Origin of the sequence: Nocardia mikamii NBRC 108933, assembly GCF_001613505.1 — a bacterium.
GTDB classification, from domain to species: domain Bacteria; phylum Actinomycetota; class Actinomycetes; order Mycobacteriales; family Mycobacteriaceae; genus Nocardia; species Nocardia mikamii.
In genome coordinates this window covers 285,225-328,231 of sequence record NZ_BDCM01000010.1, presented here as the reverse complement: position 1 = coordinate 328,231, position 43,007 = coordinate 285,225, and the positions used below count along the sequence as shown (strand labels likewise).

The 43,007-nt window shown below is 67.2% G+C and carries 37 protein-coding genes and 2 riboswitches; of the genes, 18 read left to right on the top strand and 19 right to left on the bottom strand.

The features are described 5' to 3' along the window. Positions 1 to 355 precede the first annotated feature (355 nt). Positions 356 to 436, top strand: a riboswitch (ZMP/ZTP riboswitch). Positions 437 to 459: 23 nt separating this feature from the next. Then, the gene (locus NMI01S_RS14545) at positions 460 to 657 is read left to right on the top strand and encodes a hypothetical protein (protein WP_062997435.1); all 198 of its coding nucleotides are present in this window, start codon (positions 460 to 462) and stop codon (positions 655 to 657) included. 696 nt (positions 658 to 1,353) lie between these two features. Beyond that, on the top strand, positions 1,354 to 1,845 hold the full coding sequence (locus NMI01S_RS14540) for a hypothetical protein (protein WP_157126176.1): 492 nt from the start codon (positions 1,354 to 1,356) through the stop codon (positions 1,843 to 1,845). Positions 1,846 to 2,236: 391 nt separating this feature from the next. Here NMI01S_RS14540 and NMI01S_RS14535 read toward each other — a convergent pair whose 3' ends face one another. Next, the gene (locus NMI01S_RS14535; RefSeq protein WP_245716865.1) at positions 2,237 to 3,043 is read right to left on the bottom strand and encodes a GAF domain-containing protein; all 807 of its coding nucleotides are present in this window, start codon (positions 3,041 to 3,043) and stop codon (positions 2,237 to 2,239) included. Positions 3,044 to 3,630: 587 nt separating this feature from the next. On the opposite strand from NMI01S_RS14535, the gene NMI01S_RS34130 reads away from it, so the two are divergent. Beyond that, positions 3,631 to 3,933 carry a tyrosine-type recombinase/integrase gene (locus NMI01S_RS34130; protein ID WP_084512959.1) on the top strand — a complete coding sequence of 101 codons (303 nt, stop codon included), beginning with the start codon at positions 3,631 to 3,633 and terminating at the stop codon, positions 3,931 to 3,933. A 54-nt stretch (positions 3,934 to 3,987) separates the two neighbouring features. Here NMI01S_RS34130 and NMI01S_RS14530 read toward each other — a convergent pair whose 3' ends face one another. Next, the gene (locus NMI01S_RS14530; RefSeq protein ID WP_062997554.1) at positions 3,988 to 5,109 is read right to left on the bottom strand and encodes an acyl-CoA dehydrogenase family protein; all 1,122 of its coding nucleotides are present in this window, start codon (positions 5,107 to 5,109) and stop codon (positions 3,988 to 3,990) included. A gap of 124 nt (positions 5,110 to 5,233) precedes the next feature. Next, positions 5,234 to 6,247, bottom strand: coding sequence for an AraC family transcriptional regulator (locus tag NMI01S_RS14525; protein ID WP_062997431.1), 1,014 nt, complete (start codon positions 6,245 to 6,247; stop codon positions 5,234 to 5,236). Positions 6,248 to 6,397: 150 nt separating this feature from the next. Between NMI01S_RS14525 and NMI01S_RS14520 the strand changes: the two genes are divergently transcribed. Continuing rightward, positions 6,398 to 7,405, top strand: coding sequence for a zinc-binding alcohol dehydrogenase family protein (locus NMI01S_RS14520; protein ID WP_062997429.1), 1,008 nt, complete (start codon positions 6,398 to 6,400; stop codon positions 7,403 to 7,405). Between the two features lie 39 nt (positions 7,406 to 7,444). Continuing rightward, positions 7,445 to 8,395, top strand: a complete 951-nt coding sequence (locus NMI01S_RS14515; RefSeq protein ID WP_245716864.1) for an alpha/beta fold hydrolase — start codon at positions 7,445 to 7,447, stop codon at positions 8,393 to 8,395. A gap of 5 nt (positions 8,396 to 8,400) precedes the next feature. On the opposite strand, the gene NMI01S_RS14510 is transcribed toward NMI01S_RS14515, so the two are convergent. The 4 genes from NMI01S_RS14510 to NMI01S_RS14495 all read right to left on the bottom strand — a co-directional run bounded on the left by NMI01S_RS14510 (position 8,401) and on the right by NMI01S_RS14495 (position 13,633). Next, on the bottom strand, positions 8,401 to 9,801 hold the full coding sequence (locus tag NMI01S_RS14510; RefSeq protein ID WP_062997427.1) for a WS/DGAT/MGAT family O-acyltransferase: 1,401 nt from the start codon (positions 9,799 to 9,801) through the stop codon (positions 8,401 to 8,403). A gap of 56 nt (positions 9,802 to 9,857) precedes the next feature. Continuing rightward, complete coding sequence (locus NMI01S_RS14505) at positions 9,858 to 10,574, bottom strand: polysaccharide deacetylase family protein (RefSeq protein ID WP_062997425.1); 717 nt, start codon at positions 10,572 to 10,574, stop codon at positions 9,858 to 9,860. Between the two features lie 45 nt (positions 10,575 to 10,619). Then, complete coding sequence (locus NMI01S_RS14500) at positions 10,620 to 12,635, bottom strand: SDR family oxidoreductase (RefSeq protein ID WP_062997423.1); 2,016 nt, start codon at positions 12,633 to 12,635, stop codon at positions 10,620 to 10,622. A gap of 317 nt (positions 12,636 to 12,952) precedes the next feature. Next, the gene (locus NMI01S_RS14495; protein WP_062997421.1) at positions 12,953 to 13,633 is read right to left on the bottom strand and encodes a biliverdin-producing heme oxygenase; all 681 of its coding nucleotides are present in this window, start codon (positions 13,631 to 13,633) and stop codon (positions 12,953 to 12,955) included. Between the two features lie 721 nt (positions 13,634 to 14,354). On the opposite strand from NMI01S_RS14495, the gene asnB reads away from it, so the two are divergent. From asnB to NMI01S_RS14480, 3 genes are all read left to right on the top strand, one after another. After that, positions 14,355 to 16,199, top strand: a complete 1,845-nt coding sequence (asnB, locus tag NMI01S_RS14490; RefSeq protein WP_062997419.1) for an asparagine synthase (glutamine-hydrolyzing) — start codon at positions 14,355 to 14,357, stop codon at positions 16,197 to 16,199. A gap of 188 nt (positions 16,200 to 16,387) precedes the next feature. Continuing rightward, positions 16,388 to 17,623, top strand: a complete 1,236-nt coding sequence (locus tag NMI01S_RS14485) for a cytochrome P450 (protein WP_062997417.1) — start codon at positions 16,388 to 16,390, stop codon at positions 17,621 to 17,623. Positions 17,624 to 17,748: 125 nt separating this feature from the next. Further along, positions 17,749 to 18,468: a TetR/AcrR family transcriptional regulator gene (locus tag NMI01S_RS14480; RefSeq protein ID WP_062997415.1), complete on the top strand. Its 720-nt coding sequence runs from the start codon at positions 17,749 to 17,751 to the stop codon at positions 18,466 to 18,468. Positions 18,469 to 18,519: 51 nt separating this feature from the next. Here the strand turns inward: NMI01S_RS14480 and NMI01S_RS14475 are convergent, their stop codons facing one another. After that, complete coding sequence (locus NMI01S_RS14475; RefSeq protein WP_062997413.1) at positions 18,520 to 19,902, bottom strand: threonine/serine exporter family protein; 1,383 nt, start codon at positions 19,900 to 19,902, stop codon at positions 18,520 to 18,522. 201 nt (positions 19,903 to 20,103) lie between these two features. Here NMI01S_RS14475 and NMI01S_RS14470 point away from each other — a divergent pair, with 201 nt between their 5' ends. Both NMI01S_RS14470 and NMI01S_RS14465 read left to right on the top strand, forming a co-directional pair. Beyond that, the gene (locus NMI01S_RS14470; protein WP_084512958.1) at positions 20,104 to 22,140 is read left to right on the top strand and encodes an acyl-CoA dehydrogenase family protein; all 2,037 of its coding nucleotides are present in this window, start codon (positions 20,104 to 20,106) and stop codon (positions 22,138 to 22,140) included. A 65-nt stretch (positions 22,141 to 22,205) separates the two neighbouring features. After that, complete coding sequence (locus NMI01S_RS14465) at positions 22,206 to 22,940, top strand: phosphatase PAP2 family protein (protein ID WP_062997411.1); 735 nt, start codon at positions 22,206 to 22,208, stop codon at positions 22,938 to 22,940. Positions 22,941 to 22,969: 29 nt separating this feature from the next. On the opposite strand, the gene NMI01S_RS14460 is transcribed toward NMI01S_RS14465, so the two are convergent. Both NMI01S_RS14460 and NMI01S_RS14455 read right to left on the bottom strand, forming a co-directional pair. Then, entirely contained in the window at positions 22,970 to 23,863 is an 894-nt protein-coding gene (locus NMI01S_RS14460) for a nuclease-related domain-containing protein (protein ID WP_062997409.1), read from the bottom strand. Positions 23,864 to 24,009: 146 nt separating this feature from the next. Next, positions 24,010 to 25,704: a GMC oxidoreductase gene (locus NMI01S_RS14455; protein ID WP_062997407.1), complete on the bottom strand. Its 1,695-nt coding sequence runs from the start codon at positions 25,702 to 25,704 to the stop codon at positions 24,010 to 24,012. 263 nt (positions 25,705 to 25,967) lie between these two features. Between NMI01S_RS14455 and NMI01S_RS14450 the strand changes: the two genes are divergently transcribed. The 7 genes from NMI01S_RS14450 (at position 25,968) to gcvP (ending at position 33,075) form a co-directional block, all read left to right on the top strand. Next, a complete protein-coding gene (locus NMI01S_RS14450) occupies positions 25,968 to 26,537 on the top strand; it encodes a CDP-alcohol phosphatidyltransferase family protein (RefSeq protein WP_036500985.1) in 570 nt (189 codons plus the stop codon). A gap of 101 nt (positions 26,538 to 26,638) precedes the next feature. Further along, complete coding sequence (gene gcvH, locus NMI01S_RS14445; protein WP_036500942.1) at positions 26,639 to 27,037, top strand: glycine cleavage system protein GcvH; 399 nt, start codon at positions 26,639 to 26,641, stop codon at positions 27,035 to 27,037. A gap of 220 nt (positions 27,038 to 27,257) precedes the next feature. After that, complete coding sequence (gene odhI, locus NMI01S_RS14440) at positions 27,258 to 27,728, top strand: oxoglutarate dehydrogenase inhibitor Odhl (RefSeq protein WP_036500944.1); 471 nt, start codon at positions 27,258 to 27,260, stop codon at positions 27,726 to 27,728. Positions 27,729 to 27,782: 54 nt separating this feature from the next. Then, on the top strand, positions 27,783 to 28,556 hold the full coding sequence (ftsR, locus tag NMI01S_RS14435) for a transcriptional regulator FtsR (protein ID WP_157126175.1): 774 nt from the start codon (positions 27,783 to 27,785) through the stop codon (positions 28,554 to 28,556). A gap of 79 nt (positions 28,557 to 28,635) precedes the next feature. After that, complete coding sequence (locus NMI01S_RS14430; RefSeq protein WP_030517724.1) at positions 28,636 to 29,109, top strand: bifunctional nuclease family protein; 474 nt, start codon at positions 28,636 to 28,638, stop codon at positions 29,107 to 29,109. A 205-nt stretch (positions 29,110 to 29,314) separates the two neighbouring features. Then, the gene (locus tag NMI01S_RS14425) at positions 29,315 to 29,905 is read left to right on the top strand and encodes a MerR family transcriptional regulator (RefSeq protein WP_051024556.1); all 591 of its coding nucleotides are present in this window, start codon (positions 29,315 to 29,317) and stop codon (positions 29,903 to 29,905) included. Positions 29,906 to 29,997: 92 nt separating this feature from the next. Continuing rightward, positions 29,998 to 30,091, top strand: a riboswitch (glycine riboswitch). A 170-nt stretch (positions 30,092 to 30,261) separates the two neighbouring features. Next, positions 30,262 to 33,075: an aminomethyl-transferring glycine dehydrogenase gene (gene gcvP, locus NMI01S_RS14420; protein WP_062997402.1), complete on the top strand. Its 2,814-nt coding sequence runs from the start codon at positions 30,262 to 30,264 to the stop codon at positions 33,073 to 33,075. A 22-nt stretch (positions 33,076 to 33,097) separates the two neighbouring features. Here the strand turns inward: gcvP and NMI01S_RS14415 are convergent, their stop codons facing one another. From NMI01S_RS14415 to NMI01S_RS14385, 8 genes are all read right to left on the bottom strand, one after another. Next, on the bottom strand, positions 33,098 to 33,610 hold the full coding sequence (locus NMI01S_RS14415; protein ID WP_245716862.1) for a winged helix-turn-helix transcriptional regulator: 513 nt from the start codon (positions 33,608 to 33,610) through the stop codon (positions 33,098 to 33,100). A 94-nt stretch (positions 33,611 to 33,704) separates the two neighbouring features. Beyond that, on the bottom strand, positions 33,705 to 35,378 hold the full coding sequence (locus NMI01S_RS14410; protein ID WP_218021015.1) for a VWA domain-containing protein: 1,674 nt from the start codon (positions 35,376 to 35,378) through the stop codon (positions 33,705 to 33,707). 105 nt (positions 35,379 to 35,483) lie between these two features. Beyond that, positions 35,484 to 35,744: a WhiB family transcriptional regulator gene (locus NMI01S_RS14405; protein WP_062997398.1), complete on the bottom strand. Its 261-nt coding sequence runs from the start codon at positions 35,742 to 35,744 to the stop codon at positions 35,484 to 35,486. Between the two features lie 34 nt (positions 35,745 to 35,778). Continuing rightward, positions 35,779 to 36,348 (bottom strand): HNH endonuclease, encoded by a 570-nt coding sequence (locus NMI01S_RS14400; protein WP_062997396.1) that lies wholly within the window; start codon positions 36,346 to 36,348, stop codon positions 35,779 to 35,781. 52 nt (positions 36,349 to 36,400) lie between these two features. After that, the gene (locus tag NMI01S_RS36270; RefSeq protein ID WP_281186708.1) at positions 36,401 to 36,532 is read right to left on the bottom strand and encodes a hypothetical protein; all 132 of its coding nucleotides are present in this window, start codon (positions 36,530 to 36,532) and stop codon (positions 36,401 to 36,403) included. Between the two features lie 223 nt (positions 36,533 to 36,755). Next, a complete protein-coding gene (locus NMI01S_RS14395; protein ID WP_062997546.1) occupies positions 36,756 to 37,511 on the bottom strand; it encodes an NAD(P)H-dependent oxidoreductase in 756 nt (251 codons plus the stop codon). A gap of 165 nt (positions 37,512 to 37,676) precedes the next feature. Next, the gene (locus tag NMI01S_RS14390) at positions 37,677 to 39,860 is read right to left on the bottom strand and encodes a malate synthase G (protein WP_062997394.1); all 2,184 of its coding nucleotides are present in this window, start codon (positions 39,858 to 39,860) and stop codon (positions 37,677 to 37,679) included. 224 nt (positions 39,861 to 40,084) lie between these two features. Next, positions 40,085 to 40,789 (bottom strand): class I SAM-dependent DNA methyltransferase, encoded by a 705-nt coding sequence (locus NMI01S_RS14385; RefSeq protein WP_062997392.1) that lies wholly within the window; start codon positions 40,787 to 40,789, stop codon positions 40,085 to 40,087. 361 nt (positions 40,790 to 41,150) lie between these two features. Between NMI01S_RS14385 and NMI01S_RS34125 the strand changes: the two genes are divergently transcribed. After that, positions 41,151 to 41,678 (top strand): hypothetical protein, encoded by a 528-nt coding sequence (locus NMI01S_RS34125; protein WP_157126174.1) that lies wholly within the window; start codon positions 41,151 to 41,153, stop codon positions 41,676 to 41,678. Between the two features lie 217 nt (positions 41,679 to 41,895). On the opposite strand, the gene NMI01S_RS14375 is transcribed toward NMI01S_RS34125, so the two are convergent. Continuing rightward, complete coding sequence (locus tag NMI01S_RS14375; protein WP_062997388.1) at positions 41,896 to 42,912, bottom strand: hypothetical protein; 1,017 nt, start codon at positions 42,910 to 42,912, stop codon at positions 41,896 to 41,898. Between the last annotated feature and the right edge of the window lie 95 nt (positions 42,913 to 43,007).

Genomic DNA, 43,007 nt, shown 5'->3' with positions numbered 1-43,007 from the left:
ACGCCGTCTGCGCCGGCCTACTGCAATCCGGCGAATGAACATCGCGCGCGGGGGCACCGCACTTGCAGGGCCGGCTCGCTCCCCTGGACAACCTGGCATCGGAACTACCGGGGGTCGCCGCCGTGCCGATCCAGGTGTCTGAGCCGGGACCGCGCGTTCTCGTACTCCTCACGAAGGCTCGGCATAGCGGTCATCCCCCTGCGGTTCGATGTCCTCTTCGAGGGTAAGCGGCAGCGCGGTGCAGGTCAGCTCGATACAGACGCCGATTAGGTTGTGCCACGGCATATCTCACGCCCGGCCGGGGGCCGATTCGGTGTGCCGCCACACCATGGCGCGATCGGAAGCCCGAGAGCCTCGGTGGTAGTGCGACTGGCCTCGGGTGGGTGACCACCGGGAAGCGTGACGAGTAGAAGCATCGACCGCCTGGGTGCTTCTCGGTTTCGGCTACAGGAGTCTTGCGTGCTCGAAATCGTCCGCGCCCAGGCCGGCGATATCGATCGCGTCATCGGGCTGCGTAGTACTCGCTGGCGTCGACCTTGGGAGTACAAGGGCGACGAAGAACTGATCACGCCGGGCATGCCGGTGACATGGGTCCTCGGCGAGGGCGGACACGGAAAGTACCGCAAGGCAAGCGAAGTCCGACCAGCCCAGCCGTAGCCGGTGGGGGCGTAGTTCGGCGGCAAGCCGATGACCCCAGGTGTGTGTGGCTGTATGCCGTATGGGGGTGTGTAGGCGCAGCCGTTAATACTGCAACGTCACTCGCATGAATTGCTGCTGGTAGACCTGTCGGGTGATGTTGGATCGGCTGGTGGCCGAACTGGATTCGTTGATGGCGCGGATCGGGGACCGGGTTCTGTCGGACGGAACCGCGAGCCAGAGCACGGGAGTACGTGCCGGGACTGGTCGCAGCGGCCCCACACTGCGACCACACTGACGCCGCAGGAACCTGCCTACGAGGCAGTGGCGATGGCGCTCCGGACACGCGATTGAGCCTGAGGGTGACAGCATCCTGTCGATCAATCGTCGGCCACTTGGCTACTGGTGGCGTTCGGGCCGGCCGGTGACGCCGCCGGCCCGAACGCCACGCGGCAGACGCGCCTTCTGCCCGGTACGACGATATTCAGCCGCGTGCGGACGGTGGATGTCGGTTTCGGGTGGGCGAGCGCGCCGGCTGCCCATGTGAACCGGCGCGCTCTCGATCTCCGCATACACCCGGGCGGATGCGGTGACCTACCGACGCACTACCCGGCTCACTGCAGAAGAATCCCGCACCTGTGCTCCGGTCCGCCAACGCCAGAGCCCGTGTACGGCGAAATGCGATGAGGGCCTCGGCGGCTCGGGTGTCGGGAAGTCGTGCTGATCGTCGAAGGCTGCCACCGGATCGGTTGCGCGAAACGGTCAGCAGGGCTCTGGACACGAGCGATGATCGACCGATGCGACATACATCCGTGGCTCTGCGATCTACCGATCCGCGGGGCACCGGTGACACCGCATCTGCTGGGCTGGACGGAGGCGATCCTGAAAGTGTTGAGCGGCGCGGGCCTGAGCCCCAGCGAGAGCCTGGGCTGCGCGCTGCTGCTGGACGGTTACGCGCGACAGATCGCCAACGCACGTCGTGGCGTGCGCGAAAACACCGCCACATCCGTCCGGTCGGCAGCGGTGACCCGATTCCTCGAACCCCGGATGCGGGAACTGGGATATTCGGTCTTGGCGGCCATGATGGCCGGAAACGAATACTCCGACGACATTCTGGACGATGACATCGCCTTCTGTTGGGATGAAATGGCATGCGCGCCATCTGGTCTGCGAGCCGGGGCGATGCCGTCTCTACAGGGGTTCAGGTAGTAATCGCGCGAAAGACAACGACAACGGCTTGACAAGCAACGATATGCCGTAGCGGCTCGGGCTGCGGAGGTGCTCGGTTGGTACTTGGCTTGGCTGCCGAGAGGTCAATCGGTTGCTGGAAGTTAGGGGACGCGTCAAACACGGGCCACGCGTACCAACACGGTGATCGCGGCCGCGGCCACGATCGCGCCGGCCACGATGAGAGCCGTTGCCGCCCAGCCGAACCAGCTCACCGCGGCATTCAAACCATCCCGCGGGCCATGCGTGAACTTGGCAGCCTCACCGGCCCCGGCGCCTCTCGCACTCACTGACCAGCAACTACGCCATATCCGCCCGAAATTCGGCCGATGCTACGGCGCCCCCGGGCCGGGAGGTTGGTTCGTGCTGACGGTCAGCGGTTGAGGTAGGCGGCCAGGCCACCGAGTTCCTCGTTGGCGATGAACACCGAACGGACGTTGAGGATGGCCTCTTCGACGTGGGGGGTGCGGCCCCAGGCCGAGTCGCCCCAGGAATCGGCGACCTTCAGCTCGGCCGGTGCGGTGCAGCCGGCAGTGCCGCCAAGCTGGCAGTGCTCAGGGTGCGGGGTGGTGGCCTGTACGGCAGCCGCGGCTCGCATCTGGGCGGCGAGCTCGGCGGCGGCAGCGGCGCGATGCTCGGCATCGTCGCGCAACTGGCGTTCGGCGCGTACCGCCTTGATGGTGGCCAGACGCAGCTCCAGGTGCTGCGCGACCTGGTCGGCGAGATAGCCGAGCACGGTCCTCTGCACCTCGCTCAACTCCCGAGGCATGGCGTCGATTGCGGTAACGGTGCCGAGGTGGTGCCCGTCGGAGGTGACGATCGGGGCGGCGGCGTAGAACCGCAGCCCCAGCTCACCACGTACCAACGGATGATCGAGGGTGCGCGGGTCCGTGACCGCGTCGTTGACCACGTACGGGCCCTCGGCGCAGAACGCCGACGCGCACAGTCCCGGTTCCGTGCCGACCTGCGCCACACCATCCAGTCCCTTGGCCGCAGCGAACCAGACCCGGTCGGCGTCGACGATGCTGACCGTGGCGATCGGGGTGCCGCACACCGCTGCTGCGGTCGCCGCGATGGTGTCGAACTGGCCGTCGGTTGGAGCGTCGAGGATCTCGTAACGGCGTACCGCGGCCAGCCGTGCGGGGTCGGTGAGGGCGGCTCTGTCAGCAGTGATCGACACGGTGTGGTGCTCGCTTCCCATGGGGGTGTTCAGACCGGGGTAGAGAATACGTGGTTGCGGCGGTCATGGCGCATCCGCTGGCTGCCCGTGATGCCGGCGCGGGCGAGGGCTCGGTACACCGTCGGGCGCGACACCTCGAACAGCTCCGCCAGTTCGGCGATAGCGGCCCCTTTCCGGCGTATTCGGTTCCCACTTCCAGTAGGGGCCCGCGACTCGAAGGGGGCTCACGCAGCGCTCGGCGATGTAGGAAATGTTGCTGGACGGCATTGTCCAGCAACACTTTTCGGGTACACGCCCAACGCCTCCCAGGTGCTACGGTGCAGGCCGCTTGCCGTGCAATGGTTTGCTTCCTCGGACATCCAATGAATTCCTGACCTTCGATAACCCGTCTCTACCGGTAGGACGGACGAAACCCATCAGGCACTCCCGGCGTCGTGGACAGGGGCTGCGGCGCGCGTCCGCTGCTGGGCTGCCACCGAGCGCACCGTACCGCTGCCGGCGGAAGCTCATCGTGAACTCAGCGCCTTCCTCGCGACCGTTGATCGTGGGAGAAGCGACTTGCTGTTCCATACCAAGGCGGGTCGGCCGTGGTCCGCCGACGGGATGGGGCAACGGTTCCGCGAAATGGTGTCAAGGCGGGCGTGCCGCGCGGGTTCACGTGGCACGACTTGCGGCACTTCTACGCCTCCGCGCTGATCGCGAAAGGCGCCTCGGTCAAGACCGTGCAGGCGCGGTTAGGCCACACAAGCGCGAACGTCACCCCGCAGGTGTACACGCATCTGTGGCCCGACCACGACTCCCACACGGTCTCCGTCATCGTTGACATCTTCCAACCGAATGGCGGAAACCCCCTGGGGGGTACCCGAAAATTTAGACAGCGATTCCGGTGAGAGACGGGACAGCAGCTGCTTCCTGACCCCGAAAACCGCCTCTCACCAGGAAATCTACAGACTACGCCCGATAATCAGTTTCATGATCTCGTTCGTCCCCCCATAGATCTTCTGAATTCGCGCATCCGTGAATACCCGCGAAATCGGATATTCCGCCATGTATCCGTACCCGCCGAACAACTGCAGGCATTCGTCGGCGACGCGGCACTGCTGTTCCGTCAGCCACCATTTCGCCTTGGCGGCGGTGGGGATGTCGAGTTCGGCGCGGAGGTGTTTGGCGACGCAGTCGTCGAGGAAGGCCCACGCGACCGAGGCGATGGTGTCGCATTCGGCGAGGGTGAACTGGGTGTTCTGGAAGTTGAAGATGGGTTTGCCGAAGGCCTGGCGTTCCTTGGTGTAGGCGACGGTCATTTCGACGGTCTTCTCGATCGCCGCGGCGGCGGCGACGGCCAGGATGAGGCGTTCCTGGGGGAGTTGCTGCATGAGCTGGATGAAGCCGGTGCCTTCGGTGGCGCCGAGGAGGTTGGTCTTCGGGACGCGCACGGCGTCGAAGAAGAGTTCGCAGGTGTCCTGGCCGTGCTGGCCGACCTTCTCCAGGTTGCGGCCGCGGCGGAATCCCTCACGGTCGGTTTCGACGGCGATCAGCGAAACCGATTCCGCGCCTTTGCCTTCGGAGGTCTTGGCGGCGACGATCACCAGATCGGCGAGCAGGCCGTTGGAGATGAAGGTCTTGGCGCCGTCGATGACGTAGTGGTCACCGTCGGCGACGGCCCGGGTGCGGATGCCTTGCAGGTCGGAGCCGGTGCCCGGTTCGGTCATGGCGATGGCGGCGACGATTTCGCCGGAGGCCATCTTCGGCAGCCACGCCTGCTTCTGTTCCTCGGTGCCGTAGGCGTTGATGTAGTGCGCGACGATCGTGGAGTGCACCGGGTTGCCGAGGCTGGGCGCCATGGCCCGGGTCTGCTCGATCGCGATCACGGCTTCGTGGGCGAAGGTGCCGCCGCCACCGCCGTACTCCTCGGGGATGGAGATGCACAGCAGCCCCAGTTCGCCTGCGCGATTCCAGATTTCGCGGTCGACGTGGTGCTGGCGGCCCCAGCGATCCTCGTTCGGTGCGCATTCCTTCTCGAAGAAGCGGCGCGCCAAATCGGTGAGCGCGTCGAGATCTTCGTCCATCCACGGGGACCGATGCACCGGCACGGGGAAACTCCTCTGGTCGAATACGGTGTTCGTTCGCCAAGGTAGGAGCGCGCTGCGCGCCGGCCAATGACCGCAGCGCTCGATCTTGTGACCGGATCGCTCAGGGTGCGGCGGCGGGGCCGCGATAGGAGCCGGGGGAGCTGCCGGTCCAGCGCCGGAACGCGCGGGAGAAGGCGCTGGGTTCGGAGAAGCCGAGCCGTCGTGATACCGCCGTCACCGTCTCGCCGCGGACGAGGGCCGCGATCGCGGCATCGCGCAGGATCTGTTCGCGGATGCGGCTGGGTGAGGTGTGTTCGTCGCTCAGTTTGCGGCGCAGTGTGGCGGGGCTGACGGCCAGTTCGCCGGCGATCTGCTCGACGCCGGGCCAGTGCCGTGGTCCGCCGCGTTCCAGGATGCGGCGTACCTGCGCCGCGGTGGACACCGAATCGTCGCCGCGGCCGATGACGGCCTCGGGGGCGTTGCGCAGGAAGCGCAGCAGATCGTCCTCGTCGCGCACGAGGGGCGCGGTGAGGACGTCGGCATCGAAGACCAGGGCCGCGTTCGGTGCCGAAAAGCGGACCGGCGCACCGAAGATCAGGTCGTAGTCGTCGAGATCGTTGGGCGGATAGGGGACTTCGGCGCGCAGCAGTCGCAGCGAGCCGCCCACCGACCAGTCCAGGAAACGGTAGACGACCATCAGCATGGTGTCGATGATCAGGCCGTGCGGATGGCGGATATCGCTGAGGTCGAATGCGATTCGGGTCTCGCGGGCGTCGGTGTCGAGCTGGAGCGGCGGGAATCCCGGCAGGGCCTTCTGGAACATCCGGAACCGGTGTAGTGCGCCGGCGAGATCGCGGGAACCGAGCAGGGCGAAGCACACCAGCCGGAAGGTGCCGCGCGGCATCGGGTGACGGCCCAATCCGAGTAGTTCGTCGTCGGTGCTGCGCCACAATTGCTGCACCAGATGCACGGCTTGCCCGACGGTGACGCGGGCGCGTCCCTGGTTCAGCAGTTGCGGCGCGATGCCGGCTTCGGCGAGCAGTTCTCCGGTGTCCCAGCCGCGCCGGCGCGCCAGGTCGACGATCGCGTGCACCCGCCCGATGGGCAGCGTGAAGGCGGTCGACGGCGGGGGCACTCGGCGACGCTATCAACGCCGTGTTCCAGTGCTCGGGACCGCCTCGGCGGCCGGATGTGCCGGGTCCGTCCGCGCCCACGACTACCATCGATCTTCCCGCCGTGGCGCGGGCGTTCCGGTGTCGGAAGGAGTGCGATGAATCCTGCGACGATGGCCGCCTGGCAGGTGGTGCGGCCCGGCCCGATCGACGAATCCCCGCCGGTCCGCACCCGGGTCCCGATCCCGGAGCCGGCCGCGGGCGAGGTGCTGGTGCGCGTGTTGGCCTGCGGGGTGTGCCGCACCGACCTGCATGTGGCGGAGGGGGATCTGCCGGTGCACCGGCAGCGGGTGGTGCCCGGCCACGAGGTCGTCGGGGAGGTGGTCGCGGTGGGCGCGGGGGCGGCGGCCGTCGCGCCCGGTGATCGGGTCGGAATCGCGTGGTTGCGCAGCACCTGCGGGGTGTGTGCGTACTGTCGTCGCGGCGCGGAGAATCTGTGCCCGAATTCGCACTACACCGGATGGGACGCCGACGGCGGTTATGCCGAATATGCCACGGCGCCTGCCGATTACGTGTATCCGCTGCCCTCGGGATACGCCGATGCGGAGTTGGCCCCGCTGCTGTGTGCCGGCATCATCGGCTTCCGGGCGCTGCGGCGGGCGTCGCTGCCGCCGGGAGGACGGCTCGGCATCTACGGTTTCGGCGGCAGCGCGCATCTGGCCGCGCAGGTCGCCCTGGCTCAGGGCGCCGAGGTGCATGTGATGACCCGCGACGCCGCCGCGCGGGAGTTGGCCTTGGCCCTGGGTGCGGCGTCGGCGCAGGGCGCGGCCGATCCGCCGCCGGTGCCGCTGGATTCGGCGATCCTGTTCGCGCCGGTCGGGGACCTCGTGCTGCCCGCGTTGGCGGGGCTGGACCGCGGTGGTGTGCTGTCGATCGCCGGCATCCACCTCACGGATATCCCGGTGCTGAACTATCAGCGCCATCTGTTCCAGGAGCGCGAGATCCGTTCGGTCACCGCCAATACCCGCGCGGACGGGCGTGAATTCCTGGAGTTCTGCGCCCGGCACCGGATGCAGGTTCGCATCAACCCCTATCCGCTCGAATCCGCCGACCGGGCCCTGGCCGACCTGGCGCACGGTCGATTCGCCGGGGCGGCTGTGCTGCTGCCCGGAGCCCGCTGACCGCACCCGGTACCATCGAATTGGAACGTGTTCTAATTCATGACCGGGCCGGCGGTGCAGGAGGATGCGATGGCGGCGGAGCGGCAGACGGCGGGCAATGGTCGCGGGGCGGCCGGCGGGCGCTTGGGTACCCGCGTATCGGGCACGACCTCGGTGCCCGCGGGGCGGATGGTGGATCTGCCCGGGCGCGGGCGGACCTATCTGGTCGATATCCCAGGGCCCGAGGGCGCACCGACGGTGATCCTGTTGCACGGTTTGGTGACCACGGCGATGCTGAACTGGTTTCCGGCTCTGGCGGAGTTGGCCGAACACTATCGGGTGGTGCTGTTCGACCAGCGCTGGCACGGGCACGGAATCCGTTCGCCGCGTTTCGATCTGAACGATCTCGCCGACGACGTCGTCGCGGTCGCGGAGGTGACCGGGGTGGACCGGCCGATCCTGGCGGGGTACTCCATGGGCGGCATCGTCGCGCAATCGGTCGCGCACCGGCGCCCGGACCTCGTCGGCGGCCTGGTGCTGTGCGCGACGACCTACCGCTTCCGGGAGAAATGGCGGGAACGGCTGTTCCACGGCGGTATGGCGCTGCTCGCCGGGGTGATGACCGAGACCGCGGGTCGGCGAGTAGCGGAGGCGGCGACCAAACTGCCGCTTACGCCCGAAATATCCTGGGAGACAGGGCGAATGGATCGCTGGGCGCTGGCCGAGCTGCGCACCACCAGCGGGTGGGCGATGACTCAGGCGATCGCCGAACTGGGGCGCTTCGATTCCTCGCCGTGGCTGTCGAGCCTGAATGTGCCCACGGGCGTGGTGATCACGACACACGACCACGCGCTACCGGTCTATCGGCAGTTGGAGATGGCGAAAATGATCGCCGGTGCGGAGATATTCCTCGTACCGGCCGGACATGCGGCCTGTGTACTCGAGGCGGACGCCTTTGTCCCTGTGCTCCTCGAGGCCTGCGCGGCGGTGGCCGCTCGGCGGGAGAGCTGAGACGCTCAGCGCTGGGCCTGAGCCGCCTTCAGCAGCGCGGAGATGCTGTCGTGCACGGCATCGGCCATCCGGTCCGGATCGGGAACCAGTTCACGGCAGGCGATGAAGCCGAAATCGAGATCGCCGTTGGCCGACAGCACCGTGACGTTGAGGCCCGCGCCGTGGAACACCGGGCCGAACGGGAACAGTGCGTCGATGCGGTGGCCGAGGAAGTACAGCGGCTGCTGCGGTCCGGGCACGTTGGAGATCACGAGGTTGTGCACCACCGGATGCCGTTCGGCGAGTTTGAACGACGAATAAGCGCGCACCGCGATTCGGAAGGTGTTCGGCGGGGCGTATTCGGCCCAGTCCTGCAGGAAGTCCGCGCCCAGGACCTCGTGTTCCTCCTTCGCGCCGACGTTGCCCTGTGCGATCAGGTGCAGCCGCTCCACCGGATCCTCGACGTCGGTGTAGAGCTGAGCGAACAGCGTCGATACCTTGTTGACGCCGCGTTCGTGCCGCGTCGTCTCATGGGTGGAGACCGGAACGGAGGCGATCAGCGAGGTCTCGGGCAGTTCGTCGTGCTCGCTCAGATACTGGCGCAGCGCGCCCGCGATGACGGTGAGGACCACGTCGTTGACCTTCACATCGAACGCGGCCCGGATCTGCTTGATCTCGTCGAGATCGGCGGTGGTGAAGGCGACGCTGCGATGGCGGGTGATGGTCCGGTTGAACGGCGTGCGCGGTGCGGTGAACGGCAGCGCCATACCTTGCTTGTCGGCGCGCCGGCGCTGCACCAGACCGCCCAGCTTGCCCAGTGTCTTCGGCACCATGCCGACCACGCCGAGTTTGGCCGGCATCCGCACCAGCCCCTCGGCGGCGAGCGCGAGATCGTTGGGCTCGCCGGACTCCGTGTGGCTCTCCGCCGGCGGATCCGGATAGCGCACACCCGGTTCGGCATCGCACAGATACGCCATCATGTTGGCGCCGGTGACACCGTCGACGGCGGCGTGATGGTATTTCGACACCACGGCGACCTTGCCGTCGGCCAGGCCCTCGATCACCCACATCTCCCACAGCGGCCGGGTGCGGTCCATCGGCTGCGCGGCGATGTCACCGACGAGTTCGGCCAGCTCCTTGGGCCCGCCGGGGGAGGGCAGCCCGAGGCGGCGGACGTGCCGGTCGAGGTCGAAGTCGTTGTCGGTGACCCACACCGGGTGATCGAGGTCGAACGGGACCCGATGGACGCGTCGGCGCATGGAGGGGATCAGGTGCAGGCGGCGCCCCAGTTCCTCCTTCAGTGCGGTGAATTCGTAGTCCGTCCCGTCGGCGGGCGGGTCGAGAATCAGCAGCGCGCACACGTGCAGCAGTTGGGTGTCGGTCTCCAAGTACAGAAAGCTGGCATCCAGCCCGGTCAATCGCTCCATACCTGCAGCTTATTAGAACACGTTCTAGTTTTGGCCGAAACGGCCGGGGAGTTCGGTCACATTCCGGTGGGTTTCGTGCCAGCGATCAGTTGCGAGACGGTCACGAAACCGTAACCGCGCGAACGGAGTTCCGCGATGATGCGCGGAATCGCCGCCGCTGCGGCCGGTTGGTACATCGCATGCAACAAGATGATCGATCCCGGCCGGGCGCGGTTCACCGTGTCCGAGACTATGGCATCGGTGCCCTCGCCACCGGTGGAATCGGATTCGACATCCCACATCACGGTGGTGCGATCGTGGTGCGACAGATACCGGGGCAGCGCGACCAGCTTTTTCCCGTAGGGCGGGCGGAAGGTCACCGGGCCGTGGTATCCGGTGCGCTCGATTTCGGCATCGGTGCGCTCGACCTCGTCGCGGACCGTGGCGGCAGTGACGAATACGAGCCGTCGATGGGTGTAGCTGTGGTTTCCGAGCTCGTGTCCGGCGGCCGCGATCCGCGCACCGTAGTCGCGGTGGGCGGCCAGGTCACGGCCGACGAGATAGAAGGTGGCCGGAATGTGTTCGGCGGCAAGCATTTCCAGAATCGCGGGGGTGCGGTCGGTGGGTCCGTCGTCGATGGTCAGCGCGACCACCCTTCCGGAAGTGTCGACGCGGTGGATCAAGCGGCCGGCGACCTGGAAGGTCCGCGAATTCATCAGGACGTAGGCGCCGATCGACAGCACCGCCGTGAGGACGACGATGAACACGCCGCCGAGCAGAAGCCTGCGTTTCACCGGCGAAACCTACCACCGGACACCGGGTCCGGTGGTAGGTGCGCGTCACCAGTGCAGGCCGGGCAATCGGTTGACGATCCGAGCCGCGGGGGTCGGCAATCCCATCAGCGGCTGCACCACCGGCGCGAGCGCCAGCAGCGGGCCGCGGCCGCTGGTCTCGGTCGTATCGCTCGACGCGGTGCGGCCGTGCCGGGCCGCTGCGGATTCGCCGGTCCGCCGGAAGCCTTGGTGCAGAATTGCTTTCTTCACCGAGGGCATCACCGTGTCGATGACCTGGGCGAAGGTGCCGATCGGTGTGTCGATGCGCGCGGGCCGCTCTTCGAGTGCGCGCACGACGATCGCCGCCGCCTGTTCGGGACTGTGCACCGGCAGCGATCGGTACGCCTCGGTCGGCGCGATCATCGGGGTGCGCACCAGCGGCATCCGCACCGAGGTGAAGGTGATACCGGCGTCGGCGTTCTCGACCGCCGCGATCTCGCTGAAGGTGTCCAGTGCCGATTTGCTCGCCACGTAGGCGGCGAAACGCGGCAGTTTGGTCTGCACCGCGATCGAGGAGATGTTGACGACGTGGCCGAAGCGGCGTTCCCGCATGGCCGGCAGCAGGGCCAGGATCAGCCGCACCGCGCCGAAGTAGTTGACGGCCATCGTCCGCTCGAAATCGTGCATGCGATCGGTGGAGTTCAGCACGGAGCGACGGATCGAACGTCCGGCGTTGTTCACCACGTAGTCGACATGGTGATGGTCGGCGAGCACCTGCTTGACCAGCAGCTCGACCGCCTTCTCGTCGGTGATGTCGCACGAATAGCTGTAGGCGTCGCCGCCCTGCTCACGCACCCGGGCGGCCGCTGCCTCGAGTTCGTCGACCCCGCGCGCCACCATCAGCACCGTGGCACCGCGGCGCGCCACCGCATGGGCGGTCGCCAGGCCGATACCGGAGGACGCGCCGGTGATGAGCACGATCCGGTCGCGCAGCCGGTCGCCGCCGCCGTACCGGCGCGCCCGGTCGGGATCCAGATGCGCGCGCCAGTACCGCCACAGATTCTCGGCGTAGGTGTCGAAGGCGGGGACCTCGAGATCGGTGCGTCGCAGCAGCGCCCGGGTGGAATCGGAGACGAATTCCGACGCGAACGACGTATGCGGGGCGACCTCGGCGGGAATGCCGAACTGGCTCAACAGGAAATCCCGCGCCGCGGTGACACCGGGCAGGCGGTTCAGCGTCGCCAGTGCGGTGTGACTGCCCGGAACCGGGCCCACGCCACCGGGCGCGCCGGCGGCCCGCGAGAGCGCGCTGTAGATCTCGGTGAACGGCTGCGGACGTGGATTGACCAGGTGGAAGGTGCGCTTGTTCAGCCCCGGGCGGCCGATGAGCTCGACCATCGCCTGGGCGACGTAGTCGACCGGGACGATATTGGTGGCGCCCAGATCCGGCAGTGGCAGCGGCAGCGCGCCCGGCAGTGCGGCCAGCCGCGCGATGGCGGGGAAGAAGTAGTACGGACCATCGATCTTGTCCATCTCACCGGTGCGCGAATCGCCGACCACGATGGCCGGGCGATACACCCGCCAGCGCAGCCCGGAGCTCTCCCGAACCAGTCGCTCGGCGGCGAATTTCGTTCGGTGATAAGGCGATTCGAGGTTCTGGCCGAGGTCGAAATCGTCTTCGAAGAATTTTCCGCGATGGTCACCGGCCACTGCCACCGACGAGACGTGGTGCAGCATCGCGCCCAGTTCGGTCGCGAGCGCGATCACCGCGCGGATACCGTTCACATTCGCCCGATAGGCGGATTCCTCATCGGCGGTCATGTCGTAGACCGCGCCCAGATGCACCACGTGCTGGGCGGCCGGCGGTTCGTCGACCAGCCCCAAACCCTCGGCCGTCAGGTCTCCGACCAGCGGAAACACTCGGTCGGTGGCGTTCCATCGGGCCGCGAGCTCGGCCAGTTTGGCTGCCGAGGCCTCACGCACGAGCACGTGCACCACGGCGTCGGTATCGGCGGAGAGCAGTTCTTCCACCACGCGCCGTCCCAGAAAACCCGTTCCACCGGTCACGATATAGGTGGCCATAACCCCTCCTTGCATGTCGAACATGTTGTCGCACAACGTTGTTCGTCCGACATGCGTCGGTGGATGCGGACTGAACGAAGCGGCCTCTATCAGAATCGAGGGCGCTGTAGGAACCCCTGCGTGCCTAACTGGTGAGTAACTTTAGCTGGCGGCGACTTGTGCCCGCAACCAAACGGCGCCCCCTGTGGTGTGGGACTTGTCACCACGTGGGAGCGCCGATCGGTATGTGTAACAACGATTTTGATGTAACCCTGAGACGCATCTGGCTATCTGCTGGCAACCTTCCGGTCGGTTGTCCAAGAATGTCGGAGGCGAGTTCAGCCTTCGCGGCGGACCGGGAATTCGCTTGCCAGATCGGCGAATACGGCACTGTTGAGATCGAAGGCGCGCCGGCACTCGCCGAGCACCCGCTGCTTTTCCAGATCGTCGACGGCCAAGTCGTCGAGCAGGGTGCGGTAGCCGCGCTTGAACGCGGCCGGATTCGCGATCTGATCGAAGACGTAGAAGCGCACCCCGTCGCCGCGCTTGGGCAGCTGCCACAGCTTCGCCGCGGTGCCGCGAATGACCTGACCGCCCGATAGATCGCCCAGATACCGGGTGTAGTGGTGGGCCACGTACCCCGCCGGCCAGTGCAGCGCACACTCGGTGATCCGGGCGGCGTACTCGGCGGTCGCGGGCAGGGCGGTGATGTCGTCGCGCCACTCCGGCCCGCCCAGATGCGCCAGATCGTCCTCGAGATGGGCCAGGCGCGCGAGTTCGGGCCGGATGAACGGACCGGCGACCGGATCGCCGGCGAGGCTGTCCCAGTGCGCCTCGAGTGCCTGGTAGATGTGCCAGAGCTGGCCGGTGTAGCGATAGAACGCGCTGACGTCCAAGGCGCCGCCCAGCATGTCGCTCATGAAGGTGGAGTTCTCGGCGCGCTCGTGCTGTTCGGCGGTGGCGGAGCGGATCTGCGCGGAGAACGGCACGGGCTGCTCGGTAGAGGTGGCATCCGGCATGATCCTGATTTCCTCGCTTCGTGGGACGACAAGTATGGGTAACCTAACTTCGCCTCCGACGATACCGGTCGACAAGCGTGACGGAATCAAACTTTCGGACGAGAAACCCACGCCGGGCCGCAGGTGCGGTGTCGTTCGACGGTCGATGAACTGTGGATTCTTCGCCACCGCCTATGTGCGGTCGACGCCGCGGCGGGATGCGTCGCGCTGGGCAGGGTGCATCCGATTCGTCGCGGCTCGGCCGGGCGCGGCGGTCGGCCGGGTGGCAGAGCTATCGTCCGGTGTGGATGCCGGCGGCGAGTCGGGCCACGCTCGGACATCGCGTTGGTGTGACGAGTGTCGGAGTCGTGATTGTCTATCCGGCAAGGTATTTCGATGTTCTTTCCTTCGATGCGGTGCTGACTGTCGCGGACGTCGAGACCGATATCCCGTTGGCCTCGTTCTGGGGTGGGGCTACCGGAGGGCAACCCGCCCGGCAGGCGAGGTGAGGGCGGGGTGACGATAAGAGTGGCGGGTCGTTCGATCGGACTGGTCCGGTACGGCGAGACGAACGGTTTCCGGTCGTTCGCCCGCCGCGGACGAACTGAACTATTCGGGCGAAAGCGGCGAGTTCGGACAAGCTCGGACAAGTCGGGCGCGTGGTGGCGCGCGCGAGACTCCTTGTGTTACAACGGTTTTACGGATAGTTCCCTAAGCTAATTAATTTTTGAGAGGCGGCGGAATGTGCGGAATCGCGGGCTGGGTGGCGTTCTCGGACGACCTCACCCGGCAGCAGGGGGTTGTCGACGCGATGACCGAAACCATGGCCTGTCGCGGGCCGGACGGACGAGGCACCTTCGTTCGTGAACACGCGGCACTGGGGCACCGACGACTGGCGATCATCGATCTGCCCGGCGGCGCGCAGCCGATGACCGTGCCGACCCCGGCGGGCGATGTCGCCATGGTGTACTCGGGCGAGGCCTACAACTTCCGGGAGCTGCGTGACGAACTGCGCGCCCTCGGGCACACCTTCGACACCGACAGCGACACCGAAGTGGTGCTGCACGGCTACCTGCAGTGGGGCGAGTCCGTCGTCGACCATCTCAACGGCATGTACGCCTTCGCGATCTGGGATGAGCGTGACCAGAAGCTGGTCATGGTGCGCGACCGGATGGGAATCAAACCCTTCTACTACTACCCGACCCCCGACGGCGTGCTGTTCGGCTCCGAGCCCAAGGCGATCCTCGCCAACCCGCTCGCGGCCAAGACGGTCGACCTCGACGGCCTGCGCGAGCTGTTCGCCATGACCAAACAGCCCGGCTGGTCGCTGTGGAAGGGTATGGCGGAGGTGCTGCCCGGCACGCTGGTCACGGTGGACCGCAACGGAATCCGCACCCGCACCTACTGGCGGCTGCATGCCGTCGAGCACACCGACAGTCAGGAGCGGACCGTCGCGCGGGTGCGCGAGTTGCTGACCGATATCGTCGATCGTCAGCTCATCTCCGATGTGCCGCGCTGCGTGCTGCTGTCGGGCGGGCTGGATTCGAGCGCGATCACCGGACTGGCCGCGGCACGGCTCGCCCGCGACGGCGAGCAGCTGCGCACGTTCTCGGTGGATTTCGCCAACCAGGAGCAGAACTTCGTTCCCGACGAGATGCGCGACACCCCCGATTCCCCGTTCGTGCGGGAGGTGGCGGCGCTGGTGCGCTCGGCCCATCGCGACGTGATGCTGAATCCGGCCGATCTCGCCGATCCGGCGGCGCGGCGCGCGGTGGTCACCGCCCGCGACATCCCCGTCGGTTTCGGCGATATGGACACCTCGCTGTATCTGCTGTTCGCGGCCATCCGCCGGCAGTCGACCGTGGCACTGTCGGGCGAGTCGGCCGACGAGGTATTCGGCGGGTATCGCTGGTTCCACGACGAGGTGGCGCTGAAGGAGGACAACTTTCCGTGGCTCGCGTTCAACAGCGCCCTGACCGGCGACGCACGGTGGCAGATCCTCAACCCCGCCCTGCGTGAACGGCTGCGGCTCGAGGAGTTCGTCGCGGACCAGTACAGCGCGGCGGTGGCCGAGGTCGAGCACCTCGACGGCGAATCCGAGGTCGAACACCGGATGCGGACCGTCTGTCATCTGCACCTGACCCGGTTCGTGCGCATGTTGCTCGACCGCAAGGACCGCGCATCGATGGCGGTCGGCCTCGAGGTGCGGGTCCCGTTCTGCGACCACCGGCTGGTCGAATACGTCTACAACACGCCGTGGTCGCTGAAGACGTTCGATGGCCGGGAGAAGAGCCTGCTGCGGCATGCGGCCGAGCATGTGCTGCCGGAATCGGTCGTGCAGCGGGTCAAGAGCCCGTACCCGTCGACGCAAGATCCGGGCTACGCGGCGGTGCTGCAGCAGCACGCGAAACACGTTCTCGCCGAGAGTGATCCACGGCTGTTCGACCTCATCGACAGGCAGTGGCTGCAGCGGGCGGTTGCCCTCGACCCGGCGGGTCTCGACAGCGCCGTGCGCGCCGGATTGGACCGCATCATCGATCTGCACATCTGGCTGGACCTGTATTCTCCGCAACTGCAGCTGGATTGAGCGCTCCCTACGGGCCGGCCCCGACCTCGCGTCGGGGCCGGTCCGGACGGTGTCCGCGCTGTTCAGGGGTGGTGCTGGGCGTTTGCCCGGGTACTGGAACAAGCTCGTGAACATTATTTACTAATAGGTGTTCACAAAACGAGTGTGGTGTGGTTCACTCCATAGGAACGTGTTCCAAAGGAGGTACCGTGTCCGCGCCGTCTCTGCCGTCCATCAGTCACGATTTCGATTTCACCAACCCCGATCTGCTGTCGCAGCGCCTGCCCGTGGCCGAATGGGCCGAACTGCGTCGCACCGCCCCGGTGTGGTGGGTCGACCAGCCCAACGGAGTGAGTGGATTCGACGACGGCGGCTACTGGGTGGTGAGCCGGCTCGACGACATCAAGGAGATCTCGAAGAACTCCGAGGTCTTCTCCACGCAGGAGAACACCGCGGTGATCCGCTTCAACGGCGAGATCACCCGCGAGGAGATCGAGATCCAGCGGGCCATGCTGGTCAACACCGATCCGCCGGCGCACGACAAGCTGCGCCGCATCATCTCGCGCGGCTTCACCCCGCGCGCGGTGGAGAGTCTGCGGGCCGCGCTGCGCGAGCGTGCCGAGCGGATCGTGCACGAGGCGAAGAAGACCGGCGGCGGCGACTTCGTCCAGCAGGTGGCCTGCGAGCTGCCGCTGCAGGCCATCGCCGAACTGCTCGGCGTGCCGCAGGAGGATCGCGGCAAGCTGTTCGAGTGGTCCAACCAGATGATGGGCTACGACGACCCCGAGTACGCCGACAGCTACAAGATGGCCAACGCCCAGGTCATGGGCTACGCGTGGAACCTCGCCGAGGAGAAGCGCAAATGCCCGGCCGACGACATCGTCTCCCAGCTGCTCAACGCCGACATCGAGGGTGAGGCGCTGGGCTCGGAGGAGTTCGCGTGGTTCGTCATCCTGCTGGCCGTGGCCGGTAACGAGACCACCCGCAACGCCACAACCCACGGCATGAAGGCGTTCGTGGACAATCCGGCGCAGTGGGAACTCTACAAGGCCGAGCGGCCGCGCACCGCACCCGACGAGATCGTGCGCTGGGCGACGCCGGTGATCGCGTTCCAGCGAACCGCGTTGTCGGATACCGAAATCGGCGGCCAGGCCATCAAGAAGGGGCAGCGGGTCGGCCTGTTCTACTCCTCGGCGAACTTCGACGAGGAACGTTTCGACAAGCCGTTCGAATTCGACATCACGCGAAACCCGAACCCGCACGTGGGATTCGGCGGCACCGGCACCCACTACTGCGTCGGCGCCAACCTGGCCCGGCTGCAGCTGGATCTGATCTTCAACGCCATCGCCGACGTGATGCCCAACCTGCGTGAGGTTTCCGAGCCGGTCCGGCTACGCTCGGGCTGGTTGAACGGAATCAAGAGCTGGCAGGTCGCCTACGAGTGAGCGCCGCGGCCGCCGGGGCAGCGCCCTCGGCGACCCGGTCTCCGGCGGCCCAGGACACAGTGTGCGCACCGGCCTCGACGTACCCGTGACGTCGAGGCCGGTGCGCATACGACGAAGGACGACGCATGACAGCCGCACGACGGGGCCGGATGCCCGCGGTCAGCGACGCCGATATCCGGCGCGTGGCCCGCACGCTCCTGGTGGAGCAGGGCCCCGAGGCGGTGACCCTGCGCGCCATCGCGCGTGAGTTGGGTATCACCGCACCCGCGTTGTATCGGTACTACGCCTCCCGCGACGATCTGGTGGGTGCGCTGCGCAGCGATATCTGCGCCGACCTGGCCCAGGAGCTCGCCGAGCAGGTGGCCGAGCTGCCCGAAGACGGCATGGTCCAGCTGTTCGCCATCTGCAAGGGTTTCCGGCAGTGGGCCCTGGCGCACGCCCACGAGTTCACGCTCGTCTTCGCCTCGCCCGCCGGTGGTTCCGCCAGCGCCATGCGGCAATTCGACGAACCGTTCGGCCGCATCTTCCTCGAGGCCGCGGGCCGGCTGCTGACCACCTACGACATCGTCACCCCGCCGACCGACGTGATTCCGCACGCGCTGCGCGAGGACCTCGTCGGATTCCAGACCGAACTGCTCACCGTGCTCGCCGAATCGGGCCAGAAGTTCCCGGCCGAGAAGCTGGATCTGGGCGTCACCTATCTGATGATCCAGTTCTGGGCGCGGCTGTACGGGCACGTCACGCTCGAAGTGTTCGGCAACTACCCGATGCCGGTGGGTAATCCGGACGCCTTGTTCGATGCGACGCTGGCCGATCTGGCCCGCTCCATCGGATTCGCGGCCTGAGGCATCCACCGAGAATTCGATCCTCCGGCCCGGGGCCGCGAACCCGGTGGTTCAGCTGAAGTCGTCGGGGCGCACCCCGGTGACCCGCCGCAGGATCCGCGGCCGGCGCAGCCACCGGGCGAACCACTCACCGAGCGTGATACCGCCGCCGAGGGCACAGCCGACCACCAGCGCGGCGAACATCTGATTCAGCCCGACCAGCAGATCGTCGTTGATCAGCGCGAACAGGCCCCGGTAGACCTTGAGACCGGGAAGCAGCGGAGTGATGCCCGCGATGGCGACGACCAGCGGAGGCGTCACCGCACGACGGGCGAGCAGACCACCGGCCAGACCGATCGCGGTCGCCGAGACCGCGGCGGCGATCACCGGCCCGAAACCGGCGTGCTGCACGAACAGATAGCACACGGTGATCCCCGCACCGCTGATGGCGGCGACGGCGAGGGCTCGGCGCTCGGCGTAACAGGCGAGGGCGAACGCCGCCGCCGCCACCGCACCGGCGGTGATCTTCAGCGGCAGATTGGTGATGTCGTAGGACGGCGACATGTCGATCGGCGGCACCTGGGCGCCGAAGGCCTGGGCTCCGCGCAGTGCCAAACCGACGCCGCCGATGATCGCGCCGGTCATGACCAGCACTTCCAGCATGCGGGCAGCGGCCGTGATCGGTGCGCCGGTGATCGCGTCCTCGACCGCACCGACCAGCTGTAAACCACTGAGCAGCACGGTGATTCCGGCAGCGACGATAACGCTGGGATTGGTTTCCAACCCCTCGGCGAAGGTTTGCAGCAGGATCGCCGGCAGGGTGGCGATGATGCCGCCCATCATGTTCTGGAAGAAGAAGGGCAGGCCGCGCTTGTTCAACTCCCGGTTGCACCGGTCGATCAGCAACGTCGTGGCGAAACTCACGGCCGCGACCAGCACGCCACCACCCAGCAACAGTGCGATGGACGCCGCCAGCAGCGACCAGCCGAACGTGGCGACCCACCGGTTGTAGGGATGCGGCGCGGTGGTGATCGCGTCCAGGGCGGCGTGCGCCTCCTGCGGCGGCACCACCTCGCGGCGGATCCGCCGGGTCAGGCGGTCGACGGCGGACAGGCGAGTGAAGTCCAGCGAGCGGTACTGCACCACCCGCATGGTGCTGGCGGGTGGCAGCGACGGACCCCGGTCGGCGGAGATGCGAATCGAGTTGTAGGTCACGTCGATATCGCACTGCGCCAAACCGTATGTCGCGGCGATGAATTCGACCTGTGTGCTGGTGTCGGTCACCGCGGTGCCCGAGGCGAGCACCACCTCGCCGACCCGTTCGGCCAGGTCGAGCACCTCGGTGACGGCGGCGTCGTCGGTGAGATCGATCGGCTTCAGCGGGGCCGGCGCCTCGACCACCGAGTCCACCGTGGCGCGCCGCTGGGCGACCAGCCGATCGGTTACCGTTCCCATCGCCCGATGCCACAACGAACTCGGCCGGGTCTCCGGCCCCGTGCGGACGAGTTCGGGCTCCAACTCATCTGTCACACGACACACGGTAGTCGGCGCCCATACGCGGCCGCCGGTGAGCTCCCTCTCTCCGGCGAGAGTGGTGAGCTGGGCAATTCGCTGGTTATCACGGGCGTGTCCGCACTCCCGCTACAGTCGATAACCATGGGCACCGATACGGCTACGGGTACCGAAGCAGCAGATTCCGTGAGATCGAACTCCGCGCAGCCGGAGGTCGCGACATCGAACACCGGGACATCGAACGGCGGAACATCGAGGACCGGGAAGTCGACCGCCGACCATCTGCGGGCCGCGCTCGACGGCCCGTGGCGTGAGGTCAGGGAGCAGGCGCGCCGGCAGCTGGTCGACGACCGGTTGTTCGGCGATCCCTATCTCGACTACCGCCAGGCGCGTGCGCGGGTCCTGGAGCAGATGCGCCTCATCGCCGAATTCGGCTACGCGGAAAAAGGATTCAGCCTGGAACACGGTGGAACCGGCGATCCCGGCGGTGCCGTCACCGGCCTGGAAATGCTCGCCTACACCGATCTGTCGCTGTGGGTGAAGGCCGGTGTGCAGTGGGGCCTGTTCGGCGGCGCGGTCGAGAATCTGGGCACCGATCGCCATACCGACGTCGTCAAGCGGCTGCTGTCGCTGGATCTGCTCGGCTGCTTCGCGATGACCGAATCCGGGCACGGCAGTGATGTGGCGAATCTGGAGACCACCGCCACCTACGACCCGGCGACCGGCGAATTCGTGGTGCACAGTCCCACCGCCTCCGCCCGCAAGGACTACATCGGCGGCGCCGCCGAACACGCCCGGATGGCAGCCGTCTTCGCCCAGCTGATCACCGGCGGCGAGAGCAAGGGCGTGCACTGCTTCCTCGTCCCGATCCGCGACGAACAGGGCAACGACCTGCCCGGCGTGACCACCTCGGATTGCGGTCTCAAGGGCGGGCTGCCCGGCGTCGACAACGGCCGCATCGAATTCGACCAAGTCCGGATTCCGCGGGAGAACCTGCTCAACCGCTACGCCGACGTCGACGCCGACGGGACCTACCACTCCGATATCGAGAACCCGAGCCGCCGGTTCTTCACCACCCTGGGCACGCTGGTGCGCGGGCGGGTCAGTGTCGGTGGCGCGGCCGCCGCCGGTGCGCGGGTGGCGTTGAGTATCGCGCTGCGCTACGCCGACAAGCGCCGCCAGTTCTCCGATCCGGACGACGGCAGCGAAACCCTGCTGCTGGACTATCGCAGCCATCAGCGCCGGCTGTTTCCGCATGTGGCACGCGCGTTCGCGCTGTCGTTCGCCCAGAACGATCTGGTGCGGCGCATGCACCTGGTGCAGACCGGGCAGAATCTGGACCCGGAGGCGCAGCGCGCGCTGGAGAAGCGGGCCGCCGGCCTGAAGGTCGCCCAGACCCGCCACGCCACCCGATCCATCCAGGAATGCCGCGAATGCTGCGGCGGCGCAGGCTATCTCACCGAGAACCGGCTGGTCACGCTGAAGGCCGACACCGACGTGTTCACCACCTTCGAAGGTGACAACGTGGTGTTGACCCAGCTGGTGGCCAAGGAACTGCTCACCGCCTACTCCGACGAGGTGCGTGATCTCGACGCCCTCGGCTGGGTGAGGTTCGCGGCCACCATGGCCCGCGACGTGGTGCGCGAGACCTCGGGTGTGCGCCAGCTCATCCAGCGTTTGCGCGACCGCTCCGACGACGGCATCGACGAGGGTGATCTGTCCCGGCGTTCGGTGCAGCTGCAACTGTTCGCCGACCGCGAGGACTATCTGACCCGCACCGCCGCGCACCGGCTGCGCGCGCGGGCCGAGGAGACCGGCCCGTTCGAGGCGTTCAACAACGCCCAGGACCACATCCTCGCCGCCGGTGAGGCGCATATCGACCGGCTGGTGCTGGAGGCGTTCATCGAGGGCATCGCCGATATCGAGGATCCGGAGGCGCGAGCGCTGGCCGACACGGTCTGCGATCTGTTCGTGTACTCCACCATCGAACAGAATCAGGCCTGGTACATCATGCACCGCTTCATGTCGGTGGATCGGGCCAAGTCGGTGCGCCGCGGTGTCAACGAACTCGTGGACCGGTTGCGACCGGAGTCGGCCACATTGGTCGAAGCGCTCGGCGTGCCCGAGGCCATGCTGCGCGCGGCGATGCTCGACGACGCGAGTGTGCATCAGGGCGCGTGAAGCCGTGCTCGATATCGGCGGCCGGTGAGGATGGGGCAGTAGCCGGACGCGGCTATGGTCGAAAGGTGTCCGCTCCACCGCCGGTCGCTCGATGTCGAGCGCGTCTCGTTGCCGCCACCGTCACCCTGATCGGCCTGCTGATCACGGTGACGGTCCCCCTGAGTTTTCCCGCCGGTGGGGGACCGACCACGTTCGACAGCGCGATCGGTGATCGGGTGCACGAGGGCCTGGACGCGCATCGGGGTGTCTACGACGCGCTGGTGGTGCCGAGCGACGCCTATATCGTGTTGCCGCTGTTGCTGATCGGCGTGCTCTACTGTGTGTGGCGGCGCGACTGGTGGGGTGCCGGATTTCTGGTGGTCGTCCCCGAGCTGGTGGTCGCGATCAACACCTGGGCGCTGAAACCGCTGTGGGACAGGCATTTACAGCATTACCTGGCCTACCCGAGCGGGCACACCGTCCAATTCGTCGCCATCGCAACGGGTGTGCTGCTCGTCGCCGCTACCGTGCGTTGGCGCATCGTCATCGGTGTGCTCAGCGCGCTCGCGCTGGCGGCCGTGGCGGTGGGCATGGTCGGGCGCGGCTATCACTATCCGACCGATATCGTCGGCGGCACCGGGTTCGCTGTGGCGGCGGTGACCGCGTGCTGGGCGGTGACGGCGACGCTGCGCCTGCGGTTCGACAGCCGGGCACCTCGCGGAGCGGTCGCCGACGAGGCCGGTGCCCGCGGACAGGCGGGGCCGGGTGGCGAGGGTGTCGCCGGGGCCGCCGATCGTCAGGCGGGCACGCCCGCGGCCTGAGTGATGCCGGCGTGCATCGCCGGCCCGCCTCAGCCGGGGCCGAAGTTCAGGACCAGCGAAATCACGAACCACACCACCCAGGCGGCGCCGACGAGCATGCCGATCGCGAGCACGATGCGCAGCACCGCCCGGCCGGGATCGATCCGGTCTGCTTCCTTCGGATACAGATTCCACGGGCTGTACCAGGGCATCGTGATCGCGACGGGACGCCCGTAGGACTGATCGGCGTGGGCCTGTTCCTCCAGGAACGCTTCCGCCTGGGCCTGTTGCGGACCTCCGTACCACAACGTGGTGTCCACCGGTCCGCCGAAACCCTCGGCGACGAGATCCTGCGGGGCGGGCAGATACGGCAGGAGCCCCAATCCGCGGAAGGTCAGCGCGACGTCGTTCACCGTCCACTGCGCCCGGCCCTGCGAGGTGAGCGCGGTCAGGCAGTCGGCCAGCCGCCTCGGGCCGTCGCCGAGCACCACCTGGAGGCCGGGATCGTTCCACAGCTGACGGATCGTCGGGTTCGCGCCGTGCGGCGGCACCACCACGACCACGCCCTGCACCACGCGCTGGCCCAGCCCGCGTTCGGCCAGCCAGTTCTGCAGTGCGTGAGTGTGCTCGCGGGAGCGGTCCAGCGGTGTGCCGCGGTCGCCGCCCTCGAAACTCACCACATGCCCGCCGACCCGCCACGGTCCGTTCAACGGGATTTCGAGGTCGCCGCTCACGCGCTCGACCAAGGCCTCGGCCTCGATCACCACGCAGGTGGTCGGCGTCCAGATCACCGCATCGAACTGATGCAACCGGTCGGCGTAGAACAGACTGCAGTTGACTGTTGCCACGCCCTGCGGGTCACCAGGCCCCTTCCAGGTACGCAACCAGTCGATGAGGACCCGCTCGGCCAGGGTTCCGGCCGCGTTCTGCACTCGCACGAGCATTGGCGACCGCCCTTCCGTCGACACTCGATATCGGAAAGCATAAGGGGCACTACGGGTCCGGGGGAGACTTCGACGCGCCGGTGTCGGCATATCGCGCGCCTTCGCCCTCCGCGGGGCCGCGGCGAAGGCGCCCGGTACGCCGGCAGTCAGCGCTCGGCGGGCGCTGGATCGATCGGTGCGATGGGCAGGCGCAGCGCACCGGGCGCGGTATCGGGCACGGTGGCGTAGTGGGGGGCGACCGGGGCGATGCGGCGGTAGCCCGTGCCGAGTTCCGGACGCGGGTCGGCCTCACCCTTGTTGGGCCAGAACGCCATCGCGCGTTCGGCCTGCGCGGTGATCGTCAGCGACGGGTTCACCCCGAGGTTCGCGGTCACCGCGGATCCGTCGGCGATATGCAGTCCGGGGTGGCCGAAGACGCGCTGGTACGGATCCACCACACCGCTTTCGGGACCTTCACCGATCACGCAGCCGCCGATGTAGTGCGCGGTGGCGGGGATGTCGAACACATCCATGACGAGGCCGTGCACGTCGCCGTCGACCTTCTCGCCGAATCGGCGGCCGACCTCGTGGGCCAGCGGAATCCAGGTCGGATTCGGTTGGCCGGTGCCCTGCCTGGTCTTCAGCTGTCCCCAGCGGCGGAACGAGGTCAGCGAATTGTCCAGTGACTGCATCACCAGCAGGATCACCGACTTCTCCGAGGCATGGCGGGCGTTGAGACTACGTGCGAACACCAGCGGGTGCAGCACGATGGCCAGCAGGAAACGCAGGAATCGGAACGCGCCGCCGTCGACGATCGGCACCGACATCGGGAACAGCGCGTTCTGTCCCTTGCCGTAGCGGCAGACCTCGATGTGGGTGTCGGGCTCGGGATGAATCGAGGAGGTGATGGCGATGCCCTCGGCGAAATCGCTCCGCTGCCGGCTGACCACATTGAGGATGGCCTCGGAATTGCTGCGGGTGAGCTCACCCAGCCGGGGCGAGAGGTTCGGCAGCACCTTGTCGTCGCGCATCTTGTGCAACAGCTTCTGGGTGCCCAGCGCCGCGGCGGCGAAGACGACCTGCTCGGCGGTGAAGGTCTTGCGGCCCTTGCGAACCCAGCGGTCCGCACGCTGCGTCTCGATCGCGTAGCCGCCGCCCACCATCGGCCGGACGCGGGTCACCGTGGTCAGCTCGAACACCTTGGCACCGGCCTGTTCGGCGAGGTACAGGTAGTTGGTGGGGGTGGTGTTCTTGGCGTTGTGCGGGCAGCCGGTGAAGCAGCGGGCGCAGTGGATGCAGCCGCTGCGGCGCGGGCCGGCGCCGCCGAAGTACGGGTCGTCGACCTCGACACCGGGCTGTTCCTCGTTGAAGAACACGCCGACATTGGTCGGATGATAGGTATCACCCACGCCGAGATCGTCTGCGATGGAACGGATCACCTCGTCGGCGGGCGTCACGCGCGGATTGGGCGCTACGCCCAGCATCCGCTTGGCCTGGTCGTAATAGGGCGCCAGTTCGCTGCGCCAGTCGGCGATATGAGCCCACTGCTTGTCGGTGTAGAAGTTCGGCAGCGGTTCGTAGAGGGTGTTGCCGTAGATCAGCGAGCCGCCGCCGACGCCCGCGGCGGAGAACACCGCGCACTTGCCGAGCAGGCTGATCCGCTGCGGGCCGGTCAGGCCCAGGCGCGGAGCCCAGATCGACTTGCGCACATTCCAATTCGACTTCGGAATGGATTCCGCGGGCCAGCGCCGGCCGGATTCCAGCACGGCCACCCGATAGCCCTTCTCGGTGAGGCGCAGCGCACTGACACTGCCACCGAAACCGGAGCCGATCACTACCACGTCGTAGTCGAAGTCGGGCATGTCTTCCTCTCGTCACCGCATTCACAATGAAACGATTTACGACTCATTGTGTCACTCGCTAGTGTGCCACCCGGCCGGATGCGACTGATAAACCTATCGTGCCGCCGCACCCGTCGCGGCGTGCCCGAATGGCGCGGCGCGATCGGTTCGGGTAAGCAACAGGCGTGAGCAACCGACCGGCCGGCGGGTCCGGCCCCGACCATCAGGCCTCCGACCGTTCGGAGCCCGCGCGCGAACCCGCGGGCGGCACGGAGACCGACCGCATTCTCACCGTGCCGAACGTGCTGAGCGTGTTGCGGCTGATCGGCGTACCGGTCTTCCTGTGGCTGTTGCTGGTCCTGCATGCCGACGGCTGGGCGTTCGCGCTCCTGGTCGCCAGCGGCGTCACCGACTACCTCGACGGCAAACTGGCCCGGCTGCTCGACCAGTACTCGCGGCTGGGCGCCCTGCTGGACCCGCTGGTGGACCGGTTGTATCTCATCGCCACCGTGCTCGGTCTGCTGGTGCGCGGAATCCTGCCGTGGCCGTTCGTGGTCGTGCTGATCGGACGCGACCTGATTTTGAGCGCGACGCTACCGATCTATCGCCGCCGCAACCTCGATCCGCCGGAGGTCATCTACCTCGGCAAGGCCGCCACTTTCGCGCTGATGTCGGCGCTGCCGTGGCTGCTGGCCGGCCAGATGGATTGGGCGGCGGCCGGTTTCGGCCGGGCGTTCGGCTGGGCGCTGCTGTGGTGGGGGACCGCGGTCTACGTGTGGACGGGTCTGCTGTATCTGCGCAAGGCCTTCGCGGTCGCACGAACCATACCTGTTGCGCCGCGAGCAACTTCGTAGCGGGTGTGGCGATCGGCCGTGTCGGCCCGGGTCGATAGAGTTGTGCCGAACGCCGGTCGGCCGACGCCCGTGAAAGGACGCCCCGTGAGAGGAATCAGCCTGTGACCAACCTTCCCGAGGACCTTCGCTACACCGAGGAACACGAATGGGTGCAGCGGATCGCGCCGAATCGTGTCCGGGTCGGTATCACCGACTACGCGCAGTCGCAGCTCGGTGATGTGGTGTTCGTGCAGCTGCCGGCGGTCGACACCGTAGTGTCTGCCGGCGAGGCGATCGCCGAGGTCGAATCGACCAAGAGCGTCTCGGAGATCTATGCCCCGCTGAACGCGAAAGTCGTTGCGGCCAACGAGGATCTCGACTCCGAGCCGGAGTCGTTGAACACCGATCCCTACGGTGACGGGTGGATGTTCGAGCTGCAGATCGACGACGCCGAGGCGCTCGAGACCGCCCTCGGCGCATTGCTCGATGCCGCAGGTTACCAAGGAGTTATCGAGGGCTGAGTCAGCCTTCCCAGTTCTACCTGCACGGGTGCGGCCCAGCAGGGTACGGTCAATGCCAACAGATGTGCCGGCGGCCGGTGCCGGGAACTCTGCCGGAATTTGCCGGTGACACCTGACAGCGCGACAGCCGGTCGCGATGGGTGGCGACGGTCGAGGGCAGTGCGCTCGGAATTGGCGCCGGATACCGGTACGGAAAATCGGTTCGAGGAGGAGAGCAAGGGTGAGCGAGAACAAAGACCCGGGATACGGGGAGAGCGCGGCCGAAACGACTTCGGTGTTCCGCGCTGACTTCCTCAACGAGGTCGACGCGTCGCGCTCCGGTGAGCAGACCGGCGAGCAGCCGGTGCAAGGGGTCGAGGGGCTGCCCGCGGGTGCCGCCCTGCTGGTGGTCAAGCGCGGTCCCAACGCGGGGTCGCGGTTCCTGTTGGATCAGCCCACCACGTCGGCGGGCCGTCACCCCGACAGCGACATCTTTCTCGACGATGTCACCGTGTCCCGTCGGCACGCGGAGTTCCGGCAGGACGAGGACACCTTCCAGGTCGTCGACGTGGGCAGCCTGAACGGCACCTACGTCAATCGCGAGCCGGTGGATTCCTCGGAGCTGCAGAACGGTGACGAGGTGCAGATCGGCAAGTTCCGGCTGGTCTTCCTGACCGGACCGCGGCCGCAGGTCAACGAGCCGAGCGCATAACGGCCGAGGCGGATTCCACTGATGACTGGCGCAGCGCAATGGACACGCGGAGGAATGTCGATCGGCTCCGTGCTGGACCTGCTGCGTCCGGATTTTCCGGACATCACCATTTCCAAGATCCGCTTCCTCGAATCGGAGGGGCTGATCCGCCCGGAGCGCACGCCTTCGGGATATCGCAGATTCTCGGTCGCCGATGTCGAGCGGCTGAAGTTCGTGCTGACCGCGCAGCGGGATCAGTATCTGCCGTTGAAGGTGATCAAGGAGCAACTCGAAGCGATCGACCGTGGCGCGGCGACCCTGGGTGTGCGCGAAGCGCGGGCCCGGGCCGACGGCGCCGGTGTGGACGGCTCGGGGCGTGCGCCCGAGTCCACCCGCACGGTGGGGGCCTCCGCGGCGCCCCGGCGGCTGGGCGTGGTGCCCGGTGAGGTGTCGCCGGACGAATTGCGCCTCGATCACGAAATACGCGTCACGCGTGCCGATCTGCTGGAGCAGGCCGGGATAGATGAGAAATTTCTCACCGAACTGATTCGCGCCGGGCTCATCACGCCCGGCGCTGCGGGATTCTTCGACGCCGAGGCCGTCACCTTGGCTCGCACCGCCCAGGCGATGAGCGAATTCGGTTTGGAGGCACGGCATCTGCGGGCGTTCAAGCTGGCAGCGGACCGGGAGGCGGCGATGATCGCCCAGATCGCCGCGCCGATAGCCAAGAGTCGCGACGCCGATGCCCGGGCCCGCGCGGAGGAGACGGTACGCGAGTTGGCGGCGCTGTCGCTGACGCTGCATACCAGCTTGGTGAAGACGTCGGTGCGGGCTTCCCTCGGCGGCTGAATTCTTCGCCTAGACTCGGTGATACGGCCTGCCCAGCTGGGCTCGTGCGGGCGGCCGGCGAGTATGGGAGGCCAGTGCGATGAGTGAAATGCGTGTGATCGGCATCCGGGTCGAGCAGCCCCAGAACCAGCCCGTGTTGCTGCTGCGTGAAGAGTCGGGCGACCGTTATCTGCCCATTTGGATCGGTCAGGCCGAGGCGACCGCCATCGTGCTCGAGCAGGAGGGGGTGACCCCGATCCGGCCCCTGACCCACGACCTGATCAAGATCTTGATCCACGATCTCGGCCACACCTTGAAAGAGGTGCGCATCGTGGATTTGCAGGAGGGAACCTTCTACGCCGACCTCGTCTTCGACAACGACGTGCGGATCTCCGCACGTCCGTCGGATTCGATAGCTATCGCCTTGCGGGTCGGTTGCCCGATCTACGCGGAGGAGCCGGTCCTCGAGGAAGCCGGGCTGGTGATGCCCGACGAACGCGAGGACGAGGTGGAGAAGTTCAAGGAGTTCCTCGAGTCGGTGTCACCGGACGATTTCAAGGCCACCGACAGCTGAGCTGTTCGGAAGCGTCCGGCTGGATCATCGGCGACCGCGTGCGACGGCGAGATGATCGTGGATTGTGCTCTATACCTCACGTAGAGGGTGAGAAACACGCCGCACGCGGAGTTTGGCTCCATGCCCGTGCTGCCGAGACAATCGACAGAGTAGCCTCGACATTTAGGCCGTTGTTCTTCTTCGGCGATGCAGTGAGGGAGTAGCAGTGGGAGACCGACCGCAGCAACCAGCACCCGACCCGCGGCCCACCGCGGTCGTGCAGCCAGGGCTGTTCCCTGACGACACGGTGCCCGACGAGCTGGTCGGTTACCGCGTTCCCAGCGCATGCCAGGTGGCCGGTATCACCTACCGGCAGCTCGACTACTGGGCCCGCACCGGGCTCGTCGTCCCCTCGATCCGCAGCGCCACCGGTTCCGGCAGCCAGCGTCTGTACTCCTTCAAGGACATCCTGGTCCTCAAGATCGTGAAGCGGCTGCTCGACGCCGGTATCTCACTGCAGAACATCCGCATCGCCGTCGATCATCTGCGCAGCCGCGGGGTCGAGGATCTGGCTGGGATCACGCTGTTCTCCGACGGCACCACCGTCTACGAATGTTCCTCGCCGGAAGAGGTCGTCGATTTACTGCAGGGCGGGCAGGGCGTCTTCGGCATCGCCGTCAGCGGAGCCATGCGCGAGCTGACCGGCGCGATCGCCAACTTCCCGGCCGAACGCGCCGAAACCCACGAGGCGAGCGACCGGCCCGAGGACGAACTCGCCTATCGCCGCAAGGCGCGCGAGAACCGCAAGACGGGATAATCGTCGCTCGTCGGATGTGACGGAGCCGACTGCGCGCTGAGCTGGGTCGGAAACATGGCGTTTACCGCGCACCGCTTAGACTGAGGGTGCGTCGCCGCCGTGCGGGAGAGTTCCGGGTTCGTCCCGGACGCCGAAGGAGCAGCACCTCCCCGTCAATCTCTCAGGCATCAGGACCGTACGGAGTTCGACGCCTCTGGAAAGCGGCGGCCGCACACAATGCGGGCCGCCCGCCCATGGGGAAAGGGATCGCGCGCGACCCCGAATCTCTCAGGCGCCACGACAGAGGGGGAGGGCCGACAGTCGTCGATGGTGGCACCCCTGGGTGCCGGTCGACCCGCCCGAGCCTTGGAGCTGCCGTGACCCATAGTTTCGCCGACCGCCACATCGGACCCGACACCACCGAACTCGATCGGATCCTCGATACTGTCGGCATCGGGTCGATGGACGAACTCGCGGCACGCGCCGTTCCCGCCAGCATTTCGGACGCCGCCGGCGAGACCGGCCTCGACGTGCTGCCGGCCGCAGTGTCCGAACACGACGCACTCACCGAGCTTGCGGCGCTGGCGCATTCGAACACCGTCGCCACGTCGATGATCGGCCTCGGTTACTACGACACCCTGACCCCGCCGGTGTTGGTCCGCAACCTGCTGGAAAACCCCGCCTGGTACACCGCCTACACGCCGTATCAGCCCGAGATCAGCCAGGGCCGGCTCGAGGCGCTGCTGAACTTCCAGACCATGGTCTCCGATCTGACCGGGATGGAGGTAGCCAACGCCTCCATGCTGGACGAGGCGACCGCTGCCGCCGAGGCGATGACGCTGTTGCAGCGCGCCAATCGCAAGAGCACCTCCCAGCGTCTGCTCATCGATGCCGACCTCTTCCCGCAGACCCGCACCGTGCTGACCACCCGGGCCGAACCGCTCGGCATCACGCTGGTCGAGGCGGATCTGAGTTCCGGCGAACTGCCCGAGGGCGACTTCTTCGGCGTCGTCGTGCAGACGCCGGGCGCCTCCGGACGCATCGCGGACCCGGCCGCGGTGATCGCCGCGGCGCACGATCGGGGTGCGCTGGTCGCGGTCGGCGCCGATCTGCTGGCGCTGACGCTGATCACCCCGCCGGGCGAGCAGGGCGCCGACGTGTGCTTCGGCACTACGCAGCGATTCGGTGTCCCGCTCGGGTTCGGCGGTCCGCACGCCGGATATCTCGCGGTGCGCACAGCGCACGCGCGGCAACTGCCCGGCCGCCTGGTCGGCGTTTCGGTGGACGCCGACGGCGACCGCGCCCACCGGCTCGCGCTGCAGACCCGCGAACAGCACATTCGCCGTGAGAAGGCGACCTCGAACATCTGCACCGCGCAGGTGCTGCTGGCGATCGTGGCCGCGATGTACGCCTCTTATCACGGCGCCGACGGACTGCGGGCGATCGCGCGGCGGGTGCACGGTCATGCCGAACGGCTCGCCACCGGGCTCGGCGACGCGGTCGTGCACGAACGCTTCTTCGACACCGTGCTGGTGTCGGTGCCCGGCGGCGCCGAGGCCGTGGTCGCCAAGGCGAAGGGCCGCGGGATCAATCTGCGCCTGGTCGACGCCGATCACGTCTCGGTGGCCTGCGACGAGGCGACGACCGAGGCCCAGGTCGCGATCGTGCTGGAGTGCTTCGGCGCCGACGGGGTGCCGGAGACGGCCGCGCTGCCCTCGATCGAGACGCGGAGCTCGGCCTATCTGACCCATCCGGCGTTCACCCGCTATCACACCGAAACAGCGATGTTGCGGTATCTGCGGCAGCTGTCGGACAAGGATATCGCCTTGGACCGCAGCATGATTCCGCTCGGTTCGTGCACCATGAAGCTCAACGCCACCGCCGAGATGGAGCCCATCACCTGGCCCGGTTTCGCGCGGCTGCATCCCTACGCGCCGGTGGAGGACGCGCCCGGGATGCTGCGCGTGATCGAGGACCTGGAGCACTGGCTGGCCGCGGTGACCGGTTACGACCGGGTGAGTCTGCAGCCCAACGCCGGCAGTCAGGGGGAGTACGCGGGATTGCTCGCGATCCGCCGATATCACCTCGACCGTGGCGACACCCACCGCGACACCTGCCTGATTCCCTCCAGCGCGCACGGCACCAACGCCGCGTCGGCGGCCATGGCCGGACTGCGGGTGGAAGTCGTGAAATGCCGGGACAACGGCGACGTCGATCTGGACGATCTGCGAGCCAAGATCGCCGATCATGCCGACCGGCTGGCCTGCATCATGATCACCTACCCGTCCACCCATGGCGTGTACGAGCACGAGGTGGCCGAGTTGTGCGCGCTCGTGCACGATGCGGGCGGACAGGTGTACGTCGATGGGGCGAACCTGAATGCCCTTGTGGGACTTGCCCGTCCGGGACGCTTCGGCGGTGATGTCTCGCATCTGAACCTGCACAAGACCTTCTGCATTCCGCACGGCGGTGGCGGTCCCGGTGTCGGGCCGGTCGCGGTGCGCGAACATCTGGCGCCGTACCTGCCGGGCGATCCGCTGCAGCCGGATTCGCACGCGGTGTCCGCGGCGCGGTACGGGTCGGCCTCGATCCTGCCGATCACGTGGGCCTATATCCGGATGATGGGCGCCGACGGCCTGCGCCGGGCCACCCTGACCGCGATCGCCTCGGCCAATTACCTTGCGCGACGGCTGGATCCGCATTTCCCGGTGCTCTACACCGGGGAGAACGGCATGGTCGCCCACGAGTGCATCCTGGATCTGCGCGAGATCACCAAGCGCACCGGCGTGACCGTCGACGATGTGGCGAAACGCCTGGCCGACTACGGATTCCATGCCCCGACCATGAGCTTCCCGGTGGCGGGTACGCTGATGGTCGAGCCCACCGAGAGCGAAAACCTCGACGAGCTCGATGCTTTCGCCGACGCGATGATCGCGATCAAGGGCGAGATCGACGAGGTTGCCGCCGGTACGTGGCCGGTCGAGCAGAGCCCGCTGCGAGGGGCCCCGCATACCGCCGCCGCCCTCGTCGGCGACTGGAACTATCCGTACAGCCGGGAAACCGCCGTCTACCCGTTGGGTGTGCACTCCGGCCGGGCCAAGGTGTGGCCCGCGGTCCGGCGTATCGACGGAGCATTCGGTGACCGCAACCTGGTGTGCTCGTGCCCGCCGCTCGAGGCGTACACCGACTGAGTACGGGCCCGAGCGCAGACGGTTACTTTCCGGCGGCGACCGCCTGCGCGTACGCCTCGGCGAGGCGTTCGGTGGCGGTCGGCCGGCCGGTGTCCCGGCGTGCGATGCCGAGATGGCGTTCGCGCAGTTCGTCCATGAATTCCGCCCACAGCTCCGGGCCGCCCGCCTCGAGCAGTTCCGCGCGGACCCGCAGTTCGTGGGTTGTCGGACGGTGTCGCAGCCCCCAGGAGGCCAGGGCGACCAGGACGGGAACGAGCTGGATGGCGGGTTCGGTGAGGCTGTAGGTGGCACGCTGACCGCGGCGGACCTCGTCGCGGGTCAGCAGTCCGGCGTCGACGAGGGTTTTGAGCCGGTCGGCGAGGATGTTGGAGGCGATGCCCTCTTCCGACTGTGATTGCAGCTGCCGGAAATGGCGGCGGTCGCCGAACATGATGTCGCGCAGGACCAGCATCGTCCACCGATCGCCGACCACCTCGATGGCGGCGTTGATCGGGCAGCCCGACCGCTGTTGCGCCGGCAGCTGTACTTCGGACACCGCACCTCCATCGTCAACTGCTTGCATCCTACTAGCACTAGCGGCTGTCGCCCCCAAGCGCTAGTGAGTGGCAAGCACTCGACGCGCGGGAGCCCTACGGCGTGGTCAGCGCGTGGTTGACGGCGGTGCCGAAGGTCATGTCGTCGGAGGTGGTGACCTTGGTATAGGTGCCGCCGGTCTTCTGGGCCAGATTCTGCAGGGTCTGCGCGCCCTGGCCGCCGATGACGATCACGTCCACCCGCACCGGATGCGCGGCGTCGGTGGCGCCGGTGATTTCGGAGATCAGCTGATCCCCGGTCACCGAGGAATTGTCGTTGGGGCCGCCGGTGATGAGCAGAACCGAGTTCGTCTTACCCGAGGAGTAGTTCTTCACCGCACTGCGATAGGCGGCCTCGAGCGAGGGGTAGGTGCGGTCGGTAGTCGAACCGGCGAGTGTGACATTGCCCAGGGCCGTGGACAATTCGGCGCGATGCTGCGACGTGAGGGCCTGGGTGGGAGCGACCATCCGGTAGGGGTTGCCGTCGGTCAGCTGGTTGGCGTAGATCCAGGCGCCGGCGCCGAAATCCGGAGGCATGGTGTCCAGGGTCGACTGCACCGCGGCGAGCGCGTTGTTCAATCGCGACATCGAGCCGTCGTTGGCGGCCATCGACGCCGAGGTGTCGATGAGAATCGTGGCCTGCACGCCCAGCACCGGGTGGGCGAGGACCGACTGCACGCGATCGAGAACCGATTTCGCCGGCGCCGCGACGGGTGTGGCGGCCGCCGCGCCGAAACCGTTGTCGGTGAACAGTTTCTGTTGGTCGGGCGCGCGCAGGTAGTCGGCGAACATGCCGGCGACAAGGTTCTGGGTCTTGTCCACCCAGCTTCCGGTGAGCATCGCCGCGGGGTGATCGGCGACCGGCGCGGCGCCGGTCGGATGGAACAGTGCGACGCTCGGCCGCGTCTTGGCTTGCTGCTCGGTAACTGCTACCGCATGGATGGGGGAGCTGGGGCCCTGTGCGGAATCGGCGACCGCGGCCAGCGCGGACGCGGTGTCGCCGGATTCCGGTGCGGCGGCGGCCAATCCGGAGATGGCGGCGACGACCTGACCGGACGCGGCGGCCTCGTCGGTCAGCGGATCGGAGCCGGAGACGGCCGACCCGACCGCCACCGCGGCGGCCAGCGAATCGTCACCCGGGGGCATCGCCATCCGCAGCGGACCCCAGCCGCCGAGGCCGATATCGCCGAGCGATCCGCGCTGCAGACGCGCCAGATCAGACCAGCTGAGGTCGGCCTTCTCCATCGCCTGAGCCAGCGGGCCGGGGGCGGCCACCGCGATCGGGCTGACGGCGATCGACGCCGGCGTGCCCTGGACCAGTCCCGGCACCCGCATCTGCTCGACCGCGCGCGAAGAACTCGGAATCCAGAGAGCGGGTTGCGGGCCCAGCTTGGCGTCCCAGTTCGGTGCGGTGAGCCCGGTCACCATCGCGGCGCTGGTGCGTTCGGTGATGGACACCTTCGCGCAGTGGTCACGCACCTGGGGGTGCATGGCGTTGTAGCGGTCGGCGGCGGCGCGCACCGGAGCGGCGATATCGGGGTCGACGGTGACGGCGAGGGTCACCGGACCCTCGATGCACTGACCGGCCGCGCTGCGGTTCTCCGATGCCGAACGATCGCTGAGCCAGAACCAACCCGCGACCGCCGCGATCAGCAGCAGGACTGCGACCACGGTGATAACCAAACCTTTGCTGACGCCCCGTGATCCGTCCGCGCTGCGATGTGTGCCCACGATTTTCCAGTGTATGGTCACGCGAAAACCGGCGCTCGACCAGGATCGGTCGGGCGCCGGCTCGCGGATCGTGCGAGTGGCGTGGACCACTCGCACGTCGCATTGTCAGTCGCGGAGCAGCTTGCCGCGGTCGAATTCGTGACCGCCCCACACACCGGACTGGCCGGTGGTGGCCGCGAATTCCGCGCACTGCCGGCGAATGGGGCAGCCGCCGCAGATTCCGCGCGCGTAGTCGAAGTCCTGCGACGGGTACGGGAACCACGCATCGTGGTTCGGGTCACCCTTGCAGGCCGCCTGGTCCCAGCTCTGTGTATCCGAGACCGGGAGCAGATCCACCAGTGTGAGTGCCGGAGTCGTAGTTGTCATATCGGATCCCTCCTTCCTCGGGATGTGGGGGTGTTCACTGTGCGCCGGTGGCTGTTCGCTGTGCGCCGGTGGCGACGAGGTCCTTCCAGATCCGTCGCTGGCGTCGCTGCATGTCGGTGGGCGCCTTGGGTTCCCAGAGCAACCGCATCCCGGCCTCGTCCGGGGTGCGGTCGGCCTTGCGGGTGTTGCACGGTCCGCACGCCGCGATCAGGTTGTTCCAGGTGTTGGGTCCGCCACGGCTGCGCGGGCGGATGTGGTCGACGGTGCGTGCCCAGCCGGCGCAGTATCCGCACCGGTGGTCGTCGCGCCGCAATACGCCCGCGAGGGTGGCCCTGCTCTCGTCGTGTACGAGCACGCTGTGCTCGAGATAGACATAGCGCAGCAGCCGAATCGTCTGCGGCAGAGCAATTTCCAGATGCTTGGAGCGAATCGGGAAATGAGGTTGCCGCTCGGCCACGGTCTCGGCGGTCCCACTGATCACCAGCACGATCGCGCGGTCGGCGCCGATGTCGGTCAGCGCCTCGTAGGAGGCGTTGAGGACCAGTACCTGGGTGTGTATCCAGTTGTCGGGAGTAAGCGTTCTTTCGGCGTGACGAGACAGCATGGGAGTCACCATGTTTCGTGAAAGGCGGAACGAGAAGGAAGGCGAGAGCCGGTCAGGCGTGCTGGAAGAGGGGGCCGGATTCCCGGTCGGCGTGCCGCAGCATGTGCTGCGACTGCTCGAGGCCGGACGAAAGTCGCTGCCCGGCAGGACTGTTCATCTCGTCGCGCATATTCTTCGAATACATCGGCCACCTCCTCCTTCCCGTTACTCGTCGATTGGTCCCGCGGTGGGACCGGTTGATCATCGTTGTCATGGTGACACAGCGTTACCGCCGTTGTCGGGTCATTTTTTTCGCCGCCGCAGGCGATTCGAGCGGCGCGTCAACCCCCTGGTGCGGTGATTACAGCACCGGTGGTATGCGAACTATTCCCGATCTCGCGAACGGCGAGTGTGCGCTCGGGCACGTATCAGCCGGCGCGATGCAGCCCGAACCCGGTCGCGTCGCGGCCCAGGCCGTCGCGCAGTCGCAGGCTGCGGTCGTAGTCGCCACCGGCCTGGGTGCGGTAGGGGATCGGTTCGATCATCTCGATCCTATTCAGCCGTTCCCGCAGCTCAGCCGCGATATCCGCGAAGCGTTCGGAGTCGACCCGGATAGTGCCGTGGACCAGGAACGGCGGCAGCACATCCATGCCGGGGTAGTAGAGGATGCCGTGGTGGATGGGAAAGAGCAGGTCGTCGATGTGACCGTTGATGCCGCGCTCGGAGTAGGCCGGCTCGCGTCCGCCGATGGATACCACCAGCATGGCTCGACGCCCGCTCAGCGCGCCCGCGCCGTACCGGGGCAGTGCCGTGCTGCCCGAACCGTAGGCGAAGCCGTTGGTGAACACCCGGTCCACCCACCCCTTGAGGATGGCCGGCATCGAGTACCACCACAGCGGGAAGTGCATCAGCACGACGTCGGCCCAGAGCAGTTTGCCCTGTTCGGCCCTGATATCGGCTGCCAGCGTGCCGTTGGTGTACGCCTCGCCAGAAGCCTGCATGAAGGTGTCGGCATCGGTCTCGCCGAAATCGGCGGCATCGGCGTGTGCCTTCCATCCCATCGCATACAGGTCGCTGACCACCACCTCGTGACCGCTACTGCGGAGGTGTTGCACCGCAACATCTTTGAGGGCTCCGGTGAGCGAATCGGGTTCGGGATGCGCGTACACGATCAGAATCCGCATATGTGCCGACAACGGTTCGATGCCGTCACGCATTCCCGCGGCCGAACGGTCGGTGGTATCGCGGTATGTGAAACCCCGGATACGGCGCAACCCCGGTCGCCGACGACGACCGGGGTTGCGATGTCTTGCGGATTCGCCGCGACCGAGGTCGCGACGAGTCTCGGATCAGCCCTTCGCGGCGAGCGCCTTCGCCTCGCGGCGGCGGCGGTGCAGGATGGGCTCGGTGTAGCCGTTGGGCTGGCGGGTGCCCTCGAGGATCAGTTCCTTGGCGGCCTGGAAGGCGATGCTGCCGGAGAAGTCGGGAGCCATCGGCTTGTAGGCCGGGTCGCCCGCGTTCTGCCGGTCGACGACAGGCGCCATCCGCTCCAGGCTCTCCACGATCTGCTCTTGGGTGACGATGCCGTGGCGCAGCCAGTTCGCCATCAGCTGGCTCGAAATCCGCAGCGTCGCACGGTCTTCCATGAGCGCGACATCGTTGATGTCGGGCACCTTGGAGCAGCCGACGCCGTGGTCGATCCAGCGCACCACGTAGCCCAGGATGGACTGCGAGTTGTTGTCCAGCTCGTTGCGGATCTCCTCGGCCGACCAGTTGGTGTCGGTGGCGAGGGGGATCTCCAGGATCTGGTCGACGGTGGCGCGGGGGCCGCCCTTGGCGATCTCGGCCTGCCGCTTGAACACGTCCACCAGGTGGTAGTGGGTGGCGTGCAGGGTGGCGGCGGTCGGGGAGGGAACCCAGGCGGTGGTGGCGCCGGCGCGCGGGTGGCCGATCTTCTGCTCGAGCATGTCGTGCATCAGGTCCGGCATGGCCCACATGCCCTTACCGATCTGCGCCTTGTGCGGCAGACCGTCGGCCAGGCCGTTGTCGACGTTCCAGTCCTCGTAGGCGAGGATCCACTGCTGCTTCTTCATCTCGGCCTTGCGGATCATCGCGCCGGCCTCCATGGAGGTGTGGATCTCGTCGCCGGTGCGGTCCAGGAAGCCGGTGTTGATGAAGACCACGCGGTCCTTCGCGGCCGCGATGCACGCCGCGAGGTTGACCGTGGTGCGGCGCTCCTCGTCCATGATGCCGACCTTGAGGGTGTTGCGGGCCAGGCCCAGCACATCCTCGACACGGCTGAACAGCTCATTGGCGAAGGCGACCTCGTCGGGACCGTGCATCTTCGGCTTCACGATGTAGACCGAGCCGGTGCGCGAGTTGCTGACCTTGGCGTTGCCGTTGAGCGAGTGCACCGCGATCAGCGAGGTGATCAGGCCGTCCAGGATGCCCTCGGGAACCTCGTTGCCCTCGGCGTCGAGGATCGCGTCGGAGGTCATCAGGTGGCCCACGTTGCGCACGAACAGCAGCGAACGGCCGTGCAGCGTCACGTCGTTGCCGTCGAGGCCGGTGTAGACGCGGTCGGGGTTCATGGTGCGGGTGAAGGTCTTGCCGCCCTTGCTGACCTCTTCGGCCAGATCACCCTTCATCAGGCCCAGCCAGTTGTGGTAGCAGAGCACCTTGTCCTCGGCGTCGACCGCGGCGACCGAGTCCTCGAAGTCCATGATGGTGGTGACCGCGGACTCGAGCACCACGTCCTTGACACCCGCGTCGTCGGTCTTGCCGATCGGCGATTCCGGGTCGATCTGGATGTCGATGTGCAAACCGTTGTGGCGCAGCAGGATTGAGCTCGGCGCGGACGGATCGCCCAGGTAGCCCACCAGAGCCGAGGAATCGGCCAGGCCGATGTCGGTGCCGTCCTCGAGGGTGACCTCGAGTTCACCGTCGACGATCTTGTAGGCCTTCGAGCCGACGTGCGAACCGGTGATCAGCGGCACGGCGTCGTCGAGGAAGTTGCGCGCCCACTCGATGACCTTGTCGCCGCGGACCTTGTTGTAGCCGGTGCCCTTCTCCGCGCCGTTGGCTTCGGAGATGGCGTCGGTGCCGTAGAGCGCGTCGTAGAGCGAGCCCCAGCGCGCGTTGGCGGCGTTGATGGCGAAACGCGCGTTGCTCACGGGCACGACCAGCTGCGGGCCGGCGGTGGTGGCGATCTCGTCGTCGACGTTCCGGGTGTCGATGGCGAAGGGGGCGGGCTGCTCGCGCAGGTAGCCGATCTCGGTGAGGAACTGCTTGTATGCGGCCTTGTCGTAGCCGGCGCCGGGGTTCTCGGCGTGCCAGGCGTCCAGCTTGCCCTGGATCTCGTCGCGTTCGGCCAGCAGGGCGCGGTTGCGGGGAGCGAGATCGTTGATGACGCTCTCCGCACCGGTCCAGAACGCGGCGGAATCTACGCCGGAGCCGGGGAGCGCCTCGTTCTCCACGAAATCGTGAAGAACCTTGGCCACCTGGAGCCCGCCGACCTGAATCCGCTCTGTCATCTACTGCCTCATTTCGAGAAAGCCGGATGGAAAAAGTACGCCTGTCATGTTACCCGTGGGTAGTTGCGCGGTCGCGGTCGGCATCGATTGAGCAGGGCCGATTGTATCGTGGGCCACAACTGCGGTCGGGTGCCCCGGGGTCGTCTCCGGCCCGGAAGTTCGTCAGTGCCGCGAGGCGTCGACGACCGGCGATCCGGGATGCCGGTAGCCGTGCAGCGGATTGGTCACACTGCGGGGAGCGTCCAGGCCAGCGCCATGCTGAACGGATGTCCGAGCAGATCCTTCCATTTCGGCTTGGCCGCGAGCCAGGCCTCCTCGACCAGCGCCTCGGCGGCCTCCTCCAGCCGCCAGCCCGCGTCGTTCCCGGCGGTGACGTGCTCGCTGAACATGTGCAGGTGGGTGTCGATCGCCAGCGGTTCACCCGACTCGCCGGTGTAGTGCGTGGGCATTCCGGTCACCATGAGGAACTGAGGGTGGTAGCTGACCAGGACGAAGGCGCCGCCGGGCGCTGTCAGCCGCCGGGCTTCGGCGTAGAGCGGGGTGAGGTCGGGGAGATGCTCATCGATGAGGGAGCAGATCACCAGATCGTAAGTGCCGCCGGGCAATCCGCTGTCACGCACGTCGGCATGGGTGAGTGTGGTGTGTGCCCCGCGGTCGCGTGCCACGCTGAGCATCCCCTCGCTCAGATCCACCCCATCGATGTGCGCGACTCCCCGCTCACGCAACCAGTGGCCGGTGCGGCCGGTACCGCAGCCCAGGTCGGCCGCGCGGCGCACGCGCTCCCAGTCCGGTCGGCGCAGCCGGTTCAGCAGTGCCAGATCCATGTCGTCCATGACGGTCTGGTCATAGGTCGGGGCCCATCCGTTGTATCCGATGGCGACGTCGACGGTGCGGTATTTACGGCGATCGAAGTCCGCGAAGGTCGGCATAACGCCAGTATCGTCTCTCCGGCAAGCGCCTTTTCGACCTGGATTTCGCTCCACCACGGGGGGCTGACGCCGAGCTGGGCCGAGCGCTTGGACCCGTGTCGCTCATCTCCGCCCTGAGCCGGGCGCCGAGACGTTTCACCTTCACGACTTCTCAGACGTGGCGACACATAGCGGAACGCTGAGAGCGGTCTTCCTAGGCTGTTGTCCCACTGTGATTCCCTGTGCCGGGTCTGGAGAGAAGGTGTCTTGTGCACTCTGACGTAGTGCGGCTGAGCGCGGTCATGCTCTCGCCCGCGGGGGCCGGTGATCGCCCCGCTCTGAGCACGACTCGAGAAAGCGATGGGGATCGGGCGGTGATGTGGTGAGTCTGCGAGAACTGGAGGAGGCCGTTCCAGCCCTGCTGGACATTCGGTCCGTCGAGCGTCGGAGCATCGACTGGGCGTTCATCCGACGCGAGATTGGTGTCGTCCTGCCTCCGGACTTCGTCGCCCTCGCGGAGGCATATCCGCCTTTCACGGTGGACGATTTCTTGGGGCTGCATCTGCCGTCCCCAGGTAAGGAGAAGAATTTCGTCAGGGGCGCGCGGGCGATGCTGGGTGACTTGGCGGAGCTTCGTGATACCGGGATGTCGCATGGCCATGTTCCGTTCCCCGAGCCGGGCGGCCTCTTTCCCTGGGGTGATTCCTGCGAGGGTGATGTCTTCCATTGGAAGACATCCGCAGCAGACAGTGCGTCGTGGTCGGTTCTGGTCAGTGGTCACAACGACGATTGGTGCGGATATGCGGGAGACCTGACCTCTTATCTCGCGGGGTTGGTGCGCGGGACTGTTCCGCCGGATGGTTTGCCGCCGGACTTCCCGGGTCGGACGCCGGTCATCGAAGCCAGGTGACGTGCGACCTCCCGGCTCGGCGCACTCGGCAGGGCCAGCCGTTCAGCGTGAACCTATAGTGGCGCAACGAAATTCAGTCCGACAGCCAACGCCCGCCAACGGAACTGACATCGAAGTGCGGTCTGCTCGCTGACATTTCCGTGCGGCCTCGTATTCCGGAGCGGAAGCGCCGCACAAGCAACCGATGTCAACGGGCCGGGTTGGCGAGTGGGGACAATCACGCCGTCGGGGCGAGCTGTGCGGGTGCGGGGTCGTGCGCCTGATCGGGTAGGTGGCGGGTGCGCCAGGGGAGAGTCGCCAGCAACAGCCCGCCCACCGCCCAGCAGCTCAGCACCACCAGCGCCGCTGCCGAGCCGGAGCCGCTGAAATAGGCGGTCGAGCGCAGCGCGGTAGCCGCCGCGCCGGGTGGGAGCAGGGTCCCGAGGGTGCCCCACCCGGTGGGCAGTAGTTCCGGTGCGGACATGGCACCGGAAAGCGGAATGCCCAGTGCGACAAAGGTTGCCGCGCCCACTCCCAGTCCGGCGATGCCGATGGCGGCGCGCAGGCCGAGTAGTGTCAGGGCGGTCGCGCCGATCGCCAGGGCGATCACTCCGGCGTTGGCGAGGTAGTTCCCGGTCAGCACGTCGAGCCAGGTTTGCAGGACGGCGGTGACCGCGAATCCGGCGATGAGTGCGACGGCCACGGCCGCACCGATCCGCGTGGCGCGGCGCAGTGTCAGCAGGGAAAGGGCGACGCCGGTCAGCAGGCCGCCGATGACCATCGGAACCAGGGTGAGGCCGAAGACCGCGCCGCGCGGGTCGGCGGCAGGTGCCGCGACTACGTCGGTGATTACCGGTGTCTGCGAAAGCGGTTGCGGCGCAGGGGTTTGCACCCGTTGGCTCATGCTCCGGGCGGCCTCGCTCAGGGCCTGGGCGACCGCGGGACCGGCTGCGGAGGCCGTCAGCACCTCCGGCCCGTTCGCGCCGATCACGATGGCGCCGTAGATGTCGCGATCCTCGATGGCCTGAACGGCCGCGGGGCGGTCGGGATACGTCGTGGCGTCGATCGCCGAGTCGCCGAGGGCGCCGAGCCCCTGGCGTACCTGTTCGACGGCGGGCGCCGGGCCGGCCACGCCGACCGGGAGATGGCGTGGGGCCAGGTTGCTGGTCGGCCACGCGAAGGCGGTGACCAGCACGGTGATGAGGGCGGACAGGGCCAGAACCGGTCCGAGAACGGTGACGGGCAACGGTCGCATCGCAACTCCAAAGAGAAGGAACGTTCCTTTTGTGGTTCGAGCATGCGCCGGGCGCGGGGAGATTGTCAAGAACGAACGTTCTTTTTATGATGCGG

Coding starts and splice junctions, on each gene's coding strand:
- NMI01S_RS14500 (WP_062997423.1), bottom strand. CDS start 12,635: ATGGCCACCTATATCGTGACCGGTGGAACGGGTTTTCTGGGACGGCGC.
- NMI01S_RS14400 (WP_062997396.1), bottom strand. CDS start 36,348: ATGCTGTCTCGTCACGCCGAAAGAACGCTTACTCCCGACAACTGGATA.
- ftsR (WP_157126175.1), top strand. CDS start 27,783: ATGTCGATCGGCTCCGTGCTGGACCTGCTGCGTCCGGATTTTCCGGAC.
- NMI01S_RS14395 (WP_062997546.1), bottom strand. CDS start 37,511: ATGCGGATTCTGATCGTGTACGCGCATCCCGAACCCGATTCGCTCACC.
- NMI01S_RS14510 (WP_062997427.1), bottom strand. CDS start 9,801: ATGGAGCGATTGACCGGGCTGGATGCCAGCTTTCTGTACTTGGAGACC.
- NMI01S_RS14530 (WP_062997554.1), bottom strand. CDS start 5,109: ATGGACGAAGATCTCGACGCGCTCACCGATTTGGCGCGCCGCTTCTTC.
- NMI01S_RS14515 (WP_245716864.1), top strand. CDS start 7,445: ATGACCGGGCCGGCGGTGCAGGAGGATGCGATGGCGGCGGAGCGGCAG.
- NMI01S_RS14455 (WP_062997407.1), bottom strand. CDS start 25,704: ATGCCCGACTTCGACTACGACGTGGTAGTGATCGGCTCCGGTTTCGGT.
- NMI01S_RS14390 (WP_062997394.1), bottom strand. CDS start 39,860: ATGACAGAGCGGATTCAGGTCGGCGGGCTCCAGGTGGCCAAGGTTCTT.
- NMI01S_RS14470 (WP_084512958.1), top strand. CDS start 20,104: ATGGGCACCGATACGGCTACGGGTACCGAAGCAGCAGATTCCGTGAGA.
- NMI01S_RS14460 (WP_062997409.1), bottom strand. CDS start 23,863: ATGCTCGTGCGAGTGCAGAACGCGGCCGGAACCCTGGCCGAGCGGGTC.
- asnB (WP_062997419.1), top strand. CDS start 14,355: ATGTGCGGAATCGCGGGCTGGGTGGCGTTCTCGGACGACCTCACCCGG.
- NMI01S_RS14480 (WP_062997415.1), top strand. CDS start 17,749: ATGACAGCCGCACGACGGGGCCGGATGCCCGCGGTCAGCGACGCCGAT.
- NMI01S_RS14405 (WP_062997398.1), bottom strand. CDS start 35,744: ATGACAACTACGACTCCGGCACTCACACTGGTGGATCTGCTCCCGGTC.
- NMI01S_RS14375 (WP_062997388.1), bottom strand. CDS start 42,912: ATGCGACCGTTGCCCGTCACCGTTCTCGGACCGGTTCTGGCCCTGTCC.
- NMI01S_RS14495 (WP_062997421.1), bottom strand. CDS start 13,633: ATGCCGGATGCCACCTCTACCGAGCAGCCCGTGCCGTTCTCCGCGCAG.
- NMI01S_RS14385 (WP_062997392.1), bottom strand. CDS start 40,789: ATGCCGACCTTCGCGGACTTCGATCGCCGTAAATACCGCACCGTCGAC.
- NMI01S_RS14475 (WP_062997413.1), bottom strand. CDS start 19,902: ATGGGAACGGTAACCGATCGGCTGGTCGCCCAGCGGCGCGCCACGGTG.
- NMI01S_RS36270 (WP_281186708.1), bottom strand. CDS start 36,532: ATGTATTCGAAGAATATGCGCGACGAGATGAACAGTCCTGCCGGGCAG.
- NMI01S_RS14520 (WP_062997429.1), top strand. CDS start 6,398: ATGGCCGCCTGGCAGGTGGTGCGGCCCGGCCCGATCGACGAATCCCCG.
- NMI01S_RS14430 (WP_030517724.1), top strand. CDS start 28,636: ATGAGTGAAATGCGTGTGATCGGCATCCGGGTCGAGCAGCCCCAGAAC.